At 70.3% G+C, this 46,686-nt stretch carries 56 protein-coding genes and 1 pseudogene; 37 read left to right on the top strand and 20 right to left on the bottom strand.

All coding sequences use genetic code 11. The annotated features are described in order from the left end of the window. The 9 genes and pseudogenes from VM306_RS25990 to VM306_RS25950 form a co-directional block, all read left to right on the top strand. Positions 1–440 (top strand): annotated as a pseudogene (locus tag VM306_RS25990) (MFS transporter); the annotation flags it as partial. Beyond that, positions 422–931, top strand: coding sequence for a GNAT family N-acetyltransferase (locus VM306_RS25985; protein WP_325519619.1), 510 nt, complete (start codon positions 422–424; stop codon positions 929–931). The pseudogene VM306_RS25990 and the gene VM306_RS25985, both read left to right, overlap by 19 nt. 401 nt (positions 932–1,332) lie before the next feature. After that, positions 1,333–1,842, top strand: a complete 510-nt coding sequence (locus VM306_RS25980) for a general stress protein (protein WP_325519617.1) — start codon at positions 1,333–1,335, stop codon at positions 1,840–1,842. After that, entirely contained in the window at positions 1,839–2,060 is a 222-nt protein-coding gene (locus tag VM306_RS25975) for a hypothetical protein (RefSeq protein WP_325519615.1), read from the top strand. Before VM306_RS25980 ends, VM306_RS25975 begins: the two co-directional genes overlap by 4 nt. Positions 2,061–2,126: 66 nt before the next feature. Continuing rightward, on the top strand, positions 2,127–2,705 hold the full coding sequence (locus VM306_RS25970) for a hypothetical protein (RefSeq protein ID WP_325519613.1): 579 nt from the start codon (positions 2,127–2,129) through the stop codon (positions 2,703–2,705). A 227-nt stretch (positions 2,706–2,932) separates the two neighbouring features. Next, the gene (locus tag VM306_RS25965; protein WP_325519612.1) at positions 2,933–3,688 is read left to right on the top strand and encodes a TetR/AcrR family transcriptional regulator; all 756 of its coding nucleotides are present in this window, start codon (positions 2,933–2,935) and stop codon (positions 3,686–3,688) included. Beyond that, the gene (locus tag VM306_RS25960) at positions 3,685–4,521 is read left to right on the top strand and encodes an NAD(P)H-binding protein (RefSeq protein ID WP_325519610.1); all 837 of its coding nucleotides are present in this window, start codon (positions 3,685–3,687) and stop codon (positions 4,519–4,521) included. Before VM306_RS25965 ends, VM306_RS25960 begins: the two co-directional genes overlap by 4 nt. 62 nt (positions 4,522–4,583) lie before the next feature. After that, a complete protein-coding gene (locus VM306_RS25955; RefSeq protein WP_325519608.1) occupies positions 4,584–4,814 on the top strand; it encodes a hypothetical protein in 231 nt (76 codons plus the stop codon). A 7-nt stretch (positions 4,815–4,821) separates the two neighbouring features. After that, positions 4,822–6,072, top strand: a complete 1,251-nt coding sequence (locus tag VM306_RS25950) for an RNA polymerase sigma factor (RefSeq protein ID WP_325519606.1) — start codon at positions 4,822–4,824, stop codon at positions 6,070–6,072. 33 nt (positions 6,073–6,105) lie between these two features. Here the strand turns inward: VM306_RS25950 and VM306_RS25945 are convergent, their stop codons facing one another. Continuing rightward, positions 6,106–6,696, bottom strand: coding sequence for a LysE family translocator (locus VM306_RS25945; RefSeq protein ID WP_325519604.1), 591 nt, complete (start codon positions 6,694–6,696; stop codon positions 6,106–6,108). A 123-nt stretch (positions 6,697–6,819) separates the two neighbouring features. On the opposite strand from VM306_RS25945, the gene VM306_RS25940 reads away from it, so the two are divergent. Further along, entirely contained in the window at positions 6,820–7,242 is a 423-nt protein-coding gene (locus VM306_RS25940) for a VOC family protein (RefSeq protein ID WP_325519602.1), read from the top strand. Here the strand turns inward: VM306_RS25940 and VM306_RS25935 are convergent. Beyond that, positions 7,235–8,005 carry an AraC family transcriptional regulator gene (locus VM306_RS25935; RefSeq protein ID WP_325519600.1) on the bottom strand — a complete coding sequence of 257 codons (771 nt, stop codon included), beginning with the start codon at positions 8,003–8,005 and terminating at the stop codon, positions 7,235–7,237. The genes VM306_RS25940 and VM306_RS25935 overlap by 8 nt on opposite strands. 10 nt (positions 8,006–8,015) lie before the next feature. Then, positions 8,016–8,597 carry a TetR/AcrR family transcriptional regulator gene (locus VM306_RS25930; protein ID WP_325519598.1) on the bottom strand — a complete coding sequence of 194 codons (582 nt, stop codon included), beginning with the start codon at positions 8,595–8,597 and terminating at the stop codon, positions 8,016–8,018. A gap of 71 nt (positions 8,598–8,668) precedes the next feature. Here VM306_RS25930 and VM306_RS25925 point away from each other — a divergent pair, with 71 nt between their 5' ends. The 4 genes from VM306_RS25925 (at position 8,669) to VM306_RS25910 (ending at position 14,643) form a co-directional block, all read left to right on the top strand. Then, a complete protein-coding gene (locus VM306_RS25925) occupies positions 8,669–10,123 on the top strand; it encodes an amidase (protein ID WP_325519596.1) in 1,455 nt (484 codons plus the stop codon). Positions 10,124–10,133: 10 nt separating this feature from the next. Beyond that, a complete protein-coding gene (locus VM306_RS25920; RefSeq protein ID WP_325519594.1) occupies positions 10,134–10,688 on the top strand; it encodes a TIGR03086 family metal-binding protein in 555 nt (184 codons plus the stop codon). A gap of 8 nt (positions 10,689–10,696) precedes the next feature. Beyond that, on the top strand, positions 10,697–11,389 hold the full coding sequence (locus tag VM306_RS25915) for an aspartate/glutamate racemase family protein (RefSeq protein WP_325519592.1): 693 nt from the start codon (positions 10,697–10,699) through the stop codon (positions 11,387–11,389). Between the two features lie 98 nt (positions 11,390–11,487). Next, positions 11,488–14,643, top strand: a complete 3,156-nt coding sequence (locus tag VM306_RS25910) for a S8 family serine peptidase (RefSeq protein WP_325519590.1) — start codon at positions 11,488–11,490, stop codon at positions 14,641–14,643. A 41-nt stretch (positions 14,644–14,684) separates the two neighbouring features. On the opposite strand, the gene VM306_RS25905 is transcribed toward VM306_RS25910, so the two are convergent. The 4 genes from VM306_RS25905 to VM306_RS25890 all read right to left on the bottom strand — a co-directional run bounded on the left by VM306_RS25905 (position 14,685) and on the right by VM306_RS25890 (position 17,477). After that, positions 14,685–15,095, bottom strand: coding sequence for a YciI family protein (locus VM306_RS25905; protein WP_325519623.1), 411 nt, complete (start codon positions 15,093–15,095; stop codon positions 14,685–14,687). Between the two features lie 5 nt (positions 15,096–15,100). Further along, on the bottom strand, positions 15,101–15,499 hold the full coding sequence (locus tag VM306_RS25900) for a VOC family protein (protein WP_325519588.1): 399 nt from the start codon (positions 15,497–15,499) through the stop codon (positions 15,101–15,103). A 117-nt stretch (positions 15,500–15,616) separates the two neighbouring features. Further along, positions 15,617–16,303, bottom strand: a complete 687-nt coding sequence (locus VM306_RS25895) for an RraA family protein (RefSeq protein ID WP_325519586.1) — start codon at positions 16,301–16,303, stop codon at positions 15,617–15,619. A 10-nt stretch (positions 16,304–16,313) separates the two neighbouring features. Next, complete coding sequence (locus tag VM306_RS25890; RefSeq protein WP_325519584.1) at positions 16,314–17,477, bottom strand: MFS transporter; 1,164 nt, start codon at positions 17,475–17,477, stop codon at positions 16,314–16,316. Between the two features lie 74 nt (positions 17,478–17,551). Here VM306_RS25890 and VM306_RS25885 point away from each other — a divergent pair, with 74 nt between their 5' ends. From VM306_RS25885 to VM306_RS25875, 3 genes are read left to right on the top strand one after another with little or no spacing between them, the layout of a single operon-like run. Continuing rightward, positions 17,552–18,289 carry a DeoR/GlpR family DNA-binding transcription regulator gene (locus VM306_RS25885; protein WP_325519582.1) on the top strand — a complete coding sequence of 246 codons (738 nt, stop codon included), beginning with the start codon at positions 17,552–17,554 and terminating at the stop codon, positions 18,287–18,289. Continuing rightward, positions 18,286–18,819: an HAD-IA family hydrolase gene (locus VM306_RS25880; protein ID WP_325519580.1), complete on the top strand. Its 534-nt coding sequence runs from the start codon at positions 18,286–18,288 to the stop codon at positions 18,817–18,819. The genes VM306_RS25885 and VM306_RS25880 overlap by 4 nt, the downstream gene beginning before the upstream one ends. Further along, entirely contained in the window at positions 18,816–19,256 is a 441-nt protein-coding gene (locus VM306_RS25875; protein WP_325519578.1) for a hypothetical protein, read from the top strand. Before VM306_RS25880 ends, VM306_RS25875 begins: the two co-directional genes overlap by 4 nt. Here the strand turns inward: VM306_RS25875 and VM306_RS25870 are convergent. The 4 genes from VM306_RS25870 to VM306_RS25855 are packed head-to-tail and all read right to left on the bottom strand — an operon-like array spanning position 19,235 to position 21,403. Beyond that, positions 19,235–19,771, bottom strand: a complete 537-nt coding sequence (locus VM306_RS25870) for a vitamin K epoxide reductase family protein (protein WP_325519575.1) — start codon at positions 19,769–19,771, stop codon at positions 19,235–19,237. The genes VM306_RS25875 and VM306_RS25870 overlap by 22 nt on opposite strands. Next, the gene (locus VM306_RS25865; protein ID WP_325519573.1) at positions 19,768–20,364 is read right to left on the bottom strand and encodes a DsbA family protein; all 597 of its coding nucleotides are present in this window, start codon (positions 20,362–20,364) and stop codon (positions 19,768–19,770) included. The genes VM306_RS25870 and VM306_RS25865 overlap by 4 nt, the downstream gene beginning before the upstream one ends. A 52-nt stretch (positions 20,365–20,416) precedes the next feature. Next, positions 20,417–20,788 carry a hypothetical protein gene (locus VM306_RS25860; protein WP_325519572.1) on the bottom strand — a complete coding sequence of 124 codons (372 nt, stop codon included), beginning with the start codon at positions 20,786–20,788 and terminating at the stop codon, positions 20,417–20,419. Between the two features lie 60 nt (positions 20,789–20,848). Then, positions 20,849–21,403 (bottom strand): TetR family transcriptional regulator, encoded by a 555-nt coding sequence (locus tag VM306_RS25855; RefSeq protein WP_325519570.1) that lies wholly within the window; start codon positions 21,401–21,403, stop codon positions 20,849–20,851. 90 nt (positions 21,404–21,493) lie between these two features. On the opposite strand from VM306_RS25855, the gene VM306_RS25850 reads away from it, so the two are divergent. After that, positions 21,494–22,348, top strand: a complete 855-nt coding sequence (locus VM306_RS25850; RefSeq protein ID WP_325519568.1) for an SDR family oxidoreductase — start codon at positions 21,494–21,496, stop codon at positions 22,346–22,348. Positions 22,349–22,365: 17 nt separating this feature from the next. Next, on the top strand, positions 22,366–23,103 hold the full coding sequence (locus VM306_RS25845) for an SDR family NAD(P)-dependent oxidoreductase (protein WP_325519566.1): 738 nt from the start codon (positions 22,366–22,368) through the stop codon (positions 23,101–23,103). Positions 23,104–23,174: 71 nt separating this feature from the next. On the opposite strand, the gene VM306_RS25840 is transcribed toward VM306_RS25845, so the two are convergent. From VM306_RS25840 to VM306_RS25830, 3 genes are all read right to left on the bottom strand, one after another. Then, positions 23,175–23,780 carry a short chain dehydrogenase gene (locus VM306_RS25840; RefSeq protein ID WP_325519564.1) on the bottom strand — a complete coding sequence of 202 codons (606 nt, stop codon included), beginning with the start codon at positions 23,778–23,780 and terminating at the stop codon, positions 23,175–23,177. Beyond that, entirely contained in the window at positions 23,777–24,604 is an 828-nt protein-coding gene (locus VM306_RS25835; protein ID WP_325519562.1) for a helix-turn-helix transcriptional regulator, read from the bottom strand. Before VM306_RS25835 ends, VM306_RS25840 begins: the two co-directional genes overlap by 4 nt. A 76-nt stretch (positions 24,605–24,680) precedes the next feature. Continuing rightward, positions 24,681–25,712 carry an NAD(P)-dependent alcohol dehydrogenase gene (locus tag VM306_RS25830; protein WP_325519560.1) on the bottom strand — a complete coding sequence of 344 codons (1,032 nt, stop codon included), beginning with the start codon at positions 25,710–25,712 and terminating at the stop codon, positions 24,681–24,683. A gap of 90 nt (positions 25,713–25,802) precedes the next feature. On the opposite strand from VM306_RS25830, the gene VM306_RS25825 reads away from it, so the two are divergent. The 7 genes from VM306_RS25825 (at position 25,803) to VM306_RS25795 (ending at position 29,165) form a co-directional block, all read left to right on the top strand. Then, positions 25,803–26,387, top strand: a complete 585-nt coding sequence (locus VM306_RS25825) for a TetR family transcriptional regulator (RefSeq protein ID WP_325519558.1) — start codon at positions 25,803–25,805, stop codon at positions 26,385–26,387. A 95-nt stretch (positions 26,388–26,482) separates the two neighbouring features. Continuing rightward, positions 26,483–27,361: a helix-turn-helix transcriptional regulator gene (locus VM306_RS25820; protein WP_325519556.1), complete on the top strand. Its 879-nt coding sequence runs from the start codon at positions 26,483–26,485 to the stop codon at positions 27,359–27,361. Beyond that, entirely contained in the window at positions 27,324–27,482 is a 159-nt protein-coding gene (locus tag VM306_RS25815) for a DUF397 domain-containing protein (protein WP_325519554.1), read from the top strand. Before VM306_RS25820 ends, VM306_RS25815 begins: the two co-directional genes overlap by 38 nt. Positions 27,483–27,571: 89 nt before the next feature. Beyond that, complete coding sequence (locus VM306_RS25810) at positions 27,572–28,036, top strand: SRPBCC domain-containing protein (protein ID WP_325519552.1); 465 nt, start codon at positions 27,572–27,574, stop codon at positions 28,034–28,036. Continuing rightward, positions 28,033–28,389: a helix-turn-helix transcriptional regulator gene (locus VM306_RS25805; RefSeq protein WP_325519550.1), complete on the top strand. Its 357-nt coding sequence runs from the start codon at positions 28,033–28,035 to the stop codon at positions 28,387–28,389. Before VM306_RS25810 ends, VM306_RS25805 begins: the two co-directional genes overlap by 4 nt. After that, entirely contained in the window at positions 28,386–28,847 is a 462-nt protein-coding gene (locus VM306_RS25800; protein WP_325519548.1) for an SRPBCC domain-containing protein, read from the top strand. The genes VM306_RS25805 and VM306_RS25800 overlap by 4 nt, the downstream gene beginning before the upstream one ends. A gap of 141 nt (positions 28,848–28,988) precedes the next feature. Then, positions 28,989–29,165, top strand: a complete 177-nt coding sequence (locus VM306_RS25795; protein ID WP_325519546.1) for a hypothetical protein — start codon at positions 28,989–28,991, stop codon at positions 29,163–29,165. 4 nt (positions 29,166–29,169) lie between these two features. Here the strand turns inward: VM306_RS25795 and VM306_RS25790 are convergent, their stop codons facing one another. After that, positions 29,170–29,661: an FBP domain-containing protein gene (locus VM306_RS25790; RefSeq protein ID WP_325519544.1), complete on the bottom strand. Its 492-nt coding sequence runs from the start codon at positions 29,659–29,661 to the stop codon at positions 29,170–29,172. 67 nt (positions 29,662–29,728) lie between these two features. Between VM306_RS25790 and VM306_RS25785 the strand changes: the two genes are divergently transcribed. Then, on the top strand, positions 29,729–30,295 hold the full coding sequence (locus VM306_RS25785) for a TetR/AcrR family transcriptional regulator (RefSeq protein WP_325519542.1): 567 nt from the start codon (positions 29,729–29,731) through the stop codon (positions 30,293–30,295). Here the strand turns inward: VM306_RS25785 and VM306_RS25780 are convergent. Continuing rightward, entirely contained in the window at positions 30,292–31,710 is a 1,419-nt protein-coding gene (locus VM306_RS25780; RefSeq protein WP_325519540.1) for a M35 family metallo-endopeptidase, read from the bottom strand. The genes VM306_RS25785 and VM306_RS25780 overlap by 4 nt on opposite strands. A 150-nt stretch (positions 31,711–31,860) precedes the next feature. Between VM306_RS25780 and VM306_RS25775 the strand changes: the two genes are divergently transcribed. Continuing rightward, positions 31,861–32,460, top strand: coding sequence for a hypothetical protein (locus VM306_RS25775; protein ID WP_325519538.1), 600 nt, complete (start codon positions 31,861–31,863; stop codon positions 32,458–32,460). On the opposite strand, the gene VM306_RS25770 is transcribed toward VM306_RS25775, so the two are convergent. Beyond that, a complete protein-coding gene (locus tag VM306_RS25770) occupies positions 32,457–36,518 on the bottom strand; it encodes a TIR domain-containing protein (RefSeq protein WP_325519536.1) in 4,062 nt (1,353 codons plus the stop codon). The genes VM306_RS25775 and VM306_RS25770 overlap by 4 nt on opposite strands. 299 nt (positions 36,519–36,817) lie before the next feature. On the opposite strand from VM306_RS25770, the gene VM306_RS25765 reads away from it, so the two are divergent. The 4 genes from VM306_RS25765 to VM306_RS25750 all read left to right on the top strand — a co-directional run bounded on the left by VM306_RS25765 (position 36,818) and on the right by VM306_RS25750 (position 40,018). Next, complete coding sequence (locus tag VM306_RS25765) at positions 36,818–37,777, top strand: hypothetical protein (protein ID WP_325519534.1); 960 nt, start codon at positions 36,818–36,820, stop codon at positions 37,775–37,777. A 70-nt stretch (positions 37,778–37,847) separates the two neighbouring features. Beyond that, the gene (locus VM306_RS25760) at positions 37,848–38,771 is read left to right on the top strand and encodes a hypothetical protein (RefSeq protein ID WP_325519532.1); all 924 of its coding nucleotides are present in this window, start codon (positions 37,848–37,850) and stop codon (positions 38,769–38,771) included. A 5-nt stretch (positions 38,772–38,776) separates the two neighbouring features. Continuing rightward, a complete protein-coding gene (locus tag VM306_RS25755; protein WP_325519530.1) occupies positions 38,777–39,565 on the top strand; it encodes a pentapeptide repeat-containing protein in 789 nt (262 codons plus the stop codon). A gap of 42 nt (positions 39,566–39,607) precedes the next feature. Next, on the top strand, positions 39,608–40,018 hold the full coding sequence (locus VM306_RS25750; RefSeq protein WP_325519528.1) for a hypothetical protein: 411 nt from the start codon (positions 39,608–39,610) through the stop codon (positions 40,016–40,018). A gap of 14 nt (positions 40,019–40,032) precedes the next feature. Here the strand turns inward: VM306_RS25750 and VM306_RS25745 are convergent, their stop codons facing one another. Together VM306_RS25745 and VM306_RS25740 are read right to left on the bottom strand one after the other, a co-directional pair. Then, the gene (locus VM306_RS25745; RefSeq protein WP_325519526.1) at positions 40,033–40,797 is read right to left on the bottom strand and encodes an alpha/beta fold hydrolase; all 765 of its coding nucleotides are present in this window, start codon (positions 40,795–40,797) and stop codon (positions 40,033–40,035) included. A 143-nt stretch (positions 40,798–40,940) separates the two neighbouring features. Then, positions 40,941–41,477 carry a TetR/AcrR family transcriptional regulator gene (locus VM306_RS25740; protein ID WP_325519524.1) on the bottom strand — a complete coding sequence of 179 codons (537 nt, stop codon included), beginning with the start codon at positions 41,475–41,477 and terminating at the stop codon, positions 40,941–40,943. A gap of 86 nt (positions 41,478–41,563) precedes the next feature. On the opposite strand from VM306_RS25740, the gene VM306_RS25735 reads away from it, so the two are divergent. Next, positions 41,564–42,769 (top strand): FAD-dependent monooxygenase, encoded by a 1,206-nt coding sequence (locus tag VM306_RS25735; RefSeq protein ID WP_325519522.1) that lies wholly within the window; start codon positions 41,564–41,566, stop codon positions 42,767–42,769. Positions 42,770–42,778: 9 nt separating this feature from the next. Here the strand turns inward: VM306_RS25735 and VM306_RS25730 are convergent, their stop codons facing one another. Further along, entirely contained in the window at positions 42,779–44,437 is a 1,659-nt protein-coding gene (locus tag VM306_RS25730) for a M14 family metallopeptidase (protein WP_325519520.1), read from the bottom strand. Positions 44,438–44,541: 104 nt separating this feature from the next. Here VM306_RS25730 and VM306_RS25725 point away from each other — a divergent pair, with 104 nt between their 5' ends. From VM306_RS25725 to VM306_RS25710, 4 genes are all read left to right on the top strand, one after another. After that, positions 44,542–44,865, top strand: a complete 324-nt coding sequence (locus tag VM306_RS25725; protein WP_325519518.1) for a hypothetical protein — start codon at positions 44,542–44,544, stop codon at positions 44,863–44,865. A gap of 4 nt (positions 44,866–44,869) precedes the next feature. Then, entirely contained in the window at positions 44,870–45,454 is a 585-nt protein-coding gene (locus VM306_RS25720; RefSeq protein WP_325519516.1) for a DinB family protein, read from the top strand. A 62-nt stretch (positions 45,455–45,516) separates the two neighbouring features. Then, on the top strand, positions 45,517–46,113 hold the full coding sequence (locus tag VM306_RS25715) for a pyridoxamine 5'-phosphate oxidase family protein (RefSeq protein WP_325519514.1): 597 nt from the start codon (positions 45,517–45,519) through the stop codon (positions 46,111–46,113). Between the two features lie 38 nt (positions 46,114–46,151). Continuing rightward, complete coding sequence (locus tag VM306_RS25710; RefSeq protein ID WP_325519621.1) at positions 46,152–46,679, top strand: pyridoxamine 5'-phosphate oxidase family protein; 528 nt, start codon at positions 46,152–46,154, stop codon at positions 46,677–46,679. Positions 46,680–46,686: the final 7 nt, after the last annotated feature.

Raw genomic sequence — 46,686 nt, 5'->3', positions numbered from 1 at the left:
GCGGCATGATGACCACCTTCCAGAACACCGCGACGGTGCTGTCGATCGGGTTCTTCTTCAGCCTGATCATCGTCGGGTTCTCCCAGTCGCTGCCCGGCGCGATGCGCACCGGCCTGGTCGAGCACGGCGTGCCACCGGCCTCCGCCGCCCAGGTCGCCTCGCTGCCCGCGGTGGCCGTGCTGTTCGCGGCGTTCCTCGGCTACAACCCGATCCAGCAGCTGCTAGGCGACCAGCTCGCGACGCTCCCGCCGGACCAGGCCGCGTTCCTGACCGGGCGCGGGTTCTTCCCGAGCCTCATCTCCGCGCCGTTCGCACACGGGCTCGCCATCGCGTTCGGCTTCGCGATCGTGCTGTGCCTGGTGGCGGCGTTCGCGTCGCTGAAGTGCGGTAAACCGGTGGACACCCGCGCCACGATGCCCTCGTGGAAACGGAACGCCTGACGCTGAGCCCCCTCACCGAGTCCGATGTGGACTCGCTGCTCGCACTGCACGCCGACCCCGAGGTCATGCGGTACCTCGACCCCGCGCCGGTGGAGAACCACCTCGGTGACGGCTTCCACGCGGCCGTCGAGAAGGCGACCGGCCGGTTCGCCGGCTGGTTCGAGTTCGCCGGAACCGGCGTCGTCGAGCTCGGCTACCGGCTGCACCGCGAGTTCTGGGGCCGCGGCTACGCCACCGAGGGTGCCACGGCGCTGATCGACCGGGGCTTCACCGTCGGCGGTGTGCGGCGCGTCGTCGCCACCACGATGTTCGTCAACGCCGGCTCTCGGCGCGTGATGGAGAAGTGCGGGCTGAGGCACGTCCGCACGTTCCACGTCGACTTCCCCGATCCGTTGCCCGGCTCGGAATGCGGAGAGGTCGAGTACGCGCTGACAAAGGAGGAATGGTTGCGAACACAGGGGGAACGTCATGTGCCAGGCGGAAAAATCTGACTTAGACGCGTACTTCGCGCGCACGGGCGCGTCTGCGTCGAGTTCGCTGACGGAGTTACATGAGGCGCATGTACGCGCTATTCCGTTCGAGAACATCGACGTGAGGCTCGGCCGTGTTCCGTCACCTCGTCGACGCCGATGCCGCTCGCCGACGGCGCGGTCGTGGACCAGGCGGGTGGCCGCACCGGTTGCGCGGTGAGGACCGCCGCTGGGCGCTGGAGAAGCACACGGCGGGATCCGAACCTGAGAATTCTCAGGTGGACGACCTCGCGAAAACGCTGGAATCGCTGGACATCATGCTTACCGGGGGGAGCTGAGTCACATCGGCTCAACTTCGGGAACAACGGAGCGGGCGCGTTCGTAATACCAGGTGTAGGGACCGCAATTCGGAGGTGTTGGAAATGACCACCGCGACTCCGTTCGCCACCGGAGCCAATTCCACTGGCGTCAACGCACTGCCCACGCCGCCCTCGGGCTGGCCGATCGGTTCCTACGCGACCTACGAGGAAGCGCAGCGAGCGGTCGACCACCTGGCGGACAACGACTTCCCGGTCGCCGACGTCACCATCGTCGGCATCGAGCCGATGATCGTCGAACGCGTCACGGGCCGCCTGACCTGGGGCCGCGTGCTCGGCGCGGGTGCCGCGTCGGGAGCCTGGTTCGGTCTGTTCGTCGGCCTGCTGCTGGGCCTGTTCTCAGCCGGCGGCGCTCTCGCCCCGATCGTCACGGGCCTGGTCGTCGGTACGGTGTTCGGCCTGGCCAGCGCCGCCACCCGCTACGCGGCCACGCGCGGCCGCCGCGACTTCGCCTCGACCACGCAGCTCGTGGCCGGTCGCTACGACGTGCTGAGCAACCCGCGCAGCGCCGAGCGCGGCAGGGAGATGCTGACCTCGCTGGCCTGGCGCTCATGAGCACCCCGCTGACGGTCGACGAGCTGCGCACCGCGCTCGACGAGATCCGCGAGACGAGTGCCCGGCTGGGCGCTCAGGCCTCCTCGCTGGCTTCGCGGGCCGACACCGACCTGGGCCACGACGTGGCCGAGATCGTGAAGGACCTGCGAGCCGCCGCCCGTCAGCTGCGGGTCGCGCAGCTGCTGCTGGAACCGGCCAGGGCCGACCTGGCAGCCTGAACCTCGCTCCCACCACAGGAGACGCCGTCCCGATCACGGGGCGGCGTCTCCGCTTTACTGGCGGGCATGTCGAACGTGGGGGAGCAGGCTCGTGCGCGGCACCGGTCGGCGGTGGTCGTCGGGGTGGTCGTGCTCGCGCTGGTCGCGTGGTTCGTCGTGCCACGTGCGCTGGGGTGGTCCGGGCGGTGGGTGCCGTCGTTCGTCGAGACGTTCTGGCTCTTGCCGCTGCTCGTCGCCGCGGTGTGCGGAGCGCGGCTGGTCGTGATGGGACGGCTGCCGGGCCTGCTGGCGTTGTCGGCGATGGTCGTCTGCGGCCTCGTGGTCGCGGGAGTCGTCGCGGTCGTCCAGATGGAGGCCCCGCCCGGTGACGAAGGCGTGCTGCCCGGCCCGCAGGGCCTGCGAGTCGTCGAGGGCGACGGGTGGTGCGGTTCCGGCGGCTGCTCGCGCGACGCCGACGCGGCAGGCGACCGGGCACACGAGATGATGCGCGCGCACTTGGCGTCGCACGGTTACACGGCCGCTCGTCCGCTTTACGGCGACGAGCGGATGTGCCGTCGAACCGGGTTGGTAGCCGTGCGCGAGGTGTGCGCGGAACTGAAGGACGTGTCGGTTACCAGCGTCCACGTCACCTGGTACGTCAACTGAGCGAGGGCGGCGGGCCCGCGAAACCCGCCGCCCTGTTTCCCCTTGGGGCTCCTTCCTCTCGGCGGGACGACGAACGCGTGTTCCTCATCCGGCCGGAGGGGATCGCTGCCGCGACCTCGCGGAATCTGCGTGCAGCAGCCTCGGCATCGCCGCGTGCTCGACGATCCACTATTTCCGTAGCGCGTACGGTATTGTTTCCGTATGTCCTACGGAAATGGGGTGGACGGATGGCCGCGGAACGCAGCGGCGGGGGAGACCCGGCCCGCACGCTCGCGCTGCTCTGGCGCAGGCCGCCGGAGCCGAAGCCGGTCGGCAGGAAGGCCAAGGTGAGCGTCGACCAGATCGTCACCGCGGCGATCGCGGTGGCCGACCGCGAGGGGCTCGGCGCGATGTCGATGGCGCGTGTCGCGCAGGAGCTGGGCGTCGGGACGATGTCGCTCTACACGCACGTGCCCGGCAAGGCCGAGCTGATCGACCTGATGGTCGACACCGTGCTGCAGGAACGCGACCTCACGCCCGAGGGCACGTGGCGTGAGCGCGTGAAGCACTACGCCGACCGCACGCGTGCGGTCTACCAGCGGCACCCGTGGATGCGGGACGTGTCGATGGTGCGGCCGCCGCTCGGGCCAGGGCTGATGGACGGCCAGGAGTTCGTGCTGGCCGCGCTCGCCGACTCCGGGCTCGAGCCGAGGGGGGTCACCGTCGCGCACGTCGCGGTCGAGGGGTTCGTGCACGGCGCGGCGGCGTCCGAGGTGGACGACCAGCAGCTCGCGGAGTCGACCGGGGAGTCCGGTGACTCGTGGTGGGGTGCGCGGCAGGTGTTCTGGGACGACTACTTCGACGTCGAGCGCTTTCCGACGATGACGACGCTGTGGAACGCCGGCGCCTACGACACCGAGGGCACGCTCGCGGACACCGTGCGGTCCTCGTTCGACTACGGGCTCGAGAAGCTGCTCGACGGGATCGAAGGGAGCTTGCGATGACGATCCTGGTGACCGGTGCGACGGGCAACGTCGGCCGACTGGTGGTCGCCGGCCTCACGGGCCACGTGCGGGCGATGACGCGCGACCCGGCCAAAGCGAGGTTCCCGGAGACCGTCGAGGTCGTGCGGGGCGACCTCGACGACCCGGACGGCATCCCGTTCGACGGCGTCGAGAAGCTGTACCTGTTCGTGCACCCGCCGACCGCGCGGGAGGTCGTCGACCGGGCGGTGAAGGCGGGCGTGCGCAGGATCGTGACGTTGTCCAGCGGCGCGGTGACCCACGGCTACGACACCAGCCACCACCTGCCGGTGGAGCAGGCCGTCGAGGCGTCCGGCGTCGAGTGGACCCACCTGCGGCCCGGCGAGTTCGCGATCAACAAGATCGACCTGTGGGCGCCGTCGATCCGCGAGAACGGCACGATCGTGCACCCCCAGCCGGACGCGCTCGGGCAGCCGATCCACGAGGCCGACATCGCCGACGCCGCGATCGAGGTCCTGCTGGAGGACGGTCACGCCGGCAAGGCCTACGACCTCACCGGACCGCCGCCGATCACCCAGCGGGACATGGCGAAGGCACTCGGGGCGGCACTCGGGCGCGAGCTGACGTTCCAGGACGTCACCACCGAGGAGGCGCTCGCCTACTACGTCAGCGTCGGCTGGCCGGAGGAGATCGCCCGCTACGTCCTCGGCATCGCCGGCTACGAAGGCGGCGACCCCGACGACTTCAGCGACTACCAGTTCGTCGTCTCCCCGGACTGCGAACGGCTGACAGGCAGGCCGTACCGGACGTTCACCCAGTGGGCGCGTGACCACGTGGACGACTTCCGCCCCTGATCCCGCGTCGATTCCGGCACCTCCTCGTTCGACGTCCCCGTAGGAGCGAACGAGGAGGTCCCGTGCGGTTCATGGTGTTCGTCAGGAGCCCGGGGTCGTTGGCGGCACGGCACCGGGACGCGTTGCTGCGCGCGGGCGTCCTGCTCGACGCCGGTGACCTCGTGCCCGGCGCGTGCGGGGTGTCCGGGTTCTGGCTGATCGACGTCCGCAGCCACGAGGAGGCGGTGGAGCGGGTCCGGCGCATCCCCCTTCCGGCGTGCGTCGTGGAAATACGTCAGGTGGCTGTGGTCTGATGCCCCCATGGGGGCCACTACTTCGGTGCACCGCACCATCGACGCGGTCTGGCGGATGGAGTCGGCGAAGGTCATCGCCGCGCTGGCCAGGTTCACGCGCGACGTCGGACTCGCCGAGGAGATGGCCCAGGACGCGCTGGTCGCCGCACTGGAGCAGTGGCCGTCCGAGGGCGTGCCGCGCAACCCCGGCGCCTGGCTGATGACCACGGCCAAGCGCCGCTCGATCGACCAGATCCGCCGCCGCGAGAACCTCACCCGCAAGGTCGAGGAGATCGGCCGCGACGTCCAGGAGGCCACCCCGGACGCGAGCGAGGGCATCGACGACGAGATCGGCGACGACCTGCTGAGCCTCATCTTCACCGCCTGCCACCCCGTCCTGGGCACCGAGGCGCGCGTCGCGCTGACGCTGAAGATGCTGGGCGGCCTCAAGACCGAGGAGATCGCCCGCGCGTTCCTGGTCAGCGACTCGACCGTCGCCCAGCGCATCGTGCGCGCCAAGAAGGCCCTGGCCGACGCCGGTGTCCCGTTCGAGGTCCCCGAGGGCCCCGACCTCGCACCCCGGCTCGCGTCCGTGCTCGAGGTGATCTACCTGATCTTCAACGAGGGCTACTCCGCCACCCAGGGCGACGACTGGATGCGCCCCGAGCTCTGCGCGGAAGCGCTGCGGCTGGGCCGCGTGCTCGCCGAGCTCGCGCCGAAGGAGGCCGAGGTCCACGGCCTCGTCGCGCTGATGGAGATCCAGGCCTCCCGCGCCAGGGCCCGCACCGGCCCCGGCGGCCAGCCCGTGCTGCTGCTTGAGCAGGACCGCGGCAAGTGGGACTGGCTGCTCATCGGCCGCGGCCTCACAGCCCTGGAACGCGCCGAAGCGCTGAACCAGCCACCCGGCCCCTACTACGTGCAGGCCGCCCTCGCCGCGTGCCACGGCCGTGCGCGCAGGGCAGAGGACACCGACTGGCAGCAGATCGCCACGCTCTACCAGGTGCTCGCGCGGATCTCGCCGTCCCCGATCGTCGAGCTCAACCGCGCGGTGGCGCTGTCGATGGCGTTCGGTCCCGCCGCCGGCCTCGCGCTGGTCGACGAGATCGCGGGCGACAAGGCGCTGCAGGGCTACCACCTGCTGCCGAGCGTGCGGGGCGACTTCCTCGCGAAGCTCGGCCGGGCGACGGAGGCCAAGGCGGAGTTCGAGAAGGCCGCCTCGCTGACCCGCAACGAGGCCGAGAAGGCGCTGTTGCTCGACCGGGCCGCCGCCTGCGGTTAGTGAAGGTGCCCGCCAACGGGCCGGGTCACACCATTAGGTGAGGGCGAGCTTCACGCCCAGCGCGGCGAACGACGCCGCGAAGAACCGCCGCAGCCACACCGTCACGCGCGGCCGGGCCAGCACCCGGTCGCGCATCGCCGCCGCGAACACCCCGTAGACGGCGAAGCCGGCGAACGTCACCGCCATGAACACCAGGCTCAGCGTCAGCATGTGCCCGAACCCCGTCGCGAACTGCGGCAGGAACGCCACGAAGAAGATCGTGAGCTTCGGGTTCAGGAAGTTGACCAGCACCGCCGACACGATGATCTTCCGCGCCGACGCCGGTGCTTGAGCGGTGTCCACGACCAGCTCGCTCTTGTCCCGCAACGTCGCCCACGCCAGGTAGACCAGGTACGCGACACCCAGGTACTTCACGACCTCGAAAGCGACCGCGCTCGCGTGCAGCAACGCCGCCAGCCCCGTCACGGTGGCCAGCACGTGCGGCACGATCCCCAGCGTGCAGCCGAACGCGGCGATCACGCTCGCCTTGCGCCCGTGCGCGAGACCGGCGGACAGCGTGTACAGCACACCGGTGCCGGGGGTGGCGACCGCGATCAAGGTCGTGACCAGGAATGCGAGGCTCATGCCGTGCACTCTGCCGTCAAAGCGGTCCAGGCAGGAGAGCCACAAAGCACCCGTGAAACTGGACCACTTCCGATGTCGAGAACGCGCCCGCCGCTCCGTCCCCCGGACATGACCATCAAGTGCATGCACCACGTCGGCATCACCGTCACCGACCTCGCCGCCGCCGTCGCCTTCTTCGAGGAGCTCGGAATGGAGCTCGAAGGCAAGGCGCACATGGAGGGCGAGTTCGTCGACGGCGTCATCGGACTCGACGGCTCGACCAGCGACATCGCGATGCTGAGGACGCCGGACGACCGGTACCGGATCGAGTTCAGCCAGTTCCAGACCCCGCGGAGCATCGACGGCGGCTCGCACGCGCCGATCCACGCCCTGGGCCTGCGGCACGTCGCCTTCGTCATCGACGACCTCGACGACACGCTCGCCCGGTTGAAGCCGCACGGCGCCGAGGTGGTCAGGAACGTCGAGACGTACGAGAACCTCCTGCGGACCTGCTACGTCCGCGGCCCCGAGGGAATCCTCGTCGAGCTGTGCGAGTACTTCAGCTGAGCGCGCGGGCGTAGGCCGTGGGGGAGACGCCGACGGTCTGGGTGAAGTCCCGCACGAGGTGGGCCTGGTCGCTGTACCCGAGGTCGGCCGCCAGCCGCGACCACTCCACCTCCGACTCGGCGCGCTCCAGCGCCTCGTGGATCCGGTACCGCAGGATCACCCACTTCGGGCTCACCCCGACGTAGTCCGCGAAGAGCCGTTGCATCGTCCGCACCGCCACACCGCACGACCGCGCGAAGTCCGCGACCCGACGGATGTCCCGGTCGTCGCGGATCCGCTGCACCAGGTCCATCGCCAGCGCCGCCTGCGGATCGGGCACCGGTCGCATCCCCAGCAGGAACGAGTCCAGCGCGGCGACCCGCTCGTCCTCGTCCTCCACGTCCAGCACCACCGACGAGGAGACGTCGAGCCGCACGTGCCGGCCCGTCCACTCGGACACCGGCTCGGGGCGGAAGGGCCGGAACCCGCCCGGACGGAACTGCACGCCCGCCACCCGGATCCGCCCGTCCAGCACCCGGCTGAACAACCCGAGCCCGACGCCCGCGATCTCCGGCTGCGCGTACCCGTGTTCGAAGACGACGTTCACGGACGGATGCGGCACCACGTAGGAGGTGTACGGCTCGTCGAGCTGACCGTCGATCAGCCAGTAGTGCTCCAGATAGGGCCGCAGCTCCACGCACGGCACACGGCGGCGGAACCGGACACGGGCGAACAGCTCCCGCGCGTCCACGATCCCCCGAGTGTCACGACGCGGCCCCTGCACGCCGCAGATCCTAGTTGCGGAGGCGTTCCCGCAGCCCGGCCATGTGCGTGTTCAGCACTTCCTCGGCCTCCTGCGCGGTCAGGTGACCGATGAGCACGTGGGTGGTGAGACCGTCGGCGAGGGCGAGCAGGGCACGGGCCTCGGCCCGCGGGTCGGCCGAACCGTTCCCGGCGGACTCCGCGACCAGGCGGGCGAGGAGGTCCTGGAGGGCCGCGTAGCTGTTCCGCAACGGGCCGGCGAGCGGCTCCTTGACGGCGGCCTGGGCGATGAACGCGAGCCAGATCCGCGCCTCGGCCCGGTGCTCCTCGCGGAGCAGGGCGATCTCGTCGACCGCGTGCCCCAGGGCGTGGGCGGGGTTCGCGGCCAAGCGTGCCCTCACGCGTTCGGTGATGCGGTCGCCGACGTGGTCGACGGCGAACAGGAGCATCTCCTCCTTGCTGCGGAAGCAGCGCTGGACGGCGCCGACCGAGACCTGGGCGCGAGCGGCGACGTCGCGCATGCTCACCCCCTCCGGGCCGTGTTCGTCGGCGAGGAGGCACACGGCCTCGGCGATCCGGCGCCGCCGGTCCTCGTAGTCCACCTGTCTGGGCATGCGCGGTCGCCCCTCCCTGTTCCGATACGATCGTATCGATGCCATGTCGGCACCGGGGACGGGGGAGCGCGATGCACGACGCTTTGTGGGCGATGACGGCTGCTGACCAGGCGGAGGCGGTCCGCCGCGGCGAGATGTCGGCACGCGACCTCATCGACAGCCACCTGGACCGCATCGCGGAGGTCAACCCGCAGGTCAACGCCGTCACGCAGCTGATGGCCGAGCAAGCCCGCGAGGCCGCCGCCGAACTGGACCGGCGGCGGGCCGCGGGCGAGGTGCTCGGGCCGCTGGCAGGCGTGCCGTTCACGGTCAAGGAGTCCACGCCGGTCGAAGGTGTGCCGACCACGCTCGGCACACCCCGGTTCCGCGACCTCGTGGCGGCGGCGGACGCGCCTCCGGTGGCACGGCTCCGTGCGGCCGGGGCGATCCCGATCGGCCACAGCAACGTGCCCACCCTGATCCTGGCCGGGATGCACACCCGCAGCGAGCTGTTCGGGGACACCGTCAACCCGTGGGACCCGAGCCGGACCCCGGGAGGCTCCAGCGGAGGGGACGGGGTGGCCGTGGCCACCGGCATGGCCGCGCTCGGTCTCGGCAACGACTCCGGCGGGTCGGTGCGGATCCCGGCCTCGTTCTGCGGCGTGACGGGCCTGAAGCCGACCACCGGGCGGTTCCCCGCCGACCACCGCGTCCTCGGCCGGGACGATCCCGGACCGGCCTCGCAGATGCTGGTCACCGACGGGCCACTGGCTCGCACCGTGGCTGACCTGCGCCTGGCGTTCGAGGTGCTGGCCGGCACCGACCCGCGGGACCCGCGCGCCGTGCCGGCTCCCCTGTACGGCGAGCCGCTGCCGGGGCCGGTCAAGGTCGCGGTCGTCGCCGATCCCGGCGGTCGTGGCGTCCACCCCGCGGTCCGGGGAGCCGTCACGGCGGCAGCGGGCGCTCTGCGCGACGCCGGGTACGACGTGCGGGAGGTGGCGGACGTCCCGCGTCTGGCCGAGGCGCTCGAGGCCTACGGCCGGATCACCGTGACCGAGTTCGCGCCGGCCTGGCCGGTGGTGCGGACGCTGCTCGGCGAGGGCGGCGACCGCTACATCCAGATGGCCATGGACAAGACCCCGCCCGCGGACGCCGCCGAGCTCATGAGGCTGATGGGCACCTGGCTCGGCATCCGGCGCTCCTGGGCGGAGTTCCTGGACGAGTACCCGCTGCTGCTCGGACCGGTGTTCACCGAACCGCCCGTCGAACCGGGCCTGGAGTCCCGCGACGAGGCGGGACGGGAACGGGTCGCCGACGCCATGCGGCTGTGCGCGGTGACCAGCTTCGCCGGTGTTCCCGCGGTCGCCGTGCCGACCGGGCTCAGCGACGGGCTGCCGTGCGGCGTGCAGATCATCGGGCGCGCGTTCCGCGAGGACCTCTGCCTGGCCGCCGCCGAGGCGGTCGAGGAGCGGCTCGGCGTGCTCACGCCGGTCGACCCCCGCCAGGTTGGCGCGTTTCTTCAAGAAGGCCGAGCCGCCCGGAAATAGCCTCGCGACCATGAAGATCAGCGTTCTGCTCGACCGCGCCCGCGACCACGCGTTGCCCGTCATCGCCACCATCGGCGACGACGACCTCACCCAACCCACCCCGTGCGCCGACTACGACGTCCGCGCCCTGCTCGACCACCTGCTGCACGTCGTCGTTGAGTTCCAGAAGCTCGCCGCCAAGCAGGACGCCGACTTCAGCCACACCCCGTCCTACCCGGACTGGCGCGAGCGGTACCCGGCCGAGACCGCGAAGCTCGTCGAGGCGTGGGGGCGGCCCGGCGCGGACGAGGGCATCGCCGGCACCATGAACATGCCCGCGCCGGTCGTCGGCGGCCTGGCGCTGCTCGACCTCACCATCCACGTCTCGGACCTCGCGAAGGCGACCGGCCAGAGCTTCGAGCCGGACCCGGAGGTGTTCACCGAGGTCGCCGCACTCGTCGAGCGGATGGGCCCGATGGCCATCGAGATGAACGTCTTCCGGGCACCCGTCGAAGCACCGGCGGACGCCACGCCGTTCGAGCGGCTCCTGGCCGCCACGGGCCGCGACCCGCGCTGGAGTGCTTGACTGGTCCCGTGCAGACGATCGGAATGCTCGGCGGGATGAGCTGGGAGAGCAGTGCGGAGTACTACAGGCTCGCGAACGTGCTGGTACGGGAACGGGTAGGCGGGCTGCACTCGGCCAAGGTCGTACTGCACTCCGTCGACTTCGCCGAGATCGAGCGCATGCAGGTCGAGGGCAGGTGGGACGAGGCGGGCAAGGTGCTCGCCGGCGCGGCCGCGGGCGTCCAGGCCGCCGGCGCGGACTTCCTGCTGATCTGCACCAACACCATGCACAAGGTCTACGACCAGGTGCAGGCCGCCGTCGACATCCCCGTGATCCACCTCGGCGACACGACCGCGGCCGCGGTCAAGGCGGCGGGCCTCACCACGGTCGGCCTGCTCGGCACCGGCTTCACGATGGACCAGCCGTTCTACCGCGAACGCCTGGAGTCCCACGGGCTCACGGTGCTGCTCCCCTCACCCGAGGACCGCGCGACCGTGCACCGGATCATCTACGACGAGCTGTGCCTCGGCATCGTCCGCGACGAGTCCCGCCGCGCCTATCAAGACGTGATCGCACGGTTCGAGGGCGCGGAGGGCGTCATCCTCGGCTGCACCGAGATCGAGCTGCTCATCGGCCAGGCTGACGTGCCGCTTCCGGTGTTCCCGACGACCCGGCTGCACGTCCAGGCGGCCGTCGAACGGGCGATCCAGACAAATCTGTGAACAAGCGATGTGACTCAGGTCGCAACGCGCCAACTCTCCGAAGTGTCTTCCTCACTGAGGGCTCAAGCCTCCACTGCGAAGCCTAAGGGGAGTTCGCGTTGAAACGATCACACATCGCCGCAGGGCTGACGGCTGTCGTGGTTGCTGCCACGGCAGCCGTTCCCGTTTCGGCGGCACCACCACCGCAGCAGGCGGTGCGGGCCGACGGGCTCAGCACCGAGGTCACGCTCCTGACCGGCGACGAGATCACCGTCGTCAACGGCCACGTCCAGGCCAGAGGCGCCAAGGGCAGGGAGAACGTCGGCTTCCGCTCGTTCAAGGACACGCGGGGCGACCTGCACGTCGTCCCGCTCGACGCCCAGGCGCGGCTCAACTCCGGTGAGCTCGACGAGCGCCTGTTCGACATCTCGCTGCTCGCCAGATCCGGCTACGACGACGCCTCCAGCAAGACCGTTCCGCTGATCGTGCAGGGGCAGGGGATCAGCGCGGCGAACGCCGAGGCGTTGCCGAGCATCGGCGCGCACGCGGTGAAGGCGGACAAGAACGGCGGGTTCTGGGCCGGTGCGCGGGCGGCGGGCACCGGCAGGATCTGGCTCGACGGCAAGGTCACCGCATCGCTGGACCGCAGCGCCGCGCAAATCGGCGCGCCCGCGGCGTGGGCGAAGGGCTTCACCGGCAAGGACGTCACCGTCGCGGTCCTCGACACCGGCGTCGACGAGTCGCACCCGGACCTCGCGGGCGCGGTCGTCGAGTCGAAGAACTTCAGCGACAGCGCCACCACCGACGACTTCTTCGGCCACGGCACGCACGTCGCGTCGATCGTCACCGGTGACGGCAGGTACAAGGGCATCGCACCCGACGCGAAGCTCGTCAACGGCAAGGTGCTCAACGACTACGGCGGCGGCATGGAGAGCGACATCATCGCCGGCATGGAGTGGGCCGCCACCAAGGCCAAGATCATCAACATGAGCCTCGGCAGCTCGTGGCCGGACGAGGGCACCGACCCGATGTCGTTGGCGCTCAACCGCATCACCGAGCAGACCGGCGCGTTGTTCGTGGTCGCCGCGGGCAACTCCGGCGGCACGATGGGGTCACCCGCGTCCGCCGACGCCGCCCTCACCGTCGGCGCCGTGGACCGCGACGACAAGCTCGCCGAGTTCTCCTCGCGCGGCCCGCGCTGGGTCAACAACGCGGTCAAGCCCGACATCACCGCGCCGGGCGTCGACATCGTGGCCGCGAAGGCGAAGAACGGCCAGATCGGCACCCCGGTCGACGAGGGGCACGTCGCGGTCTCCGGCACGTCGATGGCCACCCCGCACGTCGCGGGCGCGGCGGCGATCGTGGCCGCGCAGCACCCGGCGTGGAAGGCAGAGGACATCAAGGCCGCGCTGATGAACAGCGCCAAGCCCAACCCGTCGCTCACCGTCTACGAGCAGGGCGCCGGACGCCTCGACGTCGACCGCGCGGTCTCGTCGGCGGTGTCCACCACCCACGGCAGCCTCACGCTGGGCACCGCGCAGTGGCCGCACGACGACGATACGCCCATCACGCAGAAACTGACCTACCGCAACCAGGGCACGTCCGACGTGACCGTCGACCTGGGCATCGCCGACGTGAAGCCCGCGGCGGCAGGCCTGTTCAGCGTCTCCCCGGCGAAGCTGACCATCCCGGCCGGCGGCAGCGCCGACGCCACGGTCACCGCGGACACCAAGGCGAACGTGCCCGACGGCGTCTACGGCGCGTTCGTGCTGTCGTCCGACGGTGTGCGGGTGCCGATCGGCGTGGTGAAGGAGGTCGAGAGCTACGACGTGAAGATGACGTTCCTCGACCACGACGGCAAGCCGGCGCAGTACTACGACTACCGGTTCGTCAACATCGACGAGCGCCAGGCCTACTTCCGCCACGACCCGTCCGGCACGCTCGTGCAGCGCCTGCCCAAGGGCAGGTTCTTCCTCGACGGCACGATCAGCACGCGCAACCCGGACCCGACCGGTCCCAGCCCGACCACCACGCTCACCGAGCCGGCGTTGGAGGTCACCGGCGACACCGAGATCGTCTTCGACGCCCGGCAGGCCACCCAGCCGTCCATCTCGGTGGAGCAGAAGGACGCGGCGGGCGTGAGCGCGGGCCTCGGCTTCCTCATGCAGGCCAACTGGGGCGAGACCGGCGGCACCTGGTACCTCACCAACTTCGACTCGATCCGCGTCCGCCCGTCGAAGACGTCGTGGCCGAAGTTCGAGTTCTACGCCGAGTCCGTGCTCGCCAAGCCGGACGGCAACGGCGCGTTCGCCGGCAGCCCGTACCAGTACCACGTGCGGGTCAGCGAGAAGACCCGCGTGCCCGCGAACGTCCAGCGCTCCGTGAAGGACCGCGACCTGGCCCGCGTCGACTCCGTCACGCACGCCCGCGTGCCGGGTTCCATCGGCCAGCGCGACGACGGCGCCTCCGGGCCGCTGCCGTTGAAGCTGAAGGAGTTCTACACGCCCGACGTCGCGTGGGCGGGCGGGCTGGGCGAGTTCACGAAGCTGGGCGAGTACCCGGCCCTCGGCTACCAGTACTCGGCCGTGCCCCGCGTGTTCCAGCTCGGCAGGACCGTCACCGAGCACTGGAACAGCGCCGTCTACGGCCCCGGTGTGCCGAACGACCCGCGCTACGTGCGCTACGCGGGACGCGTGGGCAACCTGCTGCGCGTCGACGTGCCCCTGTTCAGCGCGCAGGGCATGAACGGCAACAGCCCGAGCACCGGCCGCACCACCGTGACGGTCGACGGCAAGGTCATCTCCGACGAGCCGGAGACCGGGTACGCCTACCTGCCGGACGTGCCGGCGGAGAAGAAGCGCTACCAGGTGCACACCGAGGCGGCCCGCGACTCGCTCACCTCGCGCGTCACGGCCGACTGGACGTTCACCTCGGAGTTCGTCCCCGGCGACCTGTACGTGCCGGTGCCGCTGCTGGCGGTGCGGTTCACCCCGAAGCTCGACCCGTCCAACCGCGCCGGACGCGTGCTCACCGTGCCGATCACGGTGGAGCGCAACGGGACGGGCACCATCACCAACGTCAAGGACCCGGCGGTGCAGGTGTCCTACGACGAGGGCAAGACGTGGAAGCAGGTGCCGTTGCGCAAGACGCGCGCCGGCTGGCAGCTCACGCTGGTCCACCCGCACGGCGCCAAGAACGTGTCGTTCAAGGCTCGGGTGGCGGACTCGGGCGGTGAGGTCCAGCAGACCGTCCTCCGCGCGTACGACCTGAGGTGACCCGGTGAGGGGCCGGTCTCCTGCCGGCCCCTCACCTTCCACTACTTCTCGTACGGCGCCAGGGTGTCCGGGTCCACGTCGGGCGCACCCATGATCGGGTGCACCTCGATCGGCTGGTTGAGCACCTTCCCGCCCGGCCCCGGACACGCCGACGCCTTCCGTGCGATCTCCAGGAGCCGCTCGTGGCTGTCGACGTCCACCACCCAGTACCCGGCGATGACCTCCTTGGACTCCGCGAACGGCCCGTCCACCACGACCGGCCCGTCGTCGGACCCCCGCACCACGAACGCCCGCGCCGGCCCGCTCAGCCCCTCCGCCTGCAGCAGCTCACCGGTGGCGCGCAGCTCGGCGTCCAGGTCCCGCATGTAGGCGATCATGCGGTGCAGGTCCTCGTCGCCCCACGCCGCGAGACCTTCCCAGTCCTCCTGGTTGCCGCCGTAGCTGACCAGCATGTACTTCACTTCCACTCCCCACCGGTCGCGCGGGCCTTGATCTCCTGCACGGCCCAGCTGTTGCCGTCCGGGTCGTCGAAGAAGATGAACGACCCTCCGTCTGCCTCGCTCATGCGCACGATCTCGCCGACCTCCACGCCGCGCTCGACCAGTTGCGCCCGTGCCTTCTCCAGGTCGGACACGACGAGCTGCACACCCTTCAACGTGCCCGGCTCGCCCTTCACGATGCCCTTGCCCATCACGATCGAGCACCCGGAGCCCGGCGGCGTGAGCTGCATGATGCGGGTGTCCTCGCCGAACGTCGTGTCGTGGTCGAGCTTGAAGCCGAGCTGCTCCTCGTAGAAGCGCTTCGCCCGGTCCAGGTCCGACACCGGTACGACGATGACTTCCAGGGTCCAGTCCATCTCAGGAGTTCCTCTCAGCGGTGGCCTTGTACGGACCCGTCGAAGTGCTCACAGGTTTTTCGACACGGGTTCGCTGCCCGCATACCGGAGCCGCTGACCTGCGGCGACCGCCGTGCCTCACTCCTCGACAGCGCCGCCGATCTTGCGCAGGTGCTCGCGGAACGTGAGCCCGCTGCCGAGGTACTCGTCGAACCGCAGCTGGCTGCGCAGGGTCTCACCCTGCCGCACCCGCTCCGCCTGCGCCCGTTCGACGTCGCGGATGCCCTGCGCCTTGACGATGAGCGACTCCAGGTGCGACGACGGCAGGAACAGCACGCCGTCGTCGTCGCCGAACACGACGTCGTCGGTCGTGACGGTCCACTGGTCGACCTCGGCCGTCGACAGCGCCTCGGGCGCGCGGTCGCGCAGGGTCAGCGGTCCCGTCGGGTTGGCGCCGAGGCTGAAGACCGGCAGGCCGATCTCGCGGAGGTCCTGGGTGTCGCGGTGCAGACCCCAGATCACGACGCCGGCCAGACCGGCGTTCTGCACCTCCCGCACGACCATGTCGCCCACGCACGCCTCGTCGGTGCGGCCCTCGTTGTCGACGACCAGCACGTCGCCGGGCTCGCTGTGCCCGAGCGCCTCCAGGAAGACGTCCACGCTGCCCGCGTGCCGGGTGGGCAGGACGCGGCCGGCGGTCTTCGTGCCGGGGATGACCGGCTTGAGACCCACCGTGCGGACCGGGATGTGCGCCCGGACGCAGGCGTCGGCCAGGTGCGCGGTCGTGAGGTCCAACGCTGCCAAATCTGTCTGGGGAAGATCCATGCGGACAGTCTTACGCCGAGACTCGCTCCGTGGTGGATTCCGTGCGCAAAACGCCTGCGGACAGTGCCGCGACCAGGCACAGCGCGACCGGCAGCAGGAACGCGGTGTTGAGCGGCACGAAGTGCGTCAGCCAGCCGATCACCGCGGGCCCGGCGAGCACGCCGAGGTACCCGAGGCCGGCGACGCGCGAGACGTTGACGCCCGCCGCGCCCGGTTCCGCGTGGCCCGCCGCGCTGAACAGCTGCGGCACCGTGCCCGAGAGCCCGATCCCGGCGATCGCCCAGCCCACCAGCGCCAGCCAGATCCACGGCGAGAGCGCCGCCGTCGCGATGCCTGCGGCACCGATCACCGAACCCCAGCGCAGCACCGCCATCGGCCCGATCTTCGCGGTGACGCGGTCCGCGAGCAGCCGGCCGACCGTCATCGTCGTCGCGAACGCGCCGTAGGCCAGTGCCGCGATCTCCGGTGAGGCGTTCAGGACGTCCTGCAGGTGCAGCACGCTCCAGTCGTTGGCCGCGCCCTCGCTCAGCATGACCAGCAGGGCGAGCACCGCCATGATCCAGATCCGGCGCGGCGCCTTGCGCTTCTTGCCGGTCCCCTCGGTGGCGTGCTGCTCCTCCTTCTCGTCGAGCAGGAGCCTGGCCGTCGCGAGGCTGACGACGACACCGAGCACAGCAGCCGCACCGAGCGTGGTCGCGGGGGAGAGCTCCCAGCCCAACGTCCGCGCACCGGTCAACGCCGCGGCCACGCCACCGAGCGACCACGTCGCGTGGAACGCCGACATCACCGGACGGTTGTAGTGCCGCTCCACCACCACGGCGTGCGCGTTCATGCTGACGTCGATCAGCCCGTTGCCGAAGCCGAAGATGAGCAACGCCGCGGCGAGCGTCCATTGGTTGACGGCCACACCCGGCAGGAACGCGGTCACGCTGCACACGACACCCGCGATCGGCACGACCAGCTTCACGCCCAGCCGGTCGGTGACCTTGCCGCCGATCCGCATGCCGATGAACGCGCCCAGCCCGAGCAGCAGCAGCAACCGGCCGAGCTCCGCGTGGCTGATGCCCGTGCGGTCCTCGACCGTCGGGATGTGGACGAGCCACAGCCCGAGCAGGAACCCGTTGAGGGCGAAGTAGGTGAAGGTGGCCACTCGCGCGGCTTTGAGAGCGTTCACGCGGCACACGCTAACGAACGTAGGACGTGTTCGAAAGCTTGAGTATCGAACACCACTCGTGTTCAATCACGGCCGTGTCCCGACTGAAGCAGATCACCGAGGCGGTCCGCGACGCCGGCTCCCTCGGGGTGGCGGACCTGGCGTCGCTCACCGGCGCCTCCGAGATGACCATCCGCCGCGACCTGGAGGTCCTGGCGGCGCAGGGCGTCCTGGAACGCTTCCGCGGCGGCGCCCGCAGCCTGCTCCTGCGCGGCTCCGAACCCCCGTTCGCACTGCGCGCCGACGAGAACATGGACGCCAAGCGCCGCATCGCCCTGGCCGTCGCGGGGTTGATCGCCGACGGCGAGTCCGTCGTCCTGGACAGCGGCACCACGTGCCTTGAGGTCGCCCGCCTGCTGCACGACCGACGCCTCACCCTCATGCCGTTGTCGCTGCACGCCGTGAACGCCCTGTCGTCGTCCACCACGCTGACGCTCCTGGTCCCCGGCGGCCGCCCCCGCCCCGGCGAACTGGCCCTGACCGGACCGCTGACGCTCGCATCACTGCAGGCGTTGCGCTTCGACACCGCGGTCATCGGCTGCTGCGGCCTGTCCGCCGAGCACGGCCTGACCGCGTTCGACCTGGAGGACGCCTCGGTGAAACGCACCGCCATCGCCTCGGCCCGGCGGGTGATCGCCGCCGTCGACGCCTCGAAGCTGACCCGCACCGCACTGGCCTTCGTCGCGCCGGCGTCGTCCCTGGACGCCGTGGTGACCGACGCGGACGGCGACGAGGGCCTGACGGCCGCGGGCGTGACGGTGGTGACGGCATGATCGTGCTCTTCGACATGTTCGGCGTGATCGCCCGCGACCAGTCACGCGAGGTCATGGACACGATGAGCGTCGACCCGGCCTTCTGGGACGCCTACTGGGCCCACCGCCCCGGCTACGACCGCGGCGACCTGACGGCTGCGCAGTACTGGCAGCTCGTCGGCCACCCGCCGCTGGTCGAGGAGGACGTCGCCAGCTGGAGCCGCGTCGACTACGAGATGGTCGCGCTGCTGCACGAGCTGCACAACGCCGGCTGCCGCATCGCGCTGCTGTCGAACATCCCCGAGGACCACGCCCAGGACTTCGAACGCACCCACGCGTGGCTCGACCTGTTCGAGGTGCGCGGGTTCTCGTGCCGGATCGGCGCCGCCAAGCCGGAACGCGCCGCGTTCGAGTGGTGCCGCGAGCGGCTCGGGGACGGAGAGATCCTGTTCGTGGACGACAAGGTGGAGAACGTGGAGGCCGCGCGGGAGGCGGGGATGCGCGGCCACCACTTCACCGGGATCGCCGGGTTGCGATCGGTGCTGTCGTGAGCGGCCGCCCCGCCTCCGTGGACCCGTGCTTCGCCGTCGGTCTCCCGGTGCGGGAGGCCGCGGAGATCGTCTACGACGAGGACCGCGCTGCTGTGGCATTGCAGCTCACGTTCGCCGACGACAGCTCCCTGGTCTGCACGGTGTGGACCGACTGGACCTTGGTGATCGAGAAACGGGCGGACAACCGCGTGCCCGAGTACTTCTGGCCGCCGACCGCCTTTTCGGTCAGGACGATCCTGCCCGGCCCGGATCTGGAGGTCGTGTCCGCTTCGCTGTCGAGAGACGAGGTGGGTGAGGTCATGGGTGCCGACTTCCTCATCGGCGGCCGCCGGATCACCGTCCGGTCATTCGGCGGCGAGGTCGACATTGCGGTGATGGGTGGGCCTCGCCGGCGCGAACCGGCGAGCCCCACCGCTCAGACCAGCGACGACCAGTAGAACCAGAACGCCTGCAGCACCCCAACCGCGATCACCAGGTACCACAGGACCAGCACGACGCTGTGGTACTGGAACGTCGGGCGGATGTTCCGCAGCGTCGTGTACCAGAAGATCGGAATCGTCACCGCCCACACGACCATGCAGTACGGGCACAGCGCGCGGATCTCGTACAGCGACTGGACGATCAGCCAGTGCACGAACAGCACGCCGAACGTCGCCCCGACCTGCAGCCCGATCCACACCCACGACGGCAGCGAGACGCCCGCGAGCAGCAGCACGCCCAGCGTCGTGACGACGGTGAAGCCGACGATGCCCAGCAACGGGTTGGGGAACCCGAACACCTCGGCCTGCGCCGTCTTCATGACCGAGCCGCAGCTCAGCACCGGGTTGATGCTGCACGTCGGGATGTAGAACGGGTCCTTGAGCAGCGCGATCTTCTCGATCGTCAGCACGGACGAGGCGAGCAGGCCGACGAACCCGCCGACCGCGAGCACCCACGCGACGACGCGGTTCACGACAGCGCCTTCTCGATGGCCGCCTTCAGCGCGTCGTAGGTGGGGGCGCCGGTGAACTTCACGCCGTTGACGAAGAACGTCGGCGTGCCCTGCACACCGGCCTTGCTGCCCTCCGCCCGCTGGGCGAGCACCCGGTCGCGCAACGAGGCGTCGTCCAGCGCGGACGAGAAGGCCGCCCCGTCGAGGCCGAGCTGGGAGGCGAACGACTCGAAGACCGGGCGCTGGGACGTCTGCTGCCCGCCCCACTCCGGCTGGGCGTCGAACAGGACCCGGAACATCTCGTCCCGCTTGCCCTGCGCCCCGGCGGCCTCGACCGCGACGGCGGCCAGTTCGGCGTTGCGGTGACTCGGGATCGGGAAGTGCCGCACGTCGAACGTCACGCGCTCGCCGTACTCGGCGCGCAGCCGTTCGACGCCGGGGTGGGCGGCGCGGCAGGACGGGCATTCCAGGTCGAGGTACTCGACGACGGTGACCTTGCCGTCGGCGGGCTTCTCCAGCGCGGTCGTGTCGTCGCGGCTGAAGAGCAGGAAACCGGCGGCCACCACCGCCACGACGGCGACGATGACCAGGGACAGGCGTGCGTTTTTCGACATGGCTGTACTCCACGTGTGCGGGAAGGACCGAGGACCGCGGAACGGGGTCGGTCTAGGCGCGCAGCACGCAGAGCTGCGCCAGCCGCACTTCCAGCCGGCGTGACGGGGGAGACGGGACAGCGGGCAGGCGCACCAGCTGAACCCGGAACGACGAGCGGCGCAGCACGGCGAACCCGATCAGCACCGCCAGCGCCACCACGAGGCAGCAGCCCGCGACGAGGATGCCTTCGAGCAACGACGACCCGTCGTCCACCGGATCGGCGACGAACGTGGCCGTGGCCGACGAGGTGGGGCACTGCGCGGTCCACGCGAACTCGGTCTCGCACGGGGTGCCCTGCATCATCGCGACTCCGGCCACCAGCGCGAGCACGGCGAGCACCCGCGCGAGGTACGCGCGGGTTCGCGAGCTGGTGGGGCCGGGCACGTGTCCAGGGTAGCGATGATCAGATCCCGGTGAAGGCCACCTCGGCCGTGAACGCCTCGGTCAGGGCCGGACCAGGCCCGCCACAGCGGCCTCGACCGCCGCTTTGCGGCCGGTGAACTCGTCGTCGCGCAGCGCCTTGAGCGACCAGGAGGCGGTATCCCAGCTGATCACCAGCGCGACCACCATGGCCAGCAGCTCGATCGCCGGGATGTCGGACCGGACCGTGCCCGCCTCCTGGGCGGCGGCGATGGCGGTGACGTTGCGCCGGTACTCGGCGACCTCGGCCTCGACGGGCTGCTGGCGTTCCAGCCCGGCCCACAGGTACAGGCGCCGCACGTGCGGGCGCGTCTCCAGCTGGTCGAACAGCGCGCCGGCGTAGCGGGGGAGGTCGCCCGCGTCGACCGCGACCGCCCGCGCGAGCTCCGCCATGCAGTCGCCGACGACGTGGTCGAAGAGCTCCTCCTTTGCGCCGAAGTGCATGTAAATCGACCGCTTGTTGGCCGAGGCCTGCTCGGCGATGCGGTCGACCCGTGCCCCCGCGAGGCCGTAGGTGGCGAACTCGGCGATGGCGGCCTTCATGAGGCGCCGCTTGGTCTCCGTGGCGTCGGGTGGCATGCGCCGATCGTACATAACCATCTGGGTATTTACATCGTGGACGCGGGCGTGTATGAATGTATCTAGTTAGTTACATACGGAGGAGCAGACATGACCCGCACCTGGTTCATCACCGGAACGTCCTCCGGCTTCGGCCGTCAGCTCACCGAGCAGCTGCTCGAGCGCGGCGACCGCGTGGCCGCCACCGCCCGCCGGCTGGAGACCCTCGACGACCTCGCCGACCGCTACGGCGACCAGCTCTGGCGCGCACGCCTCGACGTCACCGACACGGCCGCACTGCGCGCCACCGTGGACCGCGCGTTCGCCGAGCTCGGACGGATCGACGTCGTCGTCTCCAACGCCGGGTACGGGCTGTTCGGCGCGGCGGAGGAGCTCAGCGACGACCAGATCGACCGGCAGATCGCGACCAACCTGACCGCCTCGATCCAGCTCGCCCGCGCCGCCACCCCGCACCTGCGCGGTCAGGGCGGTGGGCGGTTCATCCAGCTCGCCAGCATCGGCGGGCAGGTCGCCTTCCCCGCCATGAGCCTCTACCACGCCACCAAGTGGGGCATCGAGGGCTTCTGGGAGTCGGCGGCCGCCGAGCTCGCGCCGTTCGGCATCGGTGTGACGCTGGTCGAGCCCGGTTTCGCCCGCACGAACTTCGGCGCGGGCGCCGCGGTGCTCGGCGACGCGCTGCCCGAGTACGCCGACGGACCGTCCGGGCAGCTGCGCCGCGTCTACTCCGGCGAGCTGCCGCCGCTGCCCGTGCCCGGTGACCCCGAGAAGATCGCCGCCGCGATCATCGCCTCCGCCGGCCAGGCCGAGGCGCCGCTGCGGCTGACGCTGGGCTCGGACGCCTACGCGCTGGGAACCGCCGCACTGCGCGGCCGCCTCGAGGCCCTCGAAGCCGCACGCGACCTCGCCCACTCCACCGACGCCGACGACGCGCTCGCCACCAACTGATCCAGAAGGAGCTCGTCATGTTCGACTTCACCGGCAAGACCGTCCTCGTCACCGGCGCCACCGGAGCGCTCGGCACCGCCCTGTCCCGGCAGTTCGCCCTGGCCGGCGCCACCACCGTCGTGGCCGCCCGCACCGGCGCCGACGAGCTCGCCGCCTCGCTCGACGGCCCGGCGCTGGGTGTGCGGCTCGACGTCACCAGCGAGTCCGACTGGGCCGCCGCGATCGCCGCGGCGGAGGACCGCTTCGGCCCTGTGGACGTCCTGGTCAACAACGCCGCCTACCTGCGCGTCGGCACCACCGAGAGCATCGCGCTCGACGAGTTCCGGCGCGTGCTCGACACCAACCTCACCGGCGCGCTGCTCGGCATCCGCGCCACGGCCCCGTCGATGCGCAGGGCGGGCGGCGGCTCGATCGTCAACGTCAACTCCGTCGCCGGTCTCACCGCCGCACCCGGCCTCGTCGCCTACAGCAGCAGCAAGTGGGCCCTGCGCGGGCTCATGCGCGCCGCCGCCAAGGAGCTCGCCCGCGACAACATCCGCGTCAACGCCGTGCACCCCGGCATCATCGGCACACCGCTCGCCTACGACCCCGACGGCAACGAGATCGTGCCGGTCGGCGGCTTCGCCATCCCGCGGCAGGCGAGCCCGGAGGAGATCGCGGACTTCGTCCTGTTCGCCGCCTCCGACCAGGCCCGCTTCGCCACCGGCAGCGAACTGCTGGCCGACGGCGGCTTCCTGCTCGGCCCGGTCGCCTGACCCGCGTCGCCGGGCGGACCAGGAGCAGACGTCACCGCTTGCGGGCCGCGACCGTCCTGACCGGCGAACTCCTATCCGTAGGCGCGGATCACCTGGCCGGTCTCGCCGCCTTCGACACAGGTCAGGTAATGCGCGACCAGGTCGTCCACCGGCACGGGGCGCATGCCGGGGAAGTACGCGGAGAACGCGTTCGCGGAGTCGCTGACCATCGTCGGGCTGACCGCGTTGATCCGCATCGCCCTCGGCAGCTCCAGCGCCGCCGACAGCACGAAGCTGTGCAGCGCGCCGCTGATCACGCCGCCGCCGGTGACGCCCCGCCACGCCTGGTCGGCGAAAATGCCGGACGTCAGCGTGAACGACGCCCCGTCCGCGCAGTGGCGCTGCCCGGTGAGCACCAGGTCGGCCTGCCCGTAGAACTTGGCCCGCATGTTCTCGTGCAGTGCGTCCACCGTCAGCGTCGCGAACTCGTCGAGCGCACCGTGCGCCGCAACGCACACCACCGCGTCGACTTCCGCGACATCCCGGTACATCGCTTCGATCGACTCGTGCACGGCCAGGTCCACGTGCACGTCACCGCTCGTCCGCCCGGCCACGACGACCTCGTGTCCGTTGGCGCGCAAGGCCGGCACCAACCGCCGTCCGATCGTGCCCGCACCACCTACGACGATGGCTTTCATCGCAGCTGTCCGAGCAACGCGAGCGCATCGGCGTCGGCCGTGCCGACACGTGCGTAGAACAAACCGAGCTGCTGGTCCTCGTCGGGCAAGGTGACGGTCTCGTTCGCCAACGTCACCCGCCCGACGACAGGATGGTCCATCTCGCGCACGTAGTACGAGCACGTCTTCACGGGCCGTCGCGCCCACATCCGTGCGAACTCCACGCTGTCGACAGCGAGTTGCCCGACCAACCGCTCCAACACCGCATCAGCGGGATGCCGTGCCGCCGCCTGGTGCAGCGCGGCTGTCGTCACCAGAGCCTTCGCCCTCCAGTCGCGGTACAACGCCCGATGGTGCGGGTCCAGGAACAACATCCGCGCGATGTTCGGCCTCACCCGACCGTCCGGCGCGTTGAACGCGACGTGTCCCGCGAGGAGGAGGTGACCCAGACGGTTCCACGCGAGCACATCGGCCCGGTGGTCGATGACCACCGCCGGCGTCGTCAGCGCCGCGAGCAACTCCCGCACGGACGACCGCACCCTGCTCCTGCGCGCCTCGGGCCTCGACGGCCGCTGCGGCGCGGCGAGCACGCGCAGGTGGTCGTGCTCGGCGGGATCGAGCCGGAGCGCTGCCGCGAGCGAGTCGATCACCGCCGCGGACGCGCTCCCGCTCACCCCTCGTTCGAGCCGCGTGTAGTAGCCGACGCTCACCCCGGCCAGCTCCGCGAGCTCCTCGCGGCGCAACCCCGGCACCCGCCGGTGGGTGTGGCCGGGCGCGATGCCCGCCTCGACGGGACTGAGACGTTCCCTGCGACTGCGCAGGAACCCACCCAGATCGTTGATCACCACTTCATGGTGCAGGGTCGCGTCGCGCTGTGCCTGCACCTGTCGTGGTCACCTCCGTGAGCGTGGAGACCCGCTGTCAACTCAGGTCGGACAGGTCGAGCACGAACCGATGGCGCACGTCGCCCCGTTCGAGCCTGTCGAGAGCCTCGTTCACACGAGCCGACGGAAGGACCTCGACGTCGGCGGTGATGCCGTGCTCAGCGCAGAACTGCAGCATGGCGGCGGTGGCGGGGATGCCGCCGCTGCCCCCGGAGCTGAGCTTCTTGCGGCCGAGGAGCAGGTCCATCGTCTCCACGGTGATCGAGCCGAGGTAGCCGACCTGGCTCAGCGTCCCGTCCATCGCCACCAGCTTCAGGTAGGGAGCCAGGTCGTGGGCGACGGGAATCGTGTCGATCAGGACGTCGAACCGGTCGCGCGACGCGGCCGCGCTGTCCGGGTCGCTCGAGACGACGAGGTCGCGGGCACCGAGCTTGACCGCCTCGGCCTCACGGCCCGCCGACCGGCTCACCACCGACACCTCGGCGCCCATGGCCGCGGCGAACTTCACCGCGAGGTGGCCGAGTCCGCCCAGGCCCGCCACCGCCACGCGCATCCCCGGACCGACGCCCAACGCGCGCAGCGGCTCCCACACGGTGATCCCGGCGCACATCAACGGCGCGGCGGCCGCCGGGTCCAGCCCGGACGGCAGGGCGTAGGCGAACTTCTCCCGCACCACGTACTCGCGTGAGAACCCGCCCAGCGTCGTCGTCCCGTCGTGGCGGTCGGTGCCGTTGTAGGTGAGCGTGGGGAACTCGCGGCAGAAGTTCTCCTGCCCCGCCGAGCACATGTCGCACTCTCCGCAGGAGTCGACGATGTTGCCCACGGCGACCGCGTCGCCGACCTGGAAGGCGGTCACGTCCGGGCCGACCTCCGTCACGACGCCGGTGAACTCGTGGCCCGGCACGAGCGTCCCGCCCTCGTACGAGTGGAGCGCGTGCAGGTCCGTGTGGCAGACCCCGCAGAAGTCGATGCGCACCGCGACGTCGTCTCGGCGCAGATCGCGGCGGGGGAGAGGCGTGGAGACCAGCGTGGTGCGGTCCTGTACCTGCCAGCCGGTGGTGCTTCGCATGACGCTCCTCAAACAGACTGTTCGGTCTATTTCAACGTACGCGCGCACGGCCACAAAGTAAACCGACTGTTCTGTCAGTAAGGTGTGACCATGTCCGACCAGCAGCTGACGGCCCGGGGCGAGGCCACCCGGCGACGCATCATCGAGGTCGCCACCGCCGAGTTCGCCGAGCACGGCATCGCGGGAGCCCGCATCGAACGCGTCGTCGCCGCGGCCCGCACCAACAAAGCCCAGCTCTACGCCTACTTCGGCAACAAGGACGGGCTGTTCGACGCGATCTTCTTCGGCTCGCTGGACCGGATCGTCAACGTCGTCCCCATCGACGCCACCGACCTCGCCGGCTGGGCCGTGCGCCTCTACGACGAGTACCTCCAGCGCCCCGACCTCATCCGCCTCGCCACGTGGGCCCGCCTGGAACGCCGCCCCGCCGGCCTGCTCGTCGCCGAGACCGACCGCCGTGACGACGCCAAGCTGCGCGCCATCGCCGACGCCCAGGAAGCGGGCCTGGTCCGCGCCGGCGACCCCTTCGACATCATGGCCGTGGTCATCGCGATGTCGATGGCGTGGTCGCCGGTCAGCAACGTCTACGCCGCCACCCTCCACGAACCAGCCGAAGAGCACGAACGGCGCCGTGACCTGCTGCGCGACACCGTCCGCCGGGCCGTCGCGCCCTGACCGGCGGCTTTGGAGCACCGCCAAACAGCACGCTTTCAGGTTGACCTGGGGCGAATGGGTGGAGCCAAACGGAATGCCGCCTCTACCGTCCCCGCATGCCTCTGCGGAGATCCACTGTGCGCGGCCGCGAGTTCGGTGACGCGATCCGGGCGCTGCTGCGGGCGGCCGGCCTGACCAACCGCGCGGTCGCCGAGTTGCTGGGATGGCAGGAAGCCAAGGTCTCGGAACTGGTCAACGGCAAGGCGGGCACGTCCGACGTCGACCTCGCCAAACTGCTCGGCCTGCTGCGCACGCCGCCCGACGAGTTCGACCACCTGATGGCCCTGCACCACGAGACGCACGTCAGGGACTGGCTGCAGCCCAAGGAATCCGGCGTCACGGACCGAGCGCGCACACTGCGCGAACACGAGAAGATCGCCTCGGACATCACCGGCTGGTCGATGAACGTGGTTCACGGCATGTTGCAGGTGCCCGAGTACACCCGACACCTCGCGCTCGCGAAGCCGTTGGCACCGGACGAGGCCCGCGCGCTCGCGGTGAGCCGGGCCGCCCGGCAAAGGGCGGTCCTCGACGGCTACCGGACCGTCACGATCTTCATGCACGAGCAGGCGCTGCGGCTTCCGGTCGGGAACGAGGACGTCATGGCTGAGCAGCTGCACCACCTGCTGCGTCTGTCCGTCCGGCCCTACCTCATGATCCGCCTGATTCCCACCGCGTTCGGCCCGCACGCCGGACTTGCCGGTGACTTCGACCGCCTGCAGTTCAAGAAGATCCCGCCGATCATCTACGTCGAGAGCGAGGGAGCCAACGTGTTCCTGGAAGATCAGCTCTCCGTCGGCCGCTACGACACCGTGGTGAAGTCACTCGGACGGACGGCGTTGGACGAGGAGCGAACGAGGAAGCTGATCACCGACATCATCGGTGAGGAGGCTCGTGGTGACCAGGTGGCGGAAGAGCAGCTACAGCGCGAGTGACGGCAACTGCGTCGAGGTGGGCCCCGGCGTCGGCATCCGGGACAGCAAGTCCCCCTCCGTCGAGCTCCCGCTCACGGCCCACCAGTGGACGCGGCTCCTGCGTCAGGTCAAATCCGCCTGACAGACTCGTGCAACCAAAGGTTGCGCAACTGAAGTCCTGCGGCTAGGTTGATGTGCAACCAATAGTTGCGCGTCAACCTGGAGGACCACGTGGAGTACGGGAGCATCGAACGGGAGATCCGCATCGACGCCACCCCCGAGGTGGTGTACGAGGTGGTCAGCTCCGCCGACCACCTGCGCGAGTGGTGGCCCGACGAGGCCGAGCTCGACGCCGTGCCCGGCGGTACCGGCAGCATCACCTTCGGCGACCCGGCCTCGCCGGACGCGAAGGTCGAGCAGCTCACCGTCGTGGAGGCCGACCCGCCCCGCCGGTTCGCGTTCCGGTGGGTGTACGACCAGGACGCGACGCCGGCGCCGGACAACTCGCTGCTCGTCACCTTCGACCTCGTCGCGGCCGGTGACGGCACGCTGCTGCGGTTCACGGAGACCGGTTTCCGGGAGCGCGGGTGGGAGGCGGCCGTGCTGGAGCAGGCCTACAGCGACCACGCCCAGGGCTGGGACCACTTCCTGCCGCGGCTGGCCGCCCTGGCGACCAAGCTGGTCGCGCGGCCATGACCAGCGTGATCGACGACGACCTGTGGTCCGCTGTCGGCGATCCGACCCGCCGGCGGATGCTCGACCTGCTGCTCGGTGACGGGGGCGGCACGGCGACCTCGCTCAGCGAGCGGCTGCCCGTCACGCGGCAGGCGGTCGCCAAGCACCTGGGCGTGCTCGACCGCGCCGGGCTGGTGCACTCGGCGCCCGCGGGACGCGAACGCCGGTACGAGGTCGACGAGCACCAGCTCGCGCGTGCGGTGGCGCAGCTGTCCGCGGTGGGGGCGACCTGGGACGCCCGGTTGCAGCGGATCAAGCGCATCGCCGAGCGGATCCAGCGCGGCAAGGACGGGACAGGGGCGGACGAGACGTGACCACGAAGACACCGCGCACCGAGCCCGGGTACTCGACCTCGTACACGGTCGAGCAGTCACCGGGCGAGGTCTTCGCCGCCGTCCTGGACGTCCGCGCCTGGTGGACGGGCGAGATCGAGGGCCGGACCGACGAGGTGGGGGCGGAGTTCACCTACCGGCATCCCCCGCAGCACTACAGCCGCCAGCGGGTGACCGAGCTCGAGCCTGGCCGCCGCGTGGTCTGGCAGGTCATCGACAGCACCCTGTCGTTCGTCTCCGAACCGGAGGAGTGGACGGGCAGCGAGATCGTGTTCGACCTCGTCGCCACGGACACCGGCACCGAGCTGCGGTTCACGCACGTGGGTCTGGTGCCGGACGTCGAGTGCTTCGATGCCTGCTCCACGGCCTGGCTGCACTACGTCAACGGCAGTCTGCACAGCCTGATCACCACCGGGCGGAGCCTGCCGGACCCGTGGTGAGCGGGAGCGATCTATGAGCGCGGCGGTCGGCGTGTCGTCTTGGCGACCCGCCGATCGTCGTCATTCGTGAAATCGCCTCCCGAACGATCTCCCGCGGGTGCATCCTGGTCTCCACGCACCTCGACCCGAGGATTGATGACCATGACGAGTGCCACCGCGTCCTCCCGCCACGACTGGGAGTCGGACCTGGAGCGCTACCGCACGAGGGCGGTGCACGTGCTGGACACGCACCTGCCCGCGACGACCGGCTGCACCGAATGCGGCGACCCGTGGCCCTGTGCCCGCGCCTGCTCCGCGGAGCTGGTGCTCGAGCTCTGATCCCCTACGAGTTCACTCGATCGAGGAACGCCCTCACCCCGGAGACCATGCGCTCGACCTGTTCTCCGAGCGTGATCGACTCCGTGAACCGCGATCCGGGCCCCGCGCTCTTCTTGCCGCGCAGGTACAGCGAACACGCCAGGTCGGCGCACACGTAGACGCCGACCGAGTTGCCCAGTTGCCCGGACTTGCCCGCCTTGCGCGCGGTCATCAGCGACACCCCGTCACCCTGGTGCGTGGTCAGGCACCACGCGCACAGGGTCTTGCGCGCGTGCCCGGACTTGCCCGCCCGCCGCAGCGCGATGCCCACGAGGCGCCCGTCGAGCTCGGTTACGAGGTACGAGCGGTCCGGTGCGGCCGGATCTCGCCAGCCCAGGAAGTCCAGGTCGTCCCACGGCTGTTCGCCGAGATCCCTGGGCACGTGCATGCGCTTCGCCTCGCCCTTGGTGGAATTGACGAAGGACGCGCGGATGTCGTGTTCGGTCAGCGGCTTCATGACCAGGGACGCTAGGCTTTCCTAGAGGTCCTAGGCAAATCATTAACGGCCCTAGGAAGGGTGACGGATGGCACGCGCGGGACTCACCGCCGACCGCCTCACACAGGCGGCGGCGGAGCTGGCGGACGAGATCGGCCTGGAGAACGTGACGGTGTCCGCGCTCGCCCGCCACTTCGGCGTCAAGGACGCCTCCCTGTACTCGCACATCCGCAACGCCCACGACCTGCGCGTCCGCCTGGCCGTCCAGTCACTGGCGGAGCTGGCGGACCGCGTGGCCGAAGCCCTCGGCGGACGCTCGGGCCGCGAAGCCCTGGTCGCGTTCGCCCACGCCTACCGCGCCTACGCGCGCGAGCACCCAGGCCGGTACGCGGCGACGCAGATGGCCCTCGACCCGGACGTGGCCGCGGACAGCGCCGCCGGCAGGCACTCCGAGCTGACCCGCGCGATCCTGCGGGGCTACGACCTGTGGGAACCCGACCAGACCGACGCCGTCCGGCTGCTGCACAGCACGTTCCACGGGTACGTGTCACTCGAACGTTCGGGGGCGTTCCGCAGTCATCCGCGCGGGGTCGAGGCGTCGTGGACGCGTGCGCTGGACGCGCTCGACTCGCTGCTGCGGGCGTGGCCCGCCTAGCTGCGCTCGCGTTCTTTCCCCTTGCCCTGCTCATCACCAACGCGCCGCTGGCCGCGGGGGCTGCTCACGAACTTCCACATGGCCTTGTCCTCCGCGGAGCGCCGGGCTTGGACGAAGAACCACTCGAACAAGGCTTTCGACCACTTGACCTCCCCGAAGTCCAGCGGCAGGTCCCTGCTGCGCGCCACCGCGCGCAGCAGGGCATCGACCCGGTCCTCCTCGCTCATGGCGAGGAATCCACGCACTTTGAGTCGCGACATGCCGTCCTTGTGGATCAACAGCGAGCCCGTCCTGTCGGTGAGGGTCACCTCGCAGCCGGTGCACAGGTACGCGCCGGCCAGGTGGAAGAAGTCGCGCAGGACCGCGACGTGTTCCAGGCGCAGCTGCACGTGGTCCTTCTTGTCCTTGAAGCCCAGTTCGGTGCGGTGGAGGTTGCTGTGCTTCGACGAGACCTGGTTCGTCGCCCTCCGCGACGTGTAGAACTCGATCAGCCACATGGCGTGCTTCCAGTTCTCCGACACCACGAAACACGCTCGCTCGATGAGGTCGGAACGGTCTGCGTGATCTCGCTCTGGCAGGGCTCTGAGCGCCTCTCCGTCCGCGGCGTAGGCGTAGCTGTCGGCGTTCTTCAGAGCGACTTCGGGCGGCAGCTGCCTGAAGTAGGAGGCGCTGGCGTAGGCGTAGTCCACGGTCTGGACGCGTTCGCACCCGTGGGACGCTTCGTGGATCAGCGTCCGTTCGAAGCGAGCGCGGGATGCGAAGTCGCCGGCCAGGATCAACCTCGATGCCTGCCCGACGCCCGAGTTGAGCGTGTTGGCGCCGGTCCGGTCGACGCGGATGCATCGTCCGGGGTCGCTCTGCCAGAAGGCGAGGTGCGCGGCGATCGCCGCGAGGTTCGCCTTCACCTTCGTCCGCGCTTGTCCGAACAGCTCGGTGACGTGTTCGTCCTCCGCGTGCTCGATCAGGTCGCGGGCTCTGCCGAAAGCGCTCTCGAGCGCCGGCCACTCGTCGTTCTCCAGCGGGACCGGCTTCATCCCCACTTCCTTCGTGCGGGTGGGGACGAAGTCGTTGACCCGCGCGACGAGTCCGTCGATCGCCCCGCGGTCGCGCGGCTTGGCGCGGAGGAGCTCGTCGATCTCGCCCTGGAAGGCGCGCACCTGTCTCCGGTCCGATTCGGACAGGGACGGCTCGGTCATCCTGGCCGCCTGTCCGGCGAGCACCAGCAACGTGGTCCGCTCCTGCGCCTCGCGGTCCTGCTGCTTCTTCGGCACCTTGTCACCGAGCGACTCCACGAACCGCTGCACGGCCTTGTTGCCGGCGGCGGACTGAAGCCGGTGCAACGGGTGACGCGCGGCCGTCGGCACGGCACCGGCGCGACCGGGAACCGGAACAGGACCTCGCTCCCACTGCTTCACGGAACTATTGGAACCATCCCGCTGGGCTGAACGGTCCTGGAGGCGGGGCGGTTTCGCGGGCTGTGCGGACTGCCCTTCCGGCTGCCCGTTCAAGCGTTTGCGCCCGAATGCCGGACCTGTTCCCGCAGTCCGCTGAATACGATCCCAGGTGTGCCGAAAGCCTGGTCGCTCGCCGCCGTGGCCCTTCTCGCCGCCTGCCAGTCCACGCCGGCGCAGCCGTCGCCGGAGCTCCCGGAAGGGCAGCCGTTCGCGGACGAGCAGGCCAGGTCCCCGGTGCTGGGGCTGGAGTTCTGGGTGCACGACGTGAAGGCGCCGATGCGCACCCGTGCCGAGAACGGGCACGACGAGGTGCAGACGCAGATCGGCAGAGGCGAGTTCGAGGTCCGGTTCCCGAAGCGCTCCACCGACGTGGCGTTGCGGATGATCTCGTGGACCGACCGCACGATCTTCGCGCTGGAGCCGGGCCAGAACTTCATGGATGTCGCGTTCCTGCGTCCCGGCACGGGCATGCCGGACAAGATGGAAGGCAGGATGACGTTGCTCCTGGACGCGAAGGCGCAGAACTACTACGCCGGGAAACGGGTGCAAAGACACTCGGACGACCAGGAGAAGGTGCTGTTCCAAGGCGTCGAGGAGCGGTCGGATCTGAAGGTGGACGCCCTGTTCGTGATCGCGGTCATGGACTTCAACGAGAACGAGACCGTCGACCCCGGTGAGTACGAGTACTTCGACGTCCGGCTGCCGGGCTAGCAGCCGGTGCGGTACGGCTGGGCCTGACCGACGCGGCGGTTCCACTCGTCCTCGGTGAACTCGCGTCCGGCGCGCTCGCAGGCCCGTTCAAGGAGGTGCTCGCGCGCGTCCTGAAGCCGGGAGAGGTCCCAGAGCGTCACCGTCCCCTTGTCGTCACCCGAGGCGAGCACACGGCCGTCGGGACTGGACGCCAGTGCCGTCAGCCGTGCGTTGTGGCCGGTCAACGGTGTTCCGACGGGGCGCGGGTGGTCGGGGTCCTCGACGTTCCACAACGACACGGCGCCGCCCTCGGTGCCCACCGCCAGGATCCGGCTGTCCGGGTCGAACGCGACCGCGTGGCTTGCGTCGCCCACTTCCACCACGCCGTCGAACCGGCGTGGTGACAAGGGATCGGCGACGTCCCACAACGCGACCTTGTCCCCGGTCGTGACGAGCACCCGGCCGTTGGGGGCGAACGTGAACCCGGCCGTGCTGCCGTCCTGGAGCTTGCCGAGCTCACGCACGTCGTTCAGGTCGCTGACATCGCGCAGGAGCAGCTCGCCGCCGGGCTCGCTGTCGGTGACAAGGGTTCGGCCGTCGGGGCTGAGGTCGACCCTGGTCCGGGTGTCGGTGCGCTGCATCCCGCCCCTGCCGGTCTCGCGGGGCTCGTTGGGGTTGCTGACGTCCCAGCTCATCAGGTCGAGGTTCTTGCCGACGGTGCGCAGGGCGTGCCCGTCCGCGCTGAACTCGAGCGCGACGAGGAAGCCGGTGTTCCCGGTCAACCTCCTCGGATACGCGGTGACGCGCCGGGGATCGGCGACGTTCCAGAGGGTCACCGTGTTGTGCTCGGGTGGGTTGTCGCGGATGGCGAGCAGCGTGCCGTCGGGACTGAACGCGGCCGTGACGGGTGTGCGCGGCTCACCGATGGTGACGACTCTGGGGTCGTCCTCCCGGATCGTCTTCACCGGCCGGGGCCGTGCCGGGTCGCTGATGTTCCACAACACGGCCTTGCCCTCGGAGGCCGCGGCGAGCATCAGACGGCCGCCCGGCTGGATCGCCAGCGTGCGGATGCCCAGGCCGTGGGTGCGGAACGGCTCCCCGGACCTGGTCGGCCGCAGCACGTCGCGGGCGTGCCAGAGGACCACCTCCCGGTCGGCACCCGTGGTGGCGAACCCCGTGCCGTCCGGGGTGAAGGCGGTGCTGATGACGGCGCCGCGGTGGTCCGCGAGCGGGAGGCCGATCGGGTGCGCCGCGGCGGGCGTGCTGACGTCCCACATGATCGCGGTGCCGTCCTCGCTCGTGCTGACCACGGTGAGTCCGTCGGGGGAGAAAGCGACGTCGTTGATCACATTGGCGTGCTCACCGGGCAGATCGTGGAGACGCTGGAGAGGCGCCGTCCTCCACAGCTGCACCACGGCGCCCTGCGGCACGGCCAGGGTCGAGCCGTCCTTGCCGAACGCGAGAGCGGTGACGGTGCGGTCGAACCCGGCCCGGCCTCGTTCGACCGGGTTCGCGGGATCGCGGATGTCCCACAACACGACCTCTCCCGCTGACTCGACCTCGCGCGAGCTGGTGGCGCTGGCCGCGACCAGCCCGTCAGGGCTGATCACCACGTCGCTGTGCACACTGGAGTGGTGCATCGGCGTGCTGAGCCGCCGCGGTCCTGCCGGGTCGATCGCCCAGAAGGTGAGGGCACCGCCGTTCGTCGCGGCGAGCACGCGGCCCTCCTGGGTGAACGCGAGGCCGAGCGTTCTCGGACTGCGCACTGAGTCACCCGCGGTGGGCTGGGCCCGCAGGGTGTGCCGCTTGGTCGGCTTGGCCGGGTCGGTGACGTCCCAGAGGACCACTTCGGCGTAGCTCGCGGTCGCGAGCGTCCTGCCGTCCGGGCTGAACGCCGTCGCGAGGACCCAGCCCGAGTGGTCGGTCAGCGGCGTGCCGAGGGGCTTCGGTGAGGTGAGGTCGCTGACGTCCCACAGGCGCACGGAGTGGTCGGCGTCGTCCCCGGAGGCCATCAGCCTGCCGTCGGCGCTGAACGCGACCGAGCGCACGGCGCTGGTGTGCCCGCTGGCCGTGGCCGCGTAGTTGTTCGTGGTGACGGTGCTGGTCAGGCTCGCGAGCGGCACGGCGCCCTGGTCGATCCGATGTGCGGCGAGGGCGAGCTGCAGGGACAGCCTCGGGTCGGTGTCGCGGACCGCGTCGGCCTGGGAGACGAGGCCGCGCACCGTCGCGGCGTCGCGTTCGGCGGCGACTTCGCGGGTCTGCCACACCGCGAGCCCGGCGGCGATGAGCGCGGCGACCGACAGCGCCGCCAGAGCCGTCGTGATGGACGCACGCCGCCGACGGTTCTGTCTTCGGTGCGCGTCGGCATGGGCGCGGCCGGCTGCGAGGAAGTCCTGCCCGCGCTGGTCGAGGGTCAGCCGGGGGAGACCGGCGAGGCGTTCGCCCGGCCAGAGGTGGGTCTCGGCGCGGCCGGCGGCGTCCCAGTCCGCGGCGGCCCGTTCGACCACCCGTGCGGCGCGCAGGGCCGAGCCCTTCTCCTCGATCAGCTCGTCCAGCGCGGGCCAGGCGGTGAGCAGGGCTTCGTGGGCGAGCCCGATCTCGGTGCCGTCCTTGGTGAGCAGCCGTTCGTCGACGAACACGTCGAGCGCCCGTGCGTGCTCGGCGGTCAGCTGGTCGACGGCGACACGGCGTTGCGAGCGCCGGTCCGCGTCGTCGAGGGTGACGAGCCTGAGCAGGCCGGTGAGCACGTCTTCCCGGCCGAGCCCGCTGGTGGCGACGGCCTTGGCCAGCGCGTGGTCGGCGCGGCTGGCGAGCACCGCGTGCAGTCCGGTGAGGTCGCGGTACCCGGACTGCGCCGCGAGGGCGTCGTAGTCACGGAGGCTGAGCGCGTCGCCGCGCGACCGGCCCTCCGCGAGTTGCTGGAGCGTGAACGCCAGCAACGGCAACGCGTCGCCGGTTTCCGTGTCCGCGACGAGGCGGGCGACCAGCTCGCGTTCCGGTCGCAGTCCGGCGATGGCGGCGGGTTCCTCGATAGCGAGGCGCAGCATGTCCTTCGGCAGCGGCCCGAGCAGGAACGGGTCGACCTCGCCTGCGAGCTCGCTCTGCTCGCTGAGGTCGTCGAGGAACTCCGACCGCAGCGTGATGACCGTGCGGGCGGGTCCGGGCCGGTGCAGGAGACGCGCGAGCCGGGCGCGGTCGGTGGCGCGGGTGAACAGCTCCTCGCCCTGGTCGATCGTGACGAGGAGCCGGGTTCTGCGCGGGCCGTCGCTGTCGGCGAGCAGCTCCCGGGCCAGCTCGTCGAGTCCGGTGTCGTGGTCGAGGCGTTCGCGGACCTCCCTGAGTTTCCAGGGCAGGCCGCCGCGGCGGGCGGTGTCGGCGATCGAGTGGGCCAGCGCGACGACCGGGTCGTCCCCCGGTGTCCACGGTGTCAGGCACAGCCAGTCGGTGAGCGCGGGCATCAGACCGGCTCTGACCAGGGAGGACTTGCCGCAGCCCGACGGTCCGGTCACCGCGGTGACGGCGTGCCCGTCGTCGGCCCTGATCTTCGCGGCCAGTGCCCTGGTCTCGCGGGCCCTGCCGAAGAACACCCCGCTGAGCTCTCGCGTGAACGGTTCGAGACCGGGGTAGGGGTTGTCGCCGTCGCGCCACTCGCGGAACCCGTCGGTGTCGATGCGCCGGAGTGCGGTGAGCAGCCATTCACGAGCACGGGCGGGGTCGTCGAGGTCGGCGTACTGCTGACGGTCCAGCAGGGGATGGGCTGCGGCGGTGGTGCGCAGGGGCAGGATCCGGCAGCCGCGGGCGTCGGCGATGGCCACCTCGGCGGTGCACCAGGTCGAGGCGATGTAGTCGGGGCTGACCAGGGAGACGACGGCGTCGACGTGGCGCAGTTCCCGGTAGAGGCGGTGTTTCCAGTCCTCGCCGAGCTCGATGCCGCGCCGGTGGTCGCGGTCGAAGAAGACGGTGTGGCCGGCGCTGGTCAGCCAGGCGAAGACGTCTTGCGCCAGCGCCTTGTCCGGCGTGGCGTAGCTCAGGAAGACCTCGGCCACGACCACCTCCGGCCCGACTCGTTTGGCCCGCAATCCTAACCGGATCCATCCAGAATCTGACCGCCGATAACGTTCACTTATCGGCGGTCAGCGTTTTCTCGCCTGATTAGGTAGCGTTGCGTTGGATAACGTAACTACACACGTAATTCTGCTACGATATCCGGGTGGAGACGAGCTGCAACTTCCCCGGCTGCGAACGCCCTGTTTTCCGAGGTGGCGGGCCCGGTAGGCCCTCGGAGTACTGCGACCTCCCGGAGCACACGCGATGGCGGGCGTGGAGGGAGCGGCAACGGCTGGCCGAAACCCCCGAGCAGAACTTGGAGGTCGTCACCGTGACGAATCTCCCGAGGGTCTCCGGTACCGCCAAGATCAGGGCTGAAGAGCTCCTCGACCGCTTCCGGGTGCTGTCCGAGCAGATGACGCAGACCCTCGGGCGGGCCGTGGGTGAGCTGAACGCGATGGCGGACCCGAGCGTCGCGGAGAGCCAGATCCAGGCGGCGGAGGCCGAGGCCGCCCGCCGGGTCGCCGAGGCGCAGGCAGAACTCGCCGCGGCGGAGCGGCGCCGGCACGACGCGGAGAAGGCGCGCAAGGCCGCCGAGGAGACGACCGAGCAGGCGGTGCGGGCGGCGGAGGAAGCCGACGAGACCGCGGACGCCGCGCTGACCGAGCGGGACGAGTCCCGGGAGGCGGCGCGGATTGCTGTGGAACGGGCCGGGGCGGAGGTGGCCGAGGTCAGGGTGCAGGCGGCGGCGCTGGTCGAGGAGATCCGTGCCGAGGCGGAGCAGGCGAAGGCTGACGCGGTGAAGCACGCCGAGCAGGCACGGCGGCAGGCCGCGAAGGAGATCGAACAGGCCCGTGCTCAGGCCGTTCGGGAAGTCGAAGAGGCGCGGGCGGAGGCTCAGTCGGTCGCCGAGCGGGCCAAGGCCGAGATGGCGGCTGCGGTCGAGGCCGCTGAGCAGGCTCGGCGCGATGCCGCTGCTCAGGTGGAGGCGGCGCGTCAGGAGGCGGCGGAAACCGTCAGTCGTGCCGCGAAGGCCCGTGACCAGGCCGTGGTGCGGGCGGAACGGGCCGAGCAGACCGCGACGGACGCGCACAGGGAGCTGGAGCGGGCTCGTGGGGAGTTCGACGCGCGGCTCGCGCAGGTCAGGCAGGAGGCCGCGGAGCAGGTGGCGGCGGTGCGGCAGACGCTTGCGGTGGTGGAGGACGCGCGGGCGCAGACGCTGACCCGTGCGGAACGGGCGGAGCGGCAGCTCGACGAGGCGGCGGCCGAGCTGCGGGCGTTGCGCCGATAGTGCGAGCGAGCTTGCCTGGGCGCCGAACAGTTCAGCACCATTGAGCTGAACGGCGCCAAGGAGGTTCGCGGTGGGTGTTCACAGACGATCACCGGAGGCGCTGCTCGCGTTGCAGGCGCTGGCGGGAAACCAGGCGGTGCAGCGCGCGGTCACCGAGGGCAAGTTCAACATCGTCGGTGAGCACCACGACAAAACCGATCTGCGCGAGCCGTCCGAGAGGGACTTCGCCAAGCAGCTGGGGCTCGACTACTGGCGGGAACGCGAGTTCGAGTTCCAAGACCAGCCTGGTGACCCCCCGATGTGGAGGGCGCTGCAGAAGGCCGCCTTTCTCGGCGCTTGGGCGCGGTGTGCGAGTGTTCCGTTGAAGTCCGCGATCGAGGCGCTGTCGAGCGACCCGATCGATGTCGCCGTGGTGCGGGCTGATCTCCGCTCGGTGTTGAAACACTTGCCGGCGGACGCATACCTGTTCGCCACCGGCATGTACTTCGATGCCCGGAGCAAAGGCGTGCCGGAGGCTTTGGCAGAAGCGTGCTCACCGCTGGCGCGGGAGGCCAACGCCGTCAACCCACTTCGGCAGATCGTCGGCATCCAGTGCTCAGTGCTCGAGGAAGCCACCACGATCACGAAATCCGGCGCGCTCGTGGCGACGCTGAACTCGATGAGTGATCACTTCACGTCGATGATCGAGCTGGCCAAGGGCATCTTGAACGAGGCCGGCTTCAACGAGGTCTACGACGATGATCTCGACGACGAACGGCTGATGTGGCACGAGCTGATCGCCACGGTGTCGCTCGAACGCTCGGAAGAGATGCTCACGAACGCCAACAACGCTGCCGAGGCCAGCGTGACCGGCATGTGGAAGGTAGGCGATGACCACATCCGGGAGATGCGCGGCCTGGCGTCGCGTCTGAGGCCCGGTGACAACGTCGAACTCACGGATCGCAAGGAGTTCAACGCGCAGCTCAAGGCGCGGAGGTCACGCACCGTATCCTGAGTGCGATGAACGAGCTCAGAGGCGACTGCGCCAACTGCTTCGGGTTGTGCTGCGTCGCACTGCCGTTCGCGAAGTCGGCGGACTTCGCGGCCACCAAGGACGCGGGCACGCCGTGCCGCAACCTGCTGGCCGACCACCGGTGCGGCATCCACGACCGGTTGCGGCAGAAGGGCTATTCCGGCTGCACGGTCTACGACTGCTTCGGTGCGGGTCAGCGGGTGTCGCAGACGGTGTTCCAGGGCGTGGACTGGCGCACCGGTGAGCGGCAGAAGATGTTCGCGGTGTTCCCCGTGGCCCGGCAGCTGCACGAGCTGCTCTGGTACCTCGCCGAGGCCGGGCGCCTGGACCCGCACGACGACCTCGTCACCGCCTACGCCGAGGTCGAACGGCACACGGTCGCGGCACCGGACGACATCCTGGCGCTCGACGTCGCGGAGATCCGCGCCAAGGTGAACGTCCTGCTGCTGCGCACCAGCGAACGGTTGCGCGCCGGGGGGAAGTCCTACCGGGGTGCGGACCTGATCGGCGCGCGCCTGCGGAACAAGAACCTCGGCAGCGCCGACTTCCGGGGTGCGTACCTCATCGGTGCCGACCTGGCGAACTCGGACCTGGCGCGGGCGGACATGATCGGTGCCGACCTGCGGGGCGCGGACCTGTCGGGGGCGGATCTGAGCACGTGCCTGTTCCTCACGCAGCCGCAGGTCAACGCCGCGCGTGGCAACGTTCGCACGAAGCTGCCGGCGGCGTTGACCCGGCCGGCGCACTGGACCGCGGAGCCCGCCCGGCGCCGCTGAGGTGTCAGGGTCGTGTCAGCGGCCGCTGCCACAGTGCCGATCATGAAGAAGGCACTGCTGATCATCGCCGCCGCGGTGGCGGGCATGTTCGCACCCGGTGTCGCGCACGCCGAGACTCCGCCGGGCTGTGCGTCGGCCCAGCAGATCGGGTCGACCGCGTACGTGAACTTCGACGGTCGGACCGCCGCCTCGGTGAAGCAGTTCGCGGGCTGCGGCACCAACTGGGGCTACGTGTTCGTGTGGGCGGACTGGGCGTCGCGGTACGACGACTTCCACGTCGTCGCCGCGGTCGCCACCGACGACAACGTCGAGCACGGCAGGGTGGTGGGCCGCCTCGACCAGCGCGAGGTGTGGTCCAAGGCGACCGCCACGATCAGCCGGTGCACGCGCGCGCTCGGCGTCGTGAACCTGGGCGAGGACGGCTGGAGCGCCTACTCCAGCCGCCGCTGCTAGACCGGCAGGCCCTGTTAGACCGACAAACGCTGCTGGGCGACCGCGCGGGCGAAGCCCTCGACGTTGTCGATCATGATGTTGTGGCCGGTGTTCGGCACGGAGATGATCTGGACACCGGCCGCGGCGAGCTCGCGGCCGCCAGTGGGCGGGGCGTCCTCGGGGTGCAGGAAGACGCGCGGGATCTCCAGTTCCAGCAACAGCTTGCGCATGGTCGGCGAGGTGCCGCGGACCAGGTCGACGGCGCTGCGGTGGAGCGCTTCGGGGCCCGCCATGCGCATGGTGGCGGCCCAGTGCGGTCCGACGTCGCGCAGCACGCGCTCGAAGCCGTGGCTGAGGAAGTCGGCCTCGTTGTAGGCGGCGATGCCCCGGCTGCCGGGTGCGCCGAGCGAGGGGCGGGCGGGGTCGACGTGCGGGTCGACCAGGACGAGCGAGCGCACCATCTCGGGGTGGCGGGCGGCGAGCACGATGGCGACGGCGCCGCCCATGCTGTGGCCGATGATCTCGTTGCGGCGCAGGCCGATCTTCGCGAGCGCCACGGCGAGGGCGTCGGCGTGGCCTTCGAGGGAGTAGGCGAAGCCGGTGGGGCGGTCGCTGATGCCGAAGCCGAGCATGTCCATCATCAGGCTGCGGCGGCCCGCCAGCAGCGGGTGTGCGACGGCCTCGGCGTAGTAGGGCGCCGACGACGCGCCGAGCCCGTGCAGGTAGACCCTCGCGGGTGTGGCTCCCGGCACCTCGACCCAGCGGATGCGGACCCCAGGTCTGATCTCGACGGCGCGCATGTCTCTCCCGGCAGCGGTGGTTCTGTGTGCGGACCCTACCCCGCGGTCAGGTGAGCTGAGACCGGTTTCGAGAGCCGTTTCTCATCTGGCTGAGGGTTATCGCGTGATGTTCGCCTACGAACGCGTCAGGCGGGAGACGCCGATCAGTCGATCCCGAGTGCGGCGCATGCAGCCGTGACCGTTGCGGCACGAAGTTCGTCGAACGACGCGTCGGGGAACTGCATGGTGCAGTCCTGCATCCCGCCGAACGCCAGCACGGCGCGGGTCTGCTGTTCCAGCGTGGCCTCGGTCCCGAACACCAGCTCGGTGAGCCCGGCCCGCCACGACAGCACGACGTCGATCAGGCCGAGCTCGGCGAGCGTGGTCATCTCGGTGAGCAGGAGCAGGACGTCCTCGCGGTGGCGGTAGTGGAAGTCGAAGAAGCCCTCGACGAGCTCGCGGGGCGTCACGTCGGTGCGGTTCCGCATGCGCAGGAGGAACTGCTCGCCTTCGTCGAGCAGCGGGGTGACGATGCTGCGGATCAGCTCCTCGCGGGAGGCGAAGTGGTAGTAGAGCGCGGGTTTGGTGATGCCGAGGCGGTCGGCGATCTCCTGCAGACTGGTCTGCTGCACCCCTTGGGTGGCGAACAGCTCGCGCGCGGTCTGCAGGATGCGCTGCTTGGTGTCGGACGGTCGGGCCACGCGCCGAATCTTACTTAACAGTCGGTAAGGCGGCGGTGTACGCTTGCGCCCAGACACTTACCGACCGTTAAGTAAGGGGGATTGACGTGCGGATTCTAGTTTCCGGGGCCAGTATCGCCGGGCCGGTGCTGGCCTACTGGCTCACCCGGTACGGGCACGAGGTGACGGTGGTGGAGCGGTCACCGGTGCTGCGCAAGACCGGCGGGCACGCGGTGGACCTGTTCCAGCCGGCCATGACCATCTCCGAGAAGATGGGCGTCCTGCCCCGGGTCGAGTCGATGGCGACGGGCACCGAACGGCTCACGTTCCTGCGCGAGGGCACCCGCAAACCGATCAGCGTCGACGCCACGAAGATCTTCGCCGCGACGTCGGACCAGCACGTCGAGATCATGCGCGACGACCTGAGCGAGATCTACTACGACGCCACGCGCGCGGACGTCGAGTACGTGTTCGGCGACTCGATCACCTCCATCGGCGACGAGGTCACGTTCGACAACGGCGCCCCGCGGGCGTTCGACCTGGTCATCGGCGCGGACGGGCTGCACTCGAACGTGCGGCGGCTGGTGTTCGGGGAGGTCGCGAAGACGTTCACGGGCGCGTACCTGGCGGTGCTGTCGGTGCCGCGGGAGATGGGCGTGCCGGGGGCGATGACCGGGCACATGGGGCCGGGGCGCAGCGCGGCGGTGTACGGGGCGCGGCACATCGACGACGCGCGGGCGGTGTTCCTGTTCCGCTCGCCCGAGCTCGAGTACCACCACCGCGACGTCGCACGGCAGAAGCAGCTGTTGCGCGAGGCGTTCGCGGGGCTGCACCCGCAGGTGGACGAGTGGATGTCCTGTCTGGACGGCGACCGGGCGTTCTACTTCGACTCGATCACGCAGCTGCGCGAGGACTCCTGGTCACGCGGGCGGGTGGCGCTGGTCGGGGACGCGGCCTACTGCCCCGGCCCGGCGATCGGCGGCAGCACGAGTCTCGCGGTGGTGGGCGCGTACGTGCTGGCCGGCGAGCTGGCGTCGAACCCGGACCACGGGACGGCGTTCGCGCGCTACGAGGACGAGATGCGGGAGCTGGTGCACGCCAGCAGGAAGTTCGCGCTCGGTGTGGCGAAGACGCTGATCCCCTCGACGCGGCTGGGCGTGTGGGGACTGACGCGTGGCGCGCAGGCGATGACGTCGCTGCCGTCGTGGCTGCTGCGGCCGCTGGCGAAGCTGAACTCGGCGGGCGTGCGGCTGCACGACTCGGTGCGGGTGAAGGACTACGGGAATCAGGGCGCCGGCGTACCGGCGCCCTGACCCCTCAGGTCAGAACTGCAGGCTCCACTTGTCGAGGAACCCGGTGTCCTGGTTGGCGTTGTCGTTGACCCGCAGCTGCCAGGTGCCGTTGGCGACCTCGCCGGAGGCGTTGACGGTGTAGGTGGTGTTGATGTTGTCCGCGCTGCCCCCGCTCCGGTTGTGCAGGACGTAGGCGGTGCCGTCCGGGGCGATGAGCTCGACGCGCAGGTCGCCCTGGTAGGTGTGCTTGATGTCGACGGCCACCTTGAGGGTCGACGGCGCGTTGCCCGTCACCTCGGACACCGCGATCGGGGAGTTGATCGTGGTGTTGTCCGCGATCGTGAAGTCCGCGGCGTTCTCGAAGTACTTGCCGGGCAGCGGCGGGTCGACGCCGCAGTACTGCGCTTCCTTGCCGATGGCCTCGTAGGGGCAGTCGGCGCGTTCGAGCAGCTGCAGCACGGCCTCCTTGTTGCGGGAGGTCTGCGCCGGGATCACCTCGTCGGGCGGGTAGAAGCCGCCGCCACCGCTGCTGCCGGGGTACATCTCGAAGGTGTAGGCGAAGACGCCCTGCGCACCCCACAGCCAGTCGGGGATGGACCCGTCGGTGATGTAGAGGTCGCTGGACTGCTCGGGGGTGTAGCCGTTGCTGGCGGCCATGGACTGGCCGATGGTGGCGAACGTGTCGCGCTGGTCCTGGGTCAGGCCGGGCGCGACGTCGTCGTAGGTCCAGCCCCACGGCCACAGGATGAGCTCGCTGTAGGTGTGGAAGTCGATGGACGCGCTGATCTGCTGCTTGCCACCGACGTTGCGGCCGCGCACGAAGTCGGACACGACCTTCACCTCGGGCGCGGACGCCGCGCTGGGGCCGCGGTAGGTCTCGGAGCCGGTGCTGCCGCTGGAACCGCCGCAGCAGCCCCACTTGTAGTCCCAGTTGCGGTTGAGGTCGGTGCCGACGTTGCTGGACCCGGCGTTGGGCTGCCGGTTCTTGCGCCACGACCGGTAGCTGCCGGTGGCGATGTCGTACTCGCCGCCGTCGGGGTTGACGTCGGGGATGATCCAGATCTCGCGGGTGTCCACGAGGCCCTTGATCCGCGCGTCGCTCGCGTACTGGGTCGTGAACTGGTTGACCAGGTACAGCGCCATCTCGACGGTGAGGTGCTCACGGGCGTGCTGGTGGTGCGTGAACAGCACCTCCGGCTCGTTCTCGTCGACGCCGACGTTGTCGCTGATCTTGAGCGCGATGATGTCGCGGTTCTCGTAGGACTTGCCGATGACCTGCTTGGTGATCAGGTTCGGGTACGCGGCGACGGCCTGGTTGATCTCGGCGGTCATCTCCGCGTAGTTGTGGTAGTTGGAGTCCGCGGCGGGGAAGTCGAACGGGCCGATCTCCGAGTTCGCCTCCAGCCGCTTGGGCAGCTCGATGACCTCGAAGCCCTGGGCCTTGAGGCTCTTGGCCTCGCGCTCGGTGGCGGTGATCACGACGATGCCGTGCTCCTCGACCGAGTCGATCGCGGCGCCGGACTTGGCGAGCTTGGTGCGCTGCTCGGCGGTGCGGACGTTGCTGACCTGGTAGTTGGTCGACGTTTCCTGGGCGCCGGGGGCCGCGCCGGTCGGCACGCCTCCCATGGCGAACACGACGCTCGCGGCGACGGTTACCCCGATCAGGGGTCTGAGATGGCTCTTTCGCATGCAGGGCAACCCTTTCGGACCACGGCAGGGACCTGGCTCCGCCAAGTGAAGTGGGTGTGAAGGTCCACTGTCATCCCGCCATCCGTATGGGGTTGTCTGGTGGGATGACGCGCTACGACGCCGTGGAGGCCTTCGCGTACCGGGTGGCCCGTGAGATTTCGTTGACGGGGTTGCCGTCCTGGCGCTCGGCCGTGACGCCGTATGTCGCGCCGGGACGCGTCGTGCTGGATCTGGGGGCCGGGACGGGGTTGTTCACGCGGGCGTTCCGAGTGTGGTCCCCGGACGTGGTGCGCGAGCTCATCGACGGCGCCACGGGCATGCAGGACGGCAACTCGAACATGCCTGCGGTGCCTGCGTCGTTCTGGGTCGAGCACCACGCCCGCGTGGAGGAAATCGCGGCCGCGTCGGCGCCGTCTCTGCAAGGCTGAGGGCATGGCGTCCGATCCGAAAACCGACCTGCACCGCTATCTCCGCACGGCCCGCGAGACCATGCTCTGGAAGCTCGAGGGCCTGTCGGAGTACGACGTGCGCCGCCCGGTCACCCCGACGGGCACGAACCTGCTGGGCCTGGTCAAGCACCTCGCGAGCACCGAGCAGGGCTACTTCGGCGACTGCATGGGCCGCTCGTTCAGCGAGAAGCTGTCGTGGATGGACCACCTCGACACCGACCCGAACGCGGACATGTTCGCCACCGCCGGGGAGTCGCGCGAGGACATCACCTCGCTCTACCGGCGTGTGACGGAGTTCGCCGACACGGTGATCACCGAGCTGCCGCTGGACGCTCCCGGTGTGGTGCCGTGGTGGCCAGAGGAGCGCAAGTACGTGACGCTGCACCTGCTGCTGGTGCACATGATCGCCGAGACCAACCGGCACGCCGGGCACGCGGACATCGTGCGGGAGACCATCGACGGTGAGGCGGGTCTGCGGCAGGGCGGGTCGAACCTGCCCGACCACGACTGGGCGGTGTACCGCGAGCGGGTGGAGCAGGCGGCGCGGGAGGCCTCCGGCCGGGCGTGAGGTCGTTCACCCGCTGGGAAAGGCGCTGACAGCGGCGCGCGGGCCCCTCGATACTGCTGAGCATGGGTAAGGAATACGAGCGCATCGAGCCGCGGCTGTGGGAGTTCATCGAGAACCAGAAGGTGTTCTTCGTGGCCAGCGCTCCGCTGGCCGGCGACGGTCACGTCAACCTCTCGCCCAAGGGCCGTCAGGGGACGCTGCGGATCCTCGACGACCGCACGGTGGCCTACCTCGACTTCGGCGGCAGTCACGCCGAGACGGTCGCGCATCTGCGGGAGAACGGCCGTATCACGTTGATGTGGTGCGCGTTCGAGGGGCCGCCGAACATCGTGCGCGTCCACGGCCGTGGCGAGCCCGTGTTCCGCGACGACCCGCGGTTCGCGGAGCTGGTGGCGGGGTTCGGTGAGGCGGACGGGCCTGCGGTGCGCGCGGTCGTGGTGGTGACGGCGGAGCTGATCAGCGACACGTGCGGGTTCGCGGTGCCGTTCATGGACTACCGCTCGGAGCGGGAGCTGCACGCGGACTACTTCGGCCGCAAGACCGACGAGGAGTTCCGCGAGTACACGAACAAGAAGCCGTACAACAACGCGAGCATCGACGGGCTGCCGGCGATGCCGTTGCCGCTGCCGGCGCGGCAGGAGGATCTGCTCAGCGGGTGATGTCGAGAACGGCGTGACGGCTCCGTCCCGGGGGCATGATGACGCGAAGCGAGATCTCCGAGGTGCTGGACCGGCCGCTGAGCAGGGAGTTGCTGCACCGCGACCTGTGCAGGATGGCGTACGTGGCGAAGGACGGGACGCCGCGCGCGATCCCGATCGCGTTCACCTGGAACGGCGAGCAGGTCGTGGTGTGCACGTCGACGAACGCGCCGAAGCTGCCCGCGCTGAAGGCGAACCCGGTGGTGGCGTTGACGATCGACACCGAGGTGCACCCGCCGGCGATCCTGCTGATCCGCGGCACGGTCGAGCTGGACGTCGTGGACGGCATCCCGGACGAGTACCTGCAGATGAACGGCAGCTACGGCATGACCGCGCAGCAGCGGGTGGAGTGGGAGCGCGAGGTCCGCGACCTCTACGACGGCATGGTGCGGGTCGTGGTGACGCCGACGTGGGCGAAGCTGATCGACTTCGACACGACGCTGCCCAGTGCCGTGCAGGAGCTCGTCGAGCGGCGGTCAGCGCGACAGGAAGCGGTCCAGCACGCGGGCGCCGAACTCCAGGCCTGAGACGGGG

The organism is Lentzea sp. (assembly GCF_035525475.1).
Classification (GTDB): Bacteria; Actinomycetota; Actinomycetes; order Mycobacteriales; family Pseudonocardiaceae; genus Lentzea.
Note: the sequence above shows the minus strand (reverse complement) of the source record. Positions and strands in the feature narration are given on the sequence as shown.

Coding starts and splice junctions, on each gene's coding strand:
- VM306_RS25980 (WP_325519617.1), top strand. CDS start 1,333: ATGACCACCGCGACTCCGTTCGCCACCGGAGCCAATTCCACTGGCGTC.
- VM306_RS25975 (WP_325519615.1), top strand. CDS start 1,839: ATGAGCACCCCGCTGACGGTCGACGAGCTGCGCACCGCGCTCGACGAG.
- VM306_RS25970 (WP_325519613.1), top strand. CDS start 2,127: ATGTCGAACGTGGGGGAGCAGGCTCGTGCGCGGCACCGGTCGGCGGTG.
- VM306_RS25965 (WP_325519612.1), top strand. CDS start 2,933: ATGGCCGCGGAACGCAGCGGCGGGGGAGACCCGGCCCGCACGCTCGCG.
- VM306_RS25960 (WP_325519610.1), top strand. CDS start 3,685: ATGACGATCCTGGTGACCGGTGCGACGGGCAACGTCGGCCGACTGGTG.
- VM306_RS25950 (WP_325519606.1), top strand. CDS start 4,822: ATGGGGGCCACTACTTCGGTGCACCGCACCATCGACGCGGTCTGGCGG.
- VM306_RS25945 (WP_325519604.1), bottom strand. CDS start 6,696: ATGAGCCTCGCATTCCTGGTCACGACCTTGATCGCGGTCGCCACCCCC.
- VM306_RS25940 (WP_325519602.1), top strand. CDS start 6,820: ATGCACCACGTCGGCATCACCGTCACCGACCTCGCCGCCGCCGTCGCC.
- VM306_RS25930 (WP_325519598.1), bottom strand. CDS start 8,597: ATGCCCAGACAGGTGGACTACGAGGACCGGCGGCGCCGGATCGCCGAG.
- VM306_RS25925 (WP_325519596.1), top strand. CDS start 8,669: ATGCACGACGCTTTGTGGGCGATGACGGCTGCTGACCAGGCGGAGGCG.
- VM306_RS25920 (WP_325519594.1), top strand. CDS start 10,134: ATGAAGATCAGCGTTCTGCTCGACCGCGCCCGCGACCACGCGTTGCCC.
- VM306_RS25905 (WP_325519623.1), bottom strand. CDS start 15,095: ATGCTGGTCAGCTACGGCGGCAACCAGGAGGACTGGGAAGGTCTCGCG.
- VM306_RS25900 (WP_325519588.1), bottom strand. CDS start 15,499: ATGGACTGGACCCTGGAAGTCATCGTCGTACCGGTGTCGGACCTGGAC.
- VM306_RS25895 (WP_325519586.1), bottom strand. CDS start 16,303: ATGGATCTTCCCCAGACAGATTTGGCAGCGTTGGACCTCACGACCGCG.
- VM306_RS25880 (WP_325519580.1), top strand. CDS start 18,286: ATGATCGTGCTCTTCGACATGTTCGGCGTGATCGCCCGCGACCAGTCA.
- VM306_RS25865 (WP_325519573.1), bottom strand. CDS start 20,364: ATGTCGAAAAACGCACGCCTGTCCCTGGTCATCGTCGCCGTCGTGGCG.
- VM306_RS25855 (WP_325519570.1), bottom strand. CDS start 21,403: ATGCCACCCGACGCCACGGAGACCAAGCGGCGCCTCATGAAGGCCGCC.
- VM306_RS25850 (WP_325519568.1), top strand. CDS start 21,494: ATGACCCGCACCTGGTTCATCACCGGAACGTCCTCCGGCTTCGGCCGT.
- VM306_RS25845 (WP_325519566.1), top strand. CDS start 22,366: ATGTTCGACTTCACCGGCAAGACCGTCCTCGTCACCGGCGCCACCGGA.
- VM306_RS25840 (WP_325519564.1), bottom strand. CDS start 23,780: ATGAAAGCCATCGTCGTAGGTGGTGCGGGCACGATCGGACGGCGGTTG.
- VM306_RS25830 (WP_325519560.1), bottom strand. CDS start 25,712: ATGCGAAGCACCACCGGCTGGCAGGTACAGGACCGCACCACGCTGGTC.
- VM306_RS25825 (WP_325519558.1), top strand. CDS start 25,803: ATGTCCGACCAGCAGCTGACGGCCCGGGGCGAGGCCACCCGGCGACGC.
- VM306_RS25820 (WP_325519556.1), top strand. CDS start 26,483: ATGCCTCTGCGGAGATCCACTGTGCGCGGCCGCGAGTTCGGTGACGCG.
- VM306_RS25805 (WP_325519550.1), top strand. CDS start 28,033: ATGACCAGCGTGATCGACGACGACCTGTGGTCCGCTGTCGGCGATCCG.
- VM306_RS25795 (WP_325519546.1), top strand. CDS start 28,989: ATGACGAGTGCCACCGCGTCCTCCCGCCACGACTGGGAGTCGGACCTG.
- VM306_RS25790 (WP_325519544.1), bottom strand. CDS start 29,661: ATGAAGCCGCTGACCGAACACGACATCCGCGCGTCCTTCGTCAATTCC.
- VM306_RS25785 (WP_325519542.1), top strand. CDS start 29,729: ATGGCACGCGCGGGACTCACCGCCGACCGCCTCACACAGGCGGCGGCG.
- VM306_RS25755 (WP_325519530.1), top strand. CDS start 38,777: ATGAACGAGCTCAGAGGCGACTGCGCCAACTGCTTCGGGTTGTGCTGC.
- VM306_RS25750 (WP_325519528.1), top strand. CDS start 39,608: ATGAAGAAGGCACTGCTGATCATCGCCGCCGCGGTGGCGGGCATGTTC.
- VM306_RS25745 (WP_325519526.1), bottom strand. CDS start 40,797: ATGCGCGCCGTCGAGATCAGACCTGGGGTCCGCATCCGCTGGGTCGAG.
- VM306_RS25730 (WP_325519520.1), bottom strand. CDS start 44,437: ATGCGAAAGAGCCATCTCAGACCCCTGATCGGGGTAACCGTCGCCGCG.
- VM306_RS25725 (WP_325519518.1), top strand. CDS start 44,542: ATGACGCGCTACGACGCCGTGGAGGCCTTCGCGTACCGGGTGGCCCGT.
- VM306_RS25720 (WP_325519516.1), top strand. CDS start 44,870: ATGGCGTCCGATCCGAAAACCGACCTGCACCGCTATCTCCGCACGGCC.
- VM306_RS25715 (WP_325519514.1), top strand. CDS start 45,517: ATGGGTAAGGAATACGAGCGCATCGAGCCGCGGCTGTGGGAGTTCATC.
- VM306_RS25710 (WP_325519621.1), top strand. CDS start 46,152: ATGACGCGAAGCGAGATCTCCGAGGTGCTGGACCGGCCGCTGAGCAGG.